This is a genomic window from Arthrobacter psychrochitiniphilus (assembly GCF_003185915.1).
In the GTDB taxonomy this organism is placed as follows: domain Bacteria; phylum Actinomycetota; class Actinomycetes; order Actinomycetales; family Micrococcaceae; genus Specibacter; species Specibacter psychrochitiniphilus.
The window spans coordinates 344,549-402,219 of sequence record NZ_QHLZ01000001.1 but is presented as its reverse complement, the minus strand read 5'-3'; the positions used below and the strand labels follow the sequence as shown (position 1 = coordinate 402,219).

Genomic DNA, 57,671 nt, shown 5'->3' with positions numbered 1-57,671 from the left:
CCGCACAAATTCCTGTGGCCACTCACGTTGACGGGTTGGAATGGCAGCGGGCCAAATGGGGCAGTGCCGGCAAAAGCTACTACCAGTGGGCAGAACGCATGGCCGTGCGTTGTTCCAATGCCCTCATTGCAGATGCCGCCGGCATCCAAGAATACTACGCCACCAAATATGGCGCAAAAACTCATTTGATGGCCTACGGCGCCCCCATTCTGGGGGCCATAGGTTCGGAAAAACTTCGCGGCATCGGTTTAACACCCGGTAAATTCCATTTGCTGGTTGCTCGCTTTGAACCCGAAAATCATGTGCACACCATTGTTGAAGGCTTCAGCCGTAGCGATGCAAAGTACCCGCTGGTAGTGGTGGGCTCGGCACCGTATTCGGAGCAGTACACCCAACAAATACACAACGCTGCTGATTCACGGGTGCGGTTTCTGGGCGGAGTATGGGACCAGGACCTTCTCAACGAGCTCTACTCACACGCCTTGGTGTACTGGCATGGGCACTCCGTGGGAGGGACCAACCCGTCTCTGCTGCGAGCCATGGGTGCCGGTGCAGCCACCAATGCCTTTGACGTGAATTTCAACCGGGAAGTACTCGCAGACGCCGGCCAGTACTTTTCTACTGAAGAACAAATTCCCGCACTGGTAACCGCTGCAGAATGTGCCGAATCAAACGTTGCCCTCCGTGGAGCAAAGGCCTTGGCACGTGCCGGTGCGTATTGCTGGGATGACGTTGCTGATAGTTATGAGAATCTGTGCCTGCGCTTAGTCAGGCGGGATCTGGGCCGGGTGGTTCCGGTGCCGGAGATTGAACTCAACGCGCCGCTGAGGCGCCACACTGTGGTTCCGGAGCATGGTGCATCACGATGAAATCTAGAACAACGGTGCGTGTGTTGGAATCTTTTGCTGAACCGAGGCCCACAACCAATCCTTATATTGTGCAATTGGCCCGGGCTCTGGAACAGGAGCCGGGGTGCGAAGTGCTCACATTCTCCTTCAAGCGTGCGCTCTTTGCGCCTTACGATGTTTTTCACGTTCACTGGCCCGAGGTGATTTACGCTGGAAACCGCGGGCTCAAGGGCGTTGCCCGTGAACTGTTGTTTGCCGCGGTCCTGGCCCGCCTTCAACTATCGGGGAAACCCGTGGTGCGAACCCGGCACAATATAGCGCCGCATGAATCCCTGTCCCGCAGCCAACTGCTGTTAGAAGGGTGGCTGGAGCGCCTAACCCGCGTAACCATCACCCTCAATAGCAGCACCGGCCATGGCCAGGACATGCCGGCCTCCACCATCTTGCATGGCCATTACCGGGACTGGTTTGCCGGCATAGCTGTTAACGAACCCACACCAGGGCGCATCACCTTTTTTGGTCTGATCCGTCGCTATAAGGGAGTGGAAACCCTGCTCGAATCCTTTCTGAAAACCGAGCTGGCGGGATTGACCCTATCAATTTCCGGCAAAGCCGCAACGGAAGAGATCAGCCACAACCTTCTGGAGATGGCACAGGGAGATGACCGGGTGGAGTTCGATTTCCGCTACCTCTCCGATGCCGAGTTGGTGGCCTCCGTCACCCAAGCAGAACTGGTTGTTCTGCCGTATTGCGCCATGCACAATTCAGGTGCTGCCATGGCGGCGCTGTCCTTAAACCGTCCGGTACTGCTACCTGATACGCCCGTCAACCGGTTGTTACAAGAAGAGGCAGGGCCCGGATGGGTGTATCTGTTCAGGAATGAGCTCACGGCAGCCGCTGTAGAAGGCACACTCATGCGTCTGCGCGAGCATTCCCCCAGAACCGCACCGGACTTATCGGCACGGTCATGGCAGTCCACAGGTGCTGAACACCTGCGGGTTTTTGAAAACGCGCTTGACCACCAAGCGAAGCACGGTGCGGGGATACACAGCAGGCTTGCCGTCAATTCAGATGTGGGTTAGGAGGGGCCATGGCGCATATTTCAGGGGGAACTCCCACAGCTTTCGCCTTGCTAGTTGTCAACTACGGCTCATCGAACCTTCTGGAGGAAAACCTCCAAGGACTTGAGCTGAAAGCAGCTGGGGGCCGCATTGTCATTGTTGATAATTTCACCAGTGCCACGGAACTAGCCCGGCTCAACGTGCTGGCCACCCGTTACGGCTGGAGCGTTCTAGCGTTGGAGAGCAACCGGGGATTTGGCGCCGCTGTCAATGCGGGGGCAGCTGTGGCCTTGAGCGAGGGGGCCCAGGCGCTGGCAGTGCTCAATCCTGATGCCCGGATTGAAACCGGTGACCTGGTGGCGCTGGTCTGCGCAGTCGCTGCCGAGGCAACTCTCATGGCCGCACCCCTGATCAGGACCAGCAGTGGCGAGGTGTGGTTTGACGGGATGGATTTGTACCCGGCCTCGGGGAGGGTGGCGAGCCGCCGCAGTCCGCTACCGGATGGACCGCACCAACCGTGGCTGTCAGGAGCCTGCTTTGCCATCTCCGGGCAGATGTGGCGGACAGTGGGCGGCTTTGATGAAGATTACTTCCTGTATTGGGAAGATGTGGACCTCTCACGGCGGGTTGTCAGTCACGGCGGGCGCCTGGCTGTCCTTCGCGAAATTTCCGCGGTGCATGACCCTGGCGGAACACAAACCGGGGTAAGCGGGGAGGGGACCAAATCAGAAATCTACTATTTCTACAACATCCGCAACCGCCTGCTCTACGGCGCTAAACATGTGCAGGGAAAACAATTCCGCAGCTGGATTTATGCAACACCCAAGGTTTCTTACGAGATTCTGTGCCGGGGCGGGCGTAGGCAATTGCTGCGTTCACCGGCACCTCTGCGCGCCTATGTCCGCGGAATTCTCAGCGGGTTGGTAAGGGCGCGTGAGATCCGCAGCCGTGAACGGGCCAAACAGCTGCGCAGGACCTCGCCGGCATCGGGTGCCGGAGCAGCAATCAGCGGAACACTAGGGAATAGGTGAAACCATGAGTCACTTTGGCGCAAACAGACTGGCACCCGTGGCGCTCACGGTGTTGGTGGCTTTTTCCGCAGTTCTGTTCTCCGGATGTACCTCAACCACGGCGGCGGATCCCGCACCGCTGGCTGGTTCCACGGCGGGAGCCAGCGCCGCATCCACAGCGGTTCCCACAGCGGCGTCCCCGGCTCAGCCGGTGGCAACACCAAGCGTGGCGCCAGGGAGAAGCAAGCCTGTTCCGGCGCCGTCGGGCGGGTCCATTTTGCAAAAGGTTCCCGCAGTCAGCCCCGGGCCGGTGACAAAAGTTGAGCTCAACAAGACGGCGGCCCTGCCGGATAAGGTCTCGATCACCGTCTCCAAGGCAGAAGCCTTGGAGACAAAAGCAACCACACCGGGTGAAATTGCCGGCCCGGCCGTGGCCATGTTCGTTTCCATTCGCAATGGTTCGCTCAAGAGCATCAGTGTCGATTCGGCAATAGTGACACTGAGCAATGCCAGCGGTGTTCTGGGGCAGCCAACAACCTCAGACCCATACCTGCCCTTCTCAGGCGAGCTTGCACCCGGAGCTTCTACGCAGGGCGTTTACGTATTTCTTATCCCAACAAATGCCAGAACCGGGCTGAGCCTGTCAGTGGAATATGCCGCCGGTCAGGCAAGCGCCCAATTTGTGGGCAGTGTTTCCTGATGCGCCATGACAACCGAGGTGGACAAGCGATGAAAACCATTACCCGAGCACTGCGACGGTCCTTCATATTCCTGGCTGCGCTGCTGGGCGCATTGAGCCTCACTGTCATGGGTTTCACGGTACCCGCGCAGGCAGCAGATCTGCTGCCTGGCCCGGCCCCCATAGAACAGCGCAGCGCCACCACTGTGACAAGTGACCGGCTGCCAACCGTGCAGATCGATTCCGGGGTGGTGTGGACTCAACAAATCATTGGGAACATTGTGTACGCAGGCGGAGCGTTCACCAATGCCCGCCCGGCTGAAGCTGCCCCCGGCACCAACCTCATGCCGCGCAGCAACCTTTTGGCTTATGACATCAGGACGGGCATCATTACATCCTTTGCCCCCAAGATCAACGGCACCGTGAAATCGCTCGCGGCATCCCCGGATGGAAAACAGCTCTACGTGGGTGGTTCCTTCACATCCGTTGACGGCCAGACTCGTTTTAATCTGGCGGCCTTTGATGTAGCTAGCGGCACGCTTTTATCCACCTTCAAGGCGGCGGTGGGTGGCTCCTATGTCAACGCCATTGTGGTGACAAATACTGCGGTTTATGTTGCCGGGCTCATCGGTGCTGGCAACGGCGTTGTCCGCAAGAGCTTCGCCGCCTTCACTACCAGCGGCGCTCTGCTTGCCTGGGCGCCCACCTCTGATCTGCAAGTGGACGCCATGGTCCTGACCCCGCAAAAGGATAAGTTGATTGCGGCAGGCCGCTTTGGCACCATCAACGGTGTTTCGCAGCGCGGGCTGGCTGCCCTTGACCTCTCCTCAGGAGCCTTGCTGCCGTGGCAGGCACCCACCATCATTCAAAACGGTAAGGGAAGTGGCAGCGGAGCCGGCAAAGCAGGAATTTGGGGACTCACCACGGATCAAAACGCCGTGTACGGAACAGGCTGGGTATATGCCGATATCACGGTGGGAAACCTGGAAGGCACCTTTGCCGCCGCACCAGGAGACGGTAGCATCCGGTGGATTGCCGATTGCCACGGAGACCACTACGGGGTTTATTCGGACGGCACAACTGTCTACACCACCAGCCATGAGCACGCGTGCGAATCGGCCGGTGGCATGGTGCAAAAACAGCCGCAAAACATGCGCAACGCCACTGCCACCACGGCAGCACCCAAGGGCACGCTGAGCCGCAGCCCGTGGGTCAACAGCATTTACAAGGACTGGAGCGGTTACCCTGCCCCCGCTGTGGTGAACTGGTATCCGGATTGGCTCACCGGGACCGCCACAGGCATGGGACAGGCGGGCTTCTCCATTGTTGGAACTGGCGGTTTCATCTCTGTTGGCGGTGAATTTGTGGGCGTCAACAACCAGCAACAACAAGGATTGGTCAGGTTCTCCTCAAACCCGCCGGGCGGTCCAAAGCAGGGCCCGCGGCTGTCAGGAACAGCATGGACCCCCACGGCCAAGTCCGTCGCAGCAGGTTCGGCACGTGTGAGCATCCCTGCCAACTGGGACAGGGATGATCTGTTCCTGAACTACAGCTTGATGCGGGTGGGCAAGGCGCAGCCAGTGGCTACAAGCACCGTGCAATCCACCTATTGGAACCTGCCAAGCATCACTCTGACCGATACAGGGCTCCCTCCAGGCTCGGCCCAAAGCTACTATGTGGTGGCCTCCGATCCTGATGGCAACAGCGTCTCTAGTCCACAAGTCTCGCTAACCATTGGCTCTGCCGTGGCATCGCCCTATGTGAGCGGTGTTCTCAATGACAACCCTTCCCTCTTCTGGCCTCTGGGTGGCCCGGCAGCCAACGCTGCGGCTGACTGGGTTGGTGGCAATGACGGCAAGGTTGGCACCGGAGTTGGAACAACGCCCGCCGGGGGAGGAGCCATTGCCGGGGATACGGCACCAGCCTCCACCTTCAACGGCACCGCCAACGGTGTTATTGGCTCCACCTCCACAGTGGCAGTGAGCCCCGCGTTCTCCACTGAGCTGTGGTTCAAGACAACCACCACCAGTGGCGGCAAGCTCATGGGGTACGGTTCCAGCAATTCAGGAACTTCTTCCAGCTATGACCGGCATGTTTACATGCTGAACAACGGGGCACTGTCCTTTGGTGTCTACACAGGGGCAACAAAGACAGTGACCAGCGCAACTGCCTACAACGACGGCGCGTGGCACCACGTAGTTGCCACTCAGGGAAGCGCCGGGATGGTGCTCTACGTGGATGGGCAGGTGGTGGGCAGCGATACCCAAACAACCACGGCCCAAAGTTACCTGGGCTACTGGCGGGTTGGCGGAGACACTCTGGGAAATTGGCCCAACGCGCCCACCAGTAACTACTTCAACGGCACACTGGATAATTTCGCCGTGTACAACAGTGCGCTCTCTGCGGCGCAAGTAGCCTCACACTACGCACTGGGAACAGGTCAAGGGGTGCCAACAGCATCGTTTACCGCAACATCGAACAACTTGGCGCTCGCCGTCAACGCGTCGGCGTCCACAGCACCGTCAGGGCAAACCATTGCGTCTTACCAATGGGACTTTGGTGACGGCACGCCAGCTGGCACTGGCGTCCAGGCTAACCACAACTACAGCAACCCCGGAACGTACACCGTGGTGCTCACAGTTAAAACCGGATCTGGAGTTCCGGCCACCACCTCCCGCACCGTCACTGTAACCGCTGCGAATGTGGCTCCTGTGGCTGGGTTTGCTGCGGTGGTTTCGGGGTTGGGTGTTGCTGTGGATGGTTCGGCTTCTGCGGATGCTGATGGTTCGGTTGCCTCCTATGCGTGGGCTTTTGGTGATGGGTCTACGGGGAGTGGGAAGACGGCGGCCCATACTTATGCTGTTGCTGGTAGTTACACGGTGTCTTTGGTGGTTACTGATAATCAGGGGCTTGCTTCTGCGGCTGTGACGAAGTCGGTGACGGTGGTTGCGGATCCTGTGGAGCCGGGGAATGTTGTGGCCAAGGATGCGTTTGGACGCACTGTCAGTAATGGTTGGGGTTCTGCTGATACGGGTGGGGCCTGGTCTTTGACTGGTTCGGCGGCGATGTTCCAGGTTTCTGGTGGTGTGGGAAAGATGCCGTTGGGTGCTGGTTCAACACGGTTTGCCACGTTGGGTTCGGTCTCTTCTACGGATACGGATTCTGTGGTGACGGTGGCGTTGAATAGTGTGCCTACTGGTGGCGGGAACTATGCCAGTGTTGCTGGGCGGCGGGTGGATGCGTCCTCATATTCAATGAAGTCCTGGGTCAAGGCTGACGGGTCTGTGTGGTTGGTGTTGTTGCGGGATTCGGTGACGTTGAAGTTGGTCCAGGTTCCGTCTCTGACGTATTCGGCGAACATGGTGTTGAACCTGCGCTTGCAGGTGACGGGTACTTCGCCCACTACGGTGCAGGGGAAGATCTGGCCGGCGGGTCAGGGTGAGCCTGTGGCGTGGTTGGCGTCGGCTACTGATAGCACTGCTGCTTTGCAAACTGCGGGCAGTGTTGGGCTGGGTGCGTACCTTGCCGGTTCAGCTACTGCTGCTGTTCAGACCAGTTTCGATGATTACGTGGTCACCACCAGCCAAGCCCCGGCCGCGAACAAGGCTGCTGCCGGGCTCGACGCTAAACTAGCTCCCGCACCGGCACCTGCACCTGCACCTGCTCCGGAGGCTAAGCCCGCACCGGCGGCTCCGGCTCCTGCTCCGGCACCTAAGCCCGCTCCGGTGGTGCCAGCGGCTCCGGTGGCGCCCGCTGATCCTCCTGCAGTCCCGGCCCCGCCTGCTCCTGCCCCGGCAGCCCCGGCTGCGGCGGGGATCCCCACGCCTGAGCATGTTGTTCTGGTCATGATGGGCAAGCGGTCATCGGCTGATGTCATGGGCAACCAAGAAGCCCCTTTCATCAATTCGCTGGCCAAGGACGGGGCAACAATGTCCAAGACGGTGGCGGGGCCAGATAACCTGAGCCTGTTCTCGGGGCGGACCCAGGACGCCGCCGGTGGGCTTTGCCCTCAGGCGTTCACCACGGACAACATTGCCACCCAGCTTGCAAGCGCCGGCAAGACTTTCACGGGTTTTGCTGAGGATCTGCCCAGCGCCGGATTCACCGGCTGCGTGAGCGGCCGCTATGCAGGTGTCAATAATCCGTGGGTGAATTGGCCCGCTGTCCCGGCCTCGGCCAACCAGCCTCTGACGGCGTTTCCTTCCGACTTCTCCAAGCTGCCTGCTGTCTCCTACGTGGTTCCTAACCTGGACCATGACGGGCACCAAGGCTCCATTGCTGACAGTGATGCTTGGCTGAAGAAGAATTTTGGCGGGTACGTTGCCTGGGCACAAGAACACAATAGTTTGCTGATCCTGACGTGGGGCGCAGCAGCTGATGGGCAGCAGATCCCCACTCTCATCACCGGCCAACAGGTTCTTCCGGGAACGTACACGGAAGCAACCACACCCTTCAGCGTTGTGCGCACCCTGGAAGACGCCTTTGCCTTGCCGGCCAATGACGCCAGCAAGGCCGCACTTCCCATCACCTCCATTTGGCAGAAATAGGAAGGATAAGCATCCATGATTCTCTTGGTGCACCCAACGGCGGAACTCTACGGATCCGACAGAGTTTTCCTGGCAAGCGTTTCCGCCATGATGCAAGCAGGTCACACAGTGTTCGTGTCACTGGCGGAAGCAGGCCCGCTGGAAGCGGAGCTCCGCTCCCGGGGCGCGGAGGTCCTTGTCTGCCCCAGCCCCATCCTGCGCAAGAGCATTTTCACACCACGGGGCTTTGTCCATGCCGTGACAGAGAGCCTGCGGGGCATAACCCAAGGCTCGCGGCTGATCCGGCAGCTGCAGCCCGAGCTCATCTACGTCAATACCATCACCATTCCGCTGTGGAACATGCTGGCAAAAATGCACCGCATACCACTGCTGGTCCATGTCCATGAGGGTGAAGCGTCAACCGGGGCCTTGATTAGAAAAGCGTTGGCGTTGCCGTTGTTCGCAGCGGACGCCATTGTTGCCAACAGCAACTTCAGTGCCGGAGTCATCAAGAGCTCCTTCAAGCGGCTGGGCGCCCGGATCCAAGTTCTCTACAACGCCGTGCCCGGGCCCGCCACCCCTGAACCGGTGCGCACTGAGCTTGCGGGTCCTCTGCGGCTGGCCTACATTGGCCGGCTCTCGCCGCGCAAAGGTGTGGATGTGGCCATCGACGCGCTGTCAATCCTCAAGCAACGGGGTGTCGATGCAGAACTAGATCTGATTGGTGCCGTCTATTCCGGCTACGAGTGGTACCAGGACCAGCTCCACGAACAGGTCCGTGACTACGAACTTGAGACAAAGGTACGCTTCCGGGGCTTCAAGGAGGAGATCTGGGACTTGGTGGCACAGAGTGACATTGTTGTGGTGCCTTCCCGCGCGGATGAACCCTTCGGGAATACGGCCGTCGAGGCCATCCTCGCTGGACGGCCGGTCATTGCTAGTGAAACCACAGGCTTGATTGAAGCCATTGCCGGTTACCAAGCGGGCACTCCGGTCAAGGCAAATGACCCCGTGGCACTGGCCAACGCGGTACAAAACATGATGGCCACGTGGGCTGACATGCAGGAACGGCTCACCCGTGACTTACAGACGGCCAAAAAACGACACAGTGTTGACGCCTACACGGATTACCTTTCCGAGATTGTTGATCAGATCATCTCGCCCAGAGAAGTCCGTGTCTTTGGCGCGTCCAAGGGCTAGTGTGGTGCGTAATCCCCATTACAGGGGCGGGCAGTATTCATTCTGGGGGCATTGCTAATGATCGCTGAAACGAGCATGAGATGAGTGAATCCGTGGCCGAGGATGCACAGTCGCACCGGGGCCGTTTTCGTGCCACCATGGCCCAGCTTGAAACGGCCCAGAAAAAACGGGGACGCGGTGCGCCAGCCTATTCCATCTATGTCAACCGGCCTCTTGGCAGGCGTGTGGCCGCAGCGGCTTTCCTGCTGGGGCTGGCGCCTAACACCGTCAGCTTGATCAGTGCGTTCTTTACCTTCAGTGCCATCATCTTGTTAGCGGTGCTGCCACCAACAGTGTGGCTGGGAGTCCTTGTCACAGCCCTGCTGGTCATCGGCTACGCCTTTGATTCTGCCGATGGTCAGGTGGCCCGGCTCCGCGGCGGCGGTTCACCGGCGGGGGAGTGGCTTGACCACGTTCTTGATTGCATCAAGTGCTCAACCCTGCATTTGGCTGTATTGCTGAGCGCATTCTTGCATTTCAATCTGAGCCCGCAAGGTTGGCTGCTGGTACCTCTGGGTTTCAGTATGGTTTCAGCTGTCTCCTTCTTTGCCAGCATCCTCAACGATCAGCTCAAAGCCAGGCATCCTGGCCCCGAGAACCTCACCGAACCGAAAGCCAGCACGCCCCTTCGCTCCCTGGTGGGGCTCCCCACGGACTACGGCGTCCTATGCCTGATTTTCCTCTTACTTGGCTGGCCCCAGTATTTCTTCGTCATCTACACCCTGATCTTCGCCGCAAACTTGGGCTACCTGATCCTGGCCTTGCCGAAATGGTTCGCTGATATGAAGGCCCTGGCATGATGAACGGCACCGGGGCGGGGCCAGCCGCGCTGCAACCTCAAGCTCCAGGGCCCTTGCAGGTGCTGGTCCTCTGGGCAGACGATAGTTCACCGAACCTGGGAGTCCGGGCACTGGGCCGAGGAACCGCAGCGCTAGTGCGGCGCGTGTGGCCAGACGCCGCCATCACCTTCGTGAACTACGGGCACGGTTCCCCGCACCTGCCCATGGGCCGGCTACGTTCACTGGTGCGTGAGCAGGTCACCGGGCGCCGCGGCATGCAGAAGTGGCTCTCTGGCTTTGATCTGGTTATTGATACCCGGTCAGGAGACAGCTTCGCTGATATTTACGGTTTGAAGCGGCACTCCATCATGACGGCTGTGGCAGCGTGTGTGCGCCGAGCAGGAATTCCCTTGGTGCTAGGCCCGCAGACCGTGGGGCCCTTCAACTCCAAACGCGGCAGACTCCTCGCTAGAGGCTCCCTCTCTAGTGCCAAAGTGCTCATGGTCCGGGACGCCGAAAGCGCTGACGCCTCCGCCAGGCTGGGCCGGGCCGTGGATGTGCAAAGCACGGACGTTGTCTTTGCCATGGAAGTCCCCCAGGTAGAGAAAAGCCGGGACGTGATCCTGAACATTTCCGGATTGCTATGGAATCCCAACCCCCACGTTGATTTCCGCTCTTACCGGGATATTGTGACCCGCCTGCATGATGGGCTGCTCGCACAAGGGAGGCAGCTGACACTTCTGGCCCACGTCCTGGACCCTTACCCAGGGGTGGGCACACAACAGCCCACCAGTAAAGATAATGACGTTCCGGCCATCAGGGAGTTCATGAACAGTGCGCAAAGCCAGGCCGAGGTGCTTATCCCTAAGGATCTTGATGAGGTCCGTGCCGCAGTGGCATCAGGCAACGTTGTCATTGGATCTCGGATGCACGCTTGCCTCAACGCCCTCTCGGTTGGTACCCCCGCCATTCCCTTGGCCTACTCCCGGAAGTTTGAACCGCTGCTGCGGGATCTGGGCTGGCAGCACACCGTTGACTTGCGGGACACGTCCACGGATCCTGTGGCAGCAGTCCTCCACCAACTTGGCGCAGACGCCATGGCCGGCGATCTTGCGGCCCTATCCGAAAATGCGCAGCGCCTGCTGCTCCGGGCCGAGCAAGCACTGCGGTCCCTTTCATGAGCCCACACGAACGGCTAGACGCCGCCATCAAACGTGTAGTTGAGGCAGATAATTGCTCCGGTTGTGGGGGCTGCGTGCAACTTGATCCAGGGCTCACCATGGAATTGAACGCGGAAGGCTATCTCCGGCCCGTCCGTAAGAGTCCGGACGTTTACCCACCAGAGGCTCGCGCAGGTACCCCAATAGGTGCTGCCGGGAGACCGGGGAGGGATGTGGAACGCGAATTCGCTGCGGCGTGCCCCGGCGTCCGGGTTGTAGCTCAACGGCCGCCCGGATCACTCCGCCATGCCCAGCTCGGTCCTGTAGTCCAGGCTTGGGAAGCGTGGGCAAATGATCCAGCAGTGCGCCATGCTGGCAGCAGCGGCGGCACACTCAGCGCACTTTCCGCGTGGCTTTTGGAGACCGGGCAGGCCGCAACGGTCATTGGCGCAGCCTCTGATCCGAACAATGCGCGAAGGACCGTGCCGGTACAAATAATCAGTAAGGAGCAAGCCCTCAAAGCTGCCGGTTCCCGCTACGCCCCGGTGGCAAATGCCTCGGTACCCGGTGCTCGGGACGCTGGCACAGCCTTCGTGGGTAAGCCGTGTGAGGTCTCTGCCATCCGTGCCCTGGGTCCCCGTGGCGAACGCGCCAGCGCAGAAGATGGGGGAGAGGCGGCTGCTGGCGAGGGCGCTCTCCTATTGTCGTTCTTCTGTGCCGGCACTCCCAGTCAAAATGCCACGGACCGTCTAGCCGCTGATTTGGGGGTGGCAGAAGGAGCCGGGGTTAGTGAACTGCGTTACCGCGGGCAGGGGTGGCCGGGAGACTTTTCCATCACCGGCACCGATGGCACAGTGCGGAGCGCTAGCTATGACGAATCGTGGGGTAAGTACCTCGGGCCAACCACGCAATGGCGGTGCAAGATTTGTCCTGATGGGGTGGGGGAGAGTGCAGACATCACAGCCGCAGACTTTTGGCGCACCGACGCCACCGGGTACCCCCTGTTTACCGACCGGGCCGGTATTAGTGCCCTGATCGCGCGCACGGAACGGGGCAGGAGCCTTGTGCTGGCCGCAGCCGCTGCCGGTGTGCTCACTCTCAAGTCAATGGACGTGGCTGAACTGGTGGCCGTCCAGCCACTGCAACGAAAACGCCGCGAAACACTTTTAGCCAGGCTGGCTGGCACCCTTGCTGCCGGCGGATCAGTGCCACGATTTTCTGGTTTTTCCCTGTGGCGTCTGGCCCTGCCCCGGCTCAGGGAATCCCTCCGGACAGCGCGCGGAACCTTCCGGCGGCGCCGGGGTCTGGACCGGAAAAAGTAGCGCTAGGCGCGCGCTTACAACTGCTTCTTGCGCAATCTACTAGCTGCGGAGAGCAGATCCGCCACGTCCCGCCTCACCGCCGGGACAAAAAGTCCCAGGGCATAAACAAGTACGGCTGCGGCCATCGCCACCAGCACTTGGGCCCACCTGCCTTGGTTGGCCAGTAATACAGTTGCCAGGAAGGCGCTTGCGGCCCCTAGCCCGGCCAGGGCTGACATGCGCAAGAACCCCGTCACGAACATTCTGATGGGCACCTGCTCCACTGAGCGGGCAATCCAATACAGCGAGAGCGGCCACTTCAAGAACGTGGAAATCAGGTAGCCGGCCGCAACACCGTTGACGCCCCAAAAAGCACCCACCACCAGAAATACCACCTTGACCCCAACGCCCACCAAATTGAACTTGAACAGGGCTTTAGTGATGCCTTTGGACACGTAGATCCAGTAGCCAAAGTAGGCCAGCGTCTGGAAGATGGCGGCGGCAGAGAGCATGCTCAAAATGGGTGCTGAGGCCACCCACTCATGCCCCAAAAGGATGTCAGTGATAGGGACGGCCGCCCCCGTGGCAACGGCAAGGCCAGCCACTAGTGTGTAGCCCAGGGCAAGTTGGCCCACCCGTGCAAACTCCCAGTACTTAGCGCCGGCATCCTGCAACCTGGACAAGACAGGAATGGCCACATTGGAGATAGGACTGCGCAACTGGTTGGCAATGTTCATGACCAGTTGATAGGGCCGGTTGTAGTTACCTAGCGGGGCAGCACCAAACACCAACCCAATTGTCACGGTGTCGGCGTTATTTCCCACATACGTAACAACCTGGGTTGCCACCATGTGCCAGCCAAAACGCAGGAAACCACCTATCTGGGTGCCACGCCTGGGCCGTCCGGGAAGCCAGCGGGAACAGATCACTGAGGCTAGTAAAACAACCAGTGAGGAGATCAGCACTTGAAGGACAAGAGACCAAACACCGAACCCGGAAAGAGCAAAGGCAATAGCAGCCGCCAGCCCAACCACGGTTGAGAGGAAATCAATCACAGCCAAGGCCGTAAAGCGCAGAGAGCGCGTCAGGCTTGCCCGGAATTGAGTGGCAGCACCATTGACCAAGAACACCAGTGAGAGCGCCTGGATCAAGGGAACCAGTTCATCGTGTCTGAAGAAGGCGGCTATGAGCCACGCCCCGAAGTAGACGCTCAGGGCAAGAACAACACCAATTGCTGTGTTGATCCAGAACAATTGATCACGCTGTTCCCGGGACAGCGTTTTGGCTTGGACAGCTGCCTGTGAGAGGCCAAAGTCCCGGAAGATCTCCGCAACTCCCGCTACGGCCATGACCATGGCGAACAAGCCGTAATCGCTGGGGCTCAGCAACCGGGCCAAAATGATAACTGACAAGGTTTGGAGCAGGACCTTGGCTCCTTGACCCACCACGGTGACGGCTGCACCGTGAACGGCCCGGCGGCCCAGTCCTTGGCCCAGACCTTCTCCTAAGCCGCTCTCCTCAACTCGTGGTTCCACAGCCCTCACCCCAACCGGCTGCGCACGTACGGCAGTAGCGGATCAGCCGGGGAGGACAGCCCGGTACGGTCCGTAAGCCTGGTGGCTGTAGGGGTTTGGGAGGTTTCCAACCGCAGTTCCGGACCGGCAAGGCGCTGCGCCAATTCCGGAAAAGAAGAATAGTGGGGGCCCAGCACATGAGTGGCCGCTGCCAGCATGTACACATCAACAACGGAGGAGGAAAGCGCCTGCTTACTGTTGTAAGGCCCCTTGTTGGCATTGCCGTGAGTGTGAGGAAAATGCTTTTGTACCTCGGCGAAGGCCTCGGGAGTGTCAGCGGAAACGTAGAAAGGAACTGCCGGCCACCATTGCCGGATCTCCCGCATGCGGTGCAGGTACCACTCCAAGGGCGAATGCTTGAGTGTTTCCTGATGAGCGTTGCTATTGGTGCGGATCATGACCCCAATGAACGGAACACCGCTGGGGCCATCCGCGAAGGCGGACTGGATGCTTGAACGCACAGCTTCGGCGGGGCTCAGCGCTCGCAGCTCCTGCTCCCACGGCGTGCAGTCAGGCGGCAGTAGCAGTGCGTGAGCAGTACGTATTTGCCATACACGCTGGGCCCTGGCCGCGGCATTGAGCCAGAGCAGCTTGTTGTCTTTATAGGGAAAGCACGGGGAAACTAGGCGTGATATTGCCGTACTCACCAAGGGTTCCTGAAAATCCCAGAGCTCGCTGAACGCGGCACCAAACATCTTTCCCACGGGCCACGTATAAGCAAAAGCACGCCCTTCAGCACGGGCAAGGATCCGGGCACCCAGCACGGCCCTGATCCGGTTTCCCAAGCCATGGTGCTTGTCAGTGACGGCAATGAGCGCGGGATTGCTCAGCAAACCCAACACATCATTGGCCAGTGCAGACATGGCTAGTCTGTTCCCTGTGAAATGTGAGCCCGGCTGCTGTCAGAGACAACACTGTGCGGGACACGGGTCTTCTCGAGGTGAGCTGGCTCGCCCTTCCCCTCCGTGTAATAGACATCGTGTAGCCGCAGCGGTTTGACACGGTTGAGGATAATTCCCGCCACGTGTGCACCCGTGGCGTCGAGGGCCTCTGACGCCTGGTCAAGTTGGGCCTGATGCAGTTTTCGCGAATCCACCACCCAGACAATCGAATCCACCAACTGTGCAATGACGGCCACATCGGCAACAGCCAGCACCGGCGCGGTGTCCACTAAGACAACGTCATACTTCGCTTTGGCTTCTTCGAGCAGGAGGCGCATGGGTTCAGAGCCCAACAGTTCGGCTGGGTTGGGCGGGATGGCACCAGCGGCGAGGACATCAAGAGACGTTGATCCCAAATGCTGGACCGCGTCATCGAAGCTCACGTCTCCAACCAATACCGTTGTCAGCCCCACGGCGCCTTCAAATCCCAGAGATCCTGCCACGCTTGGCCGGCGCAGATCCGCGTCAATGAGCAGGACCCGGTCCTTGTTTTCGGCCATGATGATTGCCAAGTTCAGGCCCGTGAGCGTTTTGCCTTCTGAGGGGATGGCAGAAGTGATGGCGATGGCTTTCATCTGATGGCTTGCCGCCGCAAATCTCAACCCCACTTTGATCTGGCGGAATCTTTCCGTGGCGGAACCGTTTGGTGCCCGCAAGGCCACAGGCCGGGAGTCATTACTGGCCCGGTTCTGCTCTACTGTGCCCAGCAGTGGGCGGTCGCTCATGCTCTTGAGAACAGCGGTGGAACGGACTCTGGTATCCAGCATCACCGTCAGAGCAATGGCAAGAATAGAAAGAGCTCCACCAAACATGCCGCCCAACAAGGCATTTTTTCGCTTGTCGGGCGATGACTGGAACTGTGCTGGGACGGCAGGTTCAATAACATTGACAACAATTCCGCCCTGCTTGGTGCTTTCATCGGGAGAAACCTTGGTCACCGCAGCCGTCAAGTACTTGGCTATGCTGTTGGCTGTCTTAGCCGAGAGCTCCCGGTTAGTGGTCCCCACTGAAATATCGAGAATAGCCGTGTTTTGGGGGGCCGAAACACTCATGCTGCGACGAATGTTCTCTTTAGTGGCTGCCGGGCCAAGATCCTTCAGGACCTGATCCAAAACTAAGGATGAGGACGCTAGCTGGGCAAAGGAGAGCATCTGGTTTTGCGTGTACGCGGAGCCTTGATTGATATCAGTGGCTGAACCAGCGCTACGCAATGAAAAGAACAGCGTTGTGCTGGAGGTGTAGACAGGTGTCACCGTAAATGACAGCGCAAACGCGGCTAACGCAGCCACTGCAACGGCCACCAGCACCACATACCAACGTTTGGCTAGGGTGGGCATAATGCGTGCTGAACGCGCCGTGCCTGCTGTCATGATCGAAGCCATAGTGCTTCCTCTCCAAAAACCTTCAGGGGGGCGGTGGTGGTGGCGGTGCTTGGGCGGGTGTGCGTGGTCAGTGCGAGGGCTCCGGCGCCCAGAGTTGTAACTGCACGGGGATATGTTGCCACCGCCAAGCCCGCCAGAAACCATGCCAGCGTTGCGTACTGAGTGATCAATGCAACGGTAGCGAAGGCTGGGATCATGCCGGTCACTGCCACCGCTGCCGGGGTGGCCCGCTTAAACATCACCGTGAGAACACAGCAAATTATTGCGCCAATGAGCAAGAACACTGGGATGAGTCCAAACCGCAGGGCCGTCAGGACCAACTCGCTGTCAATTGATTGGAAAGTACCGTAGTAGATCTTTCCATCCGCACTTGCTGTCCAACTCTTCGCCAAACCCAGGAAGGAAGCTGTATCGAAGAGGGAAAATATTTCCCCCCTGTAAGCGGCACTTCCCGTGGCTTCGCTACCGGCGGCGGAAAATACTTCAGCCAGCAGCGGAAGGCCAACAAGGGAACCAGCAGCCAAAAAGCCGGCCACTTTCCAGCGAAACGCCGGCAGCATTTCTCGGTGCAAGGTGAGTAAACCGATGACAAGGGTCAAGAGCAGAACTATCATCCCAATTCGGCTAAAGGTGAGCCCTACCGCCGTGGCAAGGATAAGCAATGAGAGCAGCTTCAACCACTGTGGCCAGCACACCACAAGTATGAATACCGAACACATCGCCAGGCTGGCGCTAAGGGCAATGGATTGCCCAAAGGCTCCTTCTACCCTGAGCTCGCCCCCTCGATAGCGCAAGGTGTGCCAGGCCTGGTAGAGATTGTTGTTCAGTTTGATTAACACGAACAGATTCTTCCCGCTCAGGAACTCGGCAATGGCCAAACAAGACGCTGCCAATGCCCCCGTTGCAATGCAGCTGTAAATCCATTGGGGGTTAACGCGGGAGGGCATGAGCCGCCCTCCCATGTAAGGGATCATCCACCCCCAGCAGACAATCACCAGGTGGCCCCACTGAACCCAACCCAAAGCCCACCCCAGAATCACCAAGGTGGCGAAGGAACCAACAAGAAAATCGACTACGGAAAATCGGAATCCATGCACTGACGATGACGCAATGACCAACAGGGTGACAACGGTTATGGCTGAATAGAAAACACCCACCTGTGCGCCCAGCCAAATGGGCACGCAAAAAAGTGTGGCGGCCCATACCGTCATCATGGATTTTGGAGACCGCCTGAAAAAGAACACGAGGATCAAGAGCGCTGCGAGGGCAGTTCCCAGAAGAAGCGGCGTGCGAATAAGGGATTCGGTCATGGGGTTGACCCCGCACGTTGCCCGGTGAGTTGTTGGAGAGACGGAAAGGGCTCAGTGAACCTTGATGACGGGCATGTAGACCGCCGCAACCGGCATCACCTAGCTACCGTGAAGGCTGCGGGTACTGACAGGGCAGCGCTGGATGCCAACATTTCATCACGGAGGAGCTTGGCGCACAAAGCCCTGAGAGCAGTGATCATTGCGGTCCCTCCATACGCTGCGTTTACCGGATTGAGCCAGAATACGGCGAGCCTAGCACACCACTTTGGGGTTTACGCTCAGATGAAGCAGTTGGTGCTGTTGTGGCAATTTCATCACCAGAGAAGGGGCATTGCCCGCAGACTTCCCTGCATGATAGAGCTGTAACAAACCGTGATGCACGTTCCATCCGAGGGAATGATCTACAGTGGCCCCGGCAAGATGAGGAGAAGCGAGTGGAGGCACCAGCCAACCCTTCAGTGGTGATTGCCGTCTTGACGTATCAGCGCCCTGAGGATCTGCAACTTGCCTTGCCTAGGCTGTTGCAGCAGGCTGATTCAGCCACCATGGAAGCCACCGTGCTGGTGGTTGATAACGATCCCCACGGCAGCGCCCGCAAAAGCGTCCAAGATCTGGCAACGGCCAAGTTACGTTATGTCAATGAAACCAAGCCAGGAATCTCGGCCGCCCGCAACCGGGCATTGATGGAATCCTCCGGTGCAGACCTATTGGTCTTTATTGATGATGACGAGGTTCCGGTGGAGAACTGGCTCAACCAGCTGCTGGAGGTGCAGCGGAGCACAGGAGCCACTGCTGTTGCTGGGCCGGTGCTATCTGAATACGCACACGAACCCTCAGAGTGGATCAAGGCGGGAGAATTTTTTACTCGCAGGCGAATGGCCTCCGGTACCAGGCTGAGCGTGGCCGCCACCAACAATCTGCTGTTGGATCTAGCCACCATCCGCAAATTGGGCCTGGAGTTTGATGAGCGGTTTGGGCTCAGTGGCGGATCAGATACTTTGTTTACCCGGCAGCTGGTGAAGCATGGGGCAAAAATGGTGTGGTGCGATGAAGCAGTAGTGATTGACAGGGTGCCGGAAGGGCGGCTCACCACTGATTGGGTGCTCAGAAGGGCGTTGCGCAGTGGTAATTCCTGGGCACGGGTTTGCCTTGAACTTGCCCCGGGCCCACTCCAGCGAATCTCCGCCCGGGTGCGGCTGGCCGGGCTCGGCGGAGTACGGCTGGTAGGCGGAGGCGGGCGCTACATTGCAGGAGTTGCAGTGAGGCGCATCAGCCACCGGGCCAAGGGGATGCGGACCGTCGCCAGAGGGTTGGGCATGCTCTCAGGGGCTTTCGGGTACGTCTACAGTGAGTACCGCCGCCACCCGCGTCAGTAGAGGCCGGGGTGCATAACGCCAAAACGGCCCCGGTCGTGAAATAAACACGTCCGGAACCGTTTAGGTGGTGCCATTGCTGGCCCAGGCAACGTTACTTGTTGAAGTAAATGCCCTTGTTGGTGCCCTCGGTCAAGGGGGTTTTGGTGTCCGCCCACTTGTTGGTGGAAAGCCCGGTCACCGTGCTGGCAGCGCGGTCCACAACGCGGATGGGGTACTTAGCACCGTCCCAGGCGTACTGGTTGTGGCCCAAGTAGTTGTTGCGCACAGTGATGTCAATGTGGCTTTGTTTGTTGGCGCTGTGATCGATGGTGATGCTGGTGAAGCCGCCATCAACGTAGTTCTGTTCAACAACAACATTCTTGAGCTTGGTGACATGCTGTTGCAGCAACATTGCCGTGGTGGTGTAGAGGCCTCGTACCGGGGCGGCGCTGCCCTTTCCAGGAACCACATCACCAACAATGTTGTTGCCGGAGATTAGAATGTTCTCTCCACCCTGGAGCTGAATACCGTCATTGTGGGTGCCGTCCTTGTGGGCGGGGTCTTTACTCCAGTACGTCAAGGCATGGATGTAGTTTCCCTTGGCGGTGACATTGGCTGCCGCCGGGCCGGTGGGACGGTTGAAGATGCCGAGACCGTCATTGGTGCCCTTGATGTGGTTGCGGAGCGCCGTGTAGTCGTGGCCAACAATGCCATCACGGTAGTAGGAAGGGCTCTGCGGGATGATGGTTGAATCCTGCACCACAAGGTTCTTGACCTTGGCGTCATTGGCATCCACCACACCGGTGTTGGACTTGGGGATTTCCACTCCGCCGTGCAGACGGCTGTTCTTGATGGTGACGTTTGCGGCGCGGACCTTGATGTCACCCCAGATCTCCATACCGTCCAGAACGGTTCCGTCCTGGGTGATGATCAGGGGGGCTCCGCTGGTGTTGTACGGCTTCAGTGCCGTACCGGAGAGCACTCCGGTAGTGCTTTCGCTGGGCTTGTACGCACCCGGTACCAAGGAATCGCGCCCCTGATCGAGGCTGGGAGTCCCTGGCAGGGCTGTGTTGTTTTCGGTGCTGCCTGAAACCTTCAGGTTGTCATAGCGAACGGTGATGGGCGCGTTTGTGGCGCTGCCGCTGAGGTACCCGCCCAAGGCTACGGTGCCTGTGGTCTGAAGTGCTGCGGTGGAGTCAGTGACGGTGAGCTGGTTGGCGGGCAGCGGTGAACCTGAGGGCCAGACAACGGCACTCAGGGTGGTCTTGTCCAGACCTTTCAGGGAAACCTTGACGTTGATGGTGCCGCTGGCTTTTGCCGTGAAGCCGCCTGCTGCGCTCTGCAGTAGTGTTTCAGCGCCGTTGACAATACGCACTGCGTCAAAACGCACGGCGCCGTTGGGGCTGACCTTGACCTTGAGGCGGTATTCGTTTTTGCCGGCCTGGCGGGGGGTGATGTACATGTACATGTCACCGGCCACGGGCAGCTTGTTCAGTGAGAATGCAATTTGCGTATCACTGGTGCGGGAGCTGAAGCCGGAGAGTGAGTTGGAGAATCCCTGACCGTTTTTGATGACAAGATTTCCGCTGCTGCCGTTGACCAGTGTGGTTCCAGCAGTAGCCGTCCAGGTGCCACCGGAATCGGCTGCGCCCCAACCACTAGATACGCTCCTGTTGAAGGAATCTGTGGCGGTCACTGTGGAGGTGGCCGCCATTGCGGTGGCACTTCCGCCAAGTAGCGCGGCGGCTGCAACAGCTGCTGTGGCAGCTGCGGCAGTGAATTTGCGCGCGGTAAATCGGCGGTTTGGAACAGGGCTGTGCATGAAAATCCTTAGCTGGGGGGAAGGCAACGGTAATGATCGTAACCTTATTGTTATTAATCACCCAAGTTAATGGGTGTTGTTGGCCGTAACTTTCGGGTATAAGCGTCATTGTGTGCCATTTGTACCAAGTAGGGGTTTGTATTGAGGCATCCCCCTGTTGCAGGCATCTTTGGGTCATTTTGTGACGAATCAAAGTGGTTCAAGTCACATGTCAGGCGAGGTTTTGTGATTGTTCACACAGAGACGTATTTGTTATCCATCACACTCACATCTAGCGCAGCTGAGGTGGTTTATGGACCTGTGGGTCGCGCACTTGTAGCTGCGCTGCAGGACTGACTTTCGGCGCTATAGCTGAGGACGTCCCAAGGCGCGGTATGTCCAGCCTGCCGAGCGCCACTTTTCCGGATCCAAGCAATTGCGTCCATCCACAATGGTCCGCGTGGCAACCAGGCTGGCCAGTTCATAAGGATCCATGGAAACGTACTCTTGCCATTCGGTGAGGACCATGATGGCATCGGCACCCCGGACGGCTTCTTCTAGGGACTCCGTGAGTACAAGGTCAGGGAAACGTTTGGCGGAGTTGGTCACGGCTTTGGGATCGGTGGCCACCACGGAGGCGCCCTGAAGTTGCAATTGGGCAGCCACGCTCAGTGCGGGGGAGTCGCGCACGTCGTCGGAATTGGGTTTGAAGGCGAGCCCCAAGACGGCAATTTTTTTCCCCAGCAGGCTGCCACCGCAGACCTCCCGGGCCAGGTCGACGGTGCGGGAGCGGCGGCGCATATTAATGGAGTCAACCTCCCGCAGAAACGTCAAGGCTTGGTCAGCGCCCAACTCACCGGCCCGGGCCATGAACGCTCTGATGTCCTTGGGTAGGCAGCCGCCGCCAAAGCCCAGGCCTGCATTGAGGAACTTCCTGCCAATTCTGGGATCGTGGCCCATAGCATCAGCCAACTGGACAACATCAGCCCCGGAAACCTCGCACACTTCGGCCATAGCGTTAATGAAGGAGATTTTTGTGGCCAAAAAAGCGTTGGCGGCAACCTTGACCAGTTCCGCTGTGGCGAAGTCAGTGATGATACGGGGCACTCCGGCGTGCAGCGCTGATGCGTAAATTTCATCCAAGACCAAGGTGGCCTCATCGTGGCCCGGCCGGATGCCGTACACCAAGCGGTTGGGGGAGAGGGTATCTGAGACGGCAAAGCCCTCCCGGAGGAACTCTGGGTTCCAAATCAGAATAGCGTCGGGGCAGCTTTCCTGGATCTGATCACTTAGGCGTGCCGCCGTGCCAACCGGAACCGTGGATTTTCCCACCACAATGGCTTCCGGGAGCAGATGAGGGAGCAAAGCTTCGATGGCACCGTTGACAAATGTGAGGTCAGCGGCCTTCTCGTTTTTGCGCTGGGGAGTACCAACAGTGAGGAAGTGAACCTTGCAATCCTTCACGGCGGCTATGTCCGTAGTGAAAGTCAGCCTGCCTGAGGCCAGTGCGTCAGCGAGCATTTCCGGCATGCCTGGTTCAAAAAACGGGGCAATTCCGGCATTGAGGGCATCAACTTTAGTAACGTCAACATCCACCCCCACCACTGTGTGGCCCAGATCAGCCATGCAGGCTGCATGAACCGCGCCAAGATAGCCACAACCAATGACTGAAATTTGCATGGAAACCCCTTTAGCCTTGCAAAGGAATACTGCCCTCTGATGTCAGGGCCAGTGTAGGCCATGGTGCGCGGCTAAGTGGTGGAAAGAAGTGGGCGGCAGCAGAGCCAAGCAGCAGAGCTAGGAAGTGCTCGCTAAGGAAGAGGTGCTGCACTAGGCTTCGGATATGCACGGTGGGTCACACCAGGGGAGGGGACTTGATGAGTGTTCCGCAGGCAGGTACACGGCTCCAATGGATGGATACTCTGCGGGGTTTAGCCATTCTTCTCGTACTTATCTGGCATGCACCAGCCATTCCGGCACTCTTTGGCTATGAGATGCCACTGTGGCTCGAAGCCGTAAATAACTTCTTTCTCCCCTTGAGAATGCCAACGCTCATGTTTCTTTCAGGGCTGTTGCTGACCCGCTCCATGGGCAAAGGGCTGAAGATATATTACGTGGGGAAGTTCAAAGCGCTCCTCTGGCCGTACCTACTCTGGGCCGGACTGCACATGGTGCTCTATGGCCACGGTCTTGAATTATCAAGCCCCCGCGCATGGATTGCCACAGGATACTTGTGGTTCCTTTTTTACATCACCTGCTACTACATGGTGGCGCCCCTAGTAACGAAACTGCCCGCGTGGCTGCCACCCATTGCGCTGATAGTGACTTCTATCCCGTTGGAGGACGGGCTGGCCAAGAAACTGCTTTACTTTGCGGGATTCTTCTTCGCTGGACACTTGGCCATGCAACACCGGAATATTCTCGCAAAACTCACGCAGTGGCCTATTGCGGGATATTGCGGTGCTGTTGCTGCACTCTTTGGGATTGTCTCAGCCGCCAGAGGCACTGAGCTGGCGTATCGCGGGGAGTTTGCTCTCTTTAGCCTGATGGGGATTGTGGCAGCAATAACCCTCACTGAGAAGTACTCCGCGGCGTGGTGGGTGCGTCCCGTTGCCTTCGTAGGCAGGAACTCCCTGATCTACTATGTTGCCCACTTCCCCATCATTTTGTGCGTGCTCTATTTGGTGGAGGCCATGGGACTAGGCAACGTGTGGCTGATTGCTATTCCGGGACTGATCCTCTCGCTGGTTATTTGCACGCTGTTGTCCAAGTGGCGTCAAGTCATTCCCGTGAGGTGGCTGTTCCAAGCACCTGATCCTGCAAGGCTCGTAACCAGCCGCAGCAGGTAAGTCACCCCTGAGGTGCCACCCAGAGCAATCAATGCGATAATTAGGGATGTTGAATGTGACGTATTTGCGTCATGTCCGTGCCAGCCCAAACCGGCCGGTGTTGTAGACAATAGGGAGTAGCCCGTCTTGATCTTGAAATCTGCCAGCCATCCTCACGACGGCCCGCTCAACGATACAGAGGTGCTGCGCATCCGTAATGACTTCCCCATCCTTGAGACACAAGTCAATGGAAAGCCGCTTGTCTACCTGGACTCCGGGGCCACCTCGCAGAACCCGCTCAGCGTGATGGAAGCCGAGCAGGAGTACTACGAGCAGCGCAATTCTGCAGTGCACCGCGGCGCCCACACCCTGGCGGTGGAGGCCACTGACGTCTTCGAAGACGCCCGCAGCACGGTGGCCGCCTTCATTGGCGCCGCAGACAATGAGCTGGTGTGGACACAGAACGCTACGGCGGGCCTGAACCTCATCGCCTACTCCTTCGGCAACGCTAGTGTTGGCGCCGTTTCCGAGGCTGCCAAAAAGTTCGCCCTCGCTGCCGGAGATGAAATCCTGGTCACCGAGATGGAGCACCACGCCAACCTCATTCCCTGGCAGGAACTGTGCCGGCGCACCGGGGCTACTTTGCGTTTCATCCCCATTCACGACGACGGCACCTTGGACATGAGCGCCGCCGCAACACTCATTACAGAACGCACCAAGGTTCTTGCCTTCACCCACGTCTCCAACGTCACCGGTGTCATCAACCCGGTTGCGGAACTGACGGCCATGGCACATGCCGTGGGCGCCCTGGTGGTCTTGGACGCGTGCCAATCGGCACCTCACCTGCCCCTTGACGTCAAGGCCCTGAACGTTGATTTTGCCGTGTTTTCCGGTCACAAGATGCTCGGCCCCACAGGCATTGGCGGTCTGTACGGCCGCGCCGAACTGCTCGATTCCATGCCGCCGTTTTTGACCGGTGGCTCCATGATCACCACTGTCACCATGGAGGAGGCCGCTTATCTGCCGGCCCCGCAGCGTTTTGAAGCGGGCACCCAGCCCATTTCCCAGGCTGCCGCGCTTGCTGCCGCCTGCAACTACCTGAGCGAGACCGGGATGGAGCGTATCCATGCCTGGGAAGCGGAACTTGGCCAGCGCCTGGTGAAGGGGCTGGAAGGTATTGAAGGGATCCGGGTACTAGGTCCTCCCTCGGGCGTTCCCAGAGCTGGCTTGGCCTCCTTTGAGGTGGCAGGGGTACACGCGCACGACGTCGGGCAGTTCCTTGACGCTGCCGGCATCGCCGTCCGCGTGGGTCACCATTGCGCCCAGCCGCTGCACCGCCGCTTAGGATTGAACTCCTCCACCAGGGCGAGCACTTATTTGTATAACACCACCGGCGAAGTGGACGCATTCTTAGCCGCTGTGGCTGGGGTCCGTAGCTACTTTGGCGTGGAAGGAGCAGCAGTATGAGCGCGTTGGATTCGCTGTACCAGCAGATCATTTTGGAAGAGTCCAAGACCCGGCGGGGCGGGGATCTGCGCAACGATCAGCTTGATGGGCAGCACCTGCCCGCCAATGTGGGTCAGTGCCACCAGCTCAACCCTGTCTGCGGGGATGAGATCACCTTGCGGATAGAGACGGCTGATTCAAAGGTCTCAGGCATTCATTGGGCGGGGGACGGTTGCTCCATTTCAATGGCGTCGGCTTCTATTCTCAGTGACATGGTGGTGGGGCTTGACCGCGGGGAAGTGGCTGCGTTGATTGAGAGTTTCCGCGAGGTTATGCGTTCACGCGGGAAATTGGTGGCTGATGAGGAGATCCTCGGTGATGCTGCGGCGCTTTCCGGTGTCTCAAAATTCCCGGCACGGGTCAAGTGCGCCATGCTGGCCTGGGTTGCTGCCGAGGACGCCCTGAGCCAGACCCTGTAAGGCCGATAGCCTAGGCGCCGGCGGGGCGTCTTGCCGGGCTCAGGGGCTTAGGTGGGTAGCTCTGAGGCGGGCGGGACTAGTGGCTGCGCTGGCCTGGATATCCGGAACAGGGCAACGCACAGCGCCCCGAGCAACGCACCGGAGGCGTTGGCAACTACATCGCGAGGGTCCCCGAAGCGTTCGGGCAAGAAGTAGTTTTGGCTGAGTTCTATGATCGCCGAAAGCAGCGCACCGGCGGGCAATGCCAGCCACCACAGGTATGGACGCAGCCGCACTGCCACAATGATCCCGAACGGGATGAACATGATGACGTTCGCGGTGAACTCGATGGTGGTGTAGCTGGCAATCCATTGGGGGATACTCAAGGACCGTAGCCAGCGCAGGAAATTGAGCAGCTCTCCACCCACGGGCCGGTCAACGGGCGTAGGCCAGAACACTATGGCCGCCAATGCCACAAAGTAGCCCACAACAAGGATGATAGCCACTTTACGGCGCCAGGTGTTCACGTGATCAGTCTAGGCGAACCCATAAATGTAGGAAGGCCCGGAACCAATGGTTCCGGGCCTTCCTTAGTGCTAGCGGGTTACCCCGGCAGCTCAGTGGTTCTTTATGCGTTAGCGGATTCGCGGTTGCGGCGGCGAGAAACCACCACGGTGCCAACGCCAGCGCCCAAGGCGCCTACGCCAACCAGTGACCAGATCAGAACGCTGGAATCAATACCCGTGGAGGCCAAGCCGCCATCGTTGTTGCCAGCTGCGTCATTTCCTGAGCCATTGCCGCCGGCGCCTGCGCCATTGTCAGCAACTACCTTAACAACCTGGCTTACAGTAACGCCTGATTCGCGGCCTGTGGCGGTCAGGGTGTAGGTGCCCGTCTGGTCCAAGGTGATGGCCGTGGAGAAGCCGCCGTTGGCATCAGCCGTTGCGGTGGTGGGTGCCGGAGCAGCAGGCTTGATGATCATGGGTACGGAGGCTGAAACGCCGCCACCCATTGAACCAAGAGCGCCGCCAGCTACAGGGCTGCTCTGGACAACGGTGATGTCAATGATTTCACCGGGCTTGAAGCCTGAGCCGGCAAAGATGACAGCTTCACCGGGAACAACGGTTCCGGTGGAAACGTTGGATGACGGAGGGCCAGCCGGGTAAGAGTCGGAAGGTGCGGCCTGAGCGGCAACGCTTCCTACGGAAAGTGTCAGGACGCCCGCAAGGGCAAGGCTGATGAGAGTTTTCTTCAAGGTATGTTCCCCAGATTCATATTAGGTATCGGCGGTTCCCCCGGTGAGACCCCGATTTAGTGTCAGATTATCAGTTTGAGTGTGACTTTACCAACCGAGTGGATGAAGTCTCACCCTTTGGCTAGTGCGGTTTTATCGATAGGTTAGTATGCGCTTTTCGCGTTCATACGCCATTAGTTTCCCGTACATCCAGTGGCCTTCTGTTCGGGCAAAATGACGTCCTTAGTATCCTGAATAGTAGGCGTCACGCGAAGTTCTGCCTGACCGTTCTGGACCACTTTGGAAAAATCAATTTCCACGGTCTGGGTTTGGCCAGGTTTCAGCTGCACGTGCACAATACCCACTGGACGTTCAGCATGGGTGTAGGAAGCTATGCCAACGTCCTTGCCATCTATCCTGGCCTTCTCCGCACGTGCTTGTGAGGGCCCGTAGGCAATAACGTTGGTAGCCACATTGCCTATGGGCACGCCGAATACTGCGTTTCCGCTCACGTAGGCGGGAAGGGATTCGGCAGCGTTGGCTGGCGCCGTGTTGGTCAGGGAGATTTTGGCCGTGTACTGGGCATAACCGCCTGCATGGCAACGCTGGATGAGCTGCACCGTACGTTTAACGTAATAATCCATCTTGGCGCCGGTGCCGTCATTGAAATAAACACCAAAGCCAGCAGCAGGCACACTGGGACCCGAGATGGAGCCACTGATTTTTGTATCGCTGAGAATGGCTTGTTCATTTCCGCGCGAAGACCACAACAGGATCCGGTTATCACTGACACCGGTAGCTAAGGAATCAACGAGTTTATCCCCGGGAGTTCTGCCGGAGGCCACAGTATCAAAGACTTTCTTCGCAACTTCTGCAAAGTAAGCGTCTTGGAGTACTGGTTCTTGAATTTCGGCATACACCTGAGAAAGCAACACCGGAACAAGATTGGCGCTGGTCAACCTGGTAGGCAGTTCGCCCATGCTGGCGCCCTCGGGAAGGGCAGGGTTCACCGTGATGGGACCTGTCGCCTTCAGTACCAAGGAAAGCGCCACGGGGTCAATGGAGATGACGCCGTCAATGACTTGCCCCGGGTGGCGCTGCAGCCAGATGGATCTGGCCGTGGAAGCCGCAGTAGGGAAGTCAGGTGTCATGTTGACATCCTGCATGTAGTTGCCCATGCGGGTGGAAAAGATGGTTTCCTGCACCGGATCCACCTTGATGGCGGGGCTGATTGCTCCCATGGCGCTGGCCGAGTCCTGGTTAGTGAGAGTAATTTTCCCATTCTCAGCATGGAGCACGGCAAGTGCGCCGGGGATGCCGCCGCTGGCACGGACTTCAGCATTGTTTTGAATCAGCAGCAAATAATCTCGTGGACCATCAACGCCCATCATTGCAGGCACTAGTTCAGCAGCGTCAGCAGCAGTGGATAGCAGCCCGCGCAACTCATCCAGCTGGTCCTTCGCGCTATTCAAGGGTTCTGAGATTTGAGCAAGCAGAGGCTTCTGATCAATACCGGCAAGCCGGTGGTAGGAGAGCTCCACTGAATTGGCGGCAGAAACTACGCTGGGGGCTGCTTTTTGAAGGGGGGCAAGCTGCACAGCTCCGTCAACCGGGGTGAGGGCTTTCCAATCCAAGGACTGAAACGCGCCCACCAATGGTTTCGCGGCAAGGGTCACCACATCATTCGCTGTGGTGCTCACTTCCGAGGCTGCCGCCAGGTTGGGACCTATCCAAGGCAACCCGCTGGCCAGCTTCCAGAGTGGATCCGTGCCAGCCTTCTTTGCAGCTGCTGTATGCTCCGCCAGAGAGTTTACGGTGGCGCTTGCACTGGAAACGTCATTGGCCAGCAGGTCCTTTTTGAGGACCGGCAACAGTTGGTTTGTGGCCTCAAGGTTGTCCTTGATTTCCATGGCACGGAAGCCCAACCATGCTGTGGCGCCTCCCAACACCACCAGCAAGGCAAGGGCACTCACACCCCACCGAAGAAATATTGTTCGGCGCTTGCGCCGGAGAGCTGATGGCTGCGTGCTTCTGCGCAGACGCTGGCCGCCCACAGCGGATTCTTCGATTGGTGCTTTGTTCCCTGTTGTATCCGCCATTGTTAAGGGCGTCCCATTCCGCGGTAGGTCCACCCAGCCGCACGCCACTTGCTGGGCTCCAGAACATTACGTCCGTCCAGGATGCGGGGTGAACGGACCTGGCTGATCACCGTATGGGGGTCCAACTCGAGGTATTGCTGCCATTCGGTCAACAAGAGAACGGCGTCCGCGTTTAGGAGAGCGGCAGTTAAATCGGGTTCGTAGTTCAGCTCTGGGAATCGGCGGGCAGCATTGCTGAGTGATTGCGGATCGGTGACGGTGACCACTGCGCCTTGGAGCTGTAGCTGTGCGGCAATGCTCAGGGCGGGGGAGTCCCGGACATCGTCACTGTTGGGTTTGAATGCAGCGCCTAGAACTGTGATGCGCTGCCCTAGAAGAGTGCCATTACAGATTTCCCGTGTCAGTTCCACCATCCGTGTACGGCGGCGCATGTTGATGTCATCCACTTCGCGCAGGAAAGTCAGGGCTTGGTCTGCACCCAGCTCACCGGCACGGGCCATAAAGGAGCGGATATCTTTGGGCAGGCAGCCGCCACCAAAGCCGATGCCTGCGTTGAGGAACTTCCTGCCAATTCGGTCATCCATGCCAATGGCATCTGCCAGAAGCGTCACGTCTGCACCAGCAGCGTCACACACTTCAGACATGGCGTTGATGAAGGAAATCTTGGTGGCCAGGAATGAATTAGCCGCGGATTTAACCAGTTCTGCTGTTGCGTAATCAGCCACAAGTCGCGGTGTTCCGCTGGATAACGGAGTGGCGTAGACCTCATCCAACAGCTCAACTGCAGGGTGGTCTTCTGCCGCACCAGGAACTCCGTAGACAAACCTGTCAGGCGTCAGGGTGTCTTTGACCGCGTGGCCTTCGCGCAAGAACTCAGGGTTCCACGCCAAGTGTGCCTCGGGCTGGTGTTCCTGGATGAGTTCAGCCAAACGCTCGGCAGTTCCAACGGGCACTGTTGACTTGCCCACCACAAGTTCGCCCGCCCCCACATACGGAGCCAAAGCGTTGGTGGCAGCATCTACGTAACTAAGGTCCGCAGCCTTTTCACCCTTTTTCTGTGGTGTGCCCACGCAGATGAAATGAACTTCACTGCCAGCGGCTGCAGCCATGTCTGTGGTGAACGTCAGGCGGCCAGTCGCTTGAACTTCGCTCAGGAGCTCTTCCAATCCGGGCTCGAAGAATGGAGCTCGGGCTGCGGAAAGCTCGGCAACCTTGTGTGGGTCTACGTCGATGCCGACTACTTCATGGCCCAATTTGGCCATGCATGCTGCATGTACGGCACCTAGGTACCCGCACCCAATTACTGAGATTTTCATTGAGGAAGCCTTAAATGTTTTGATTGTGATAATTACTACTAAGTGCGGAAATCGAAGCATGTAGGGAGCCAGATCAAACGGCACCGGTACTGAAAAAGACTGCTTTGAAGGTCTTGAAAAGAATTAGGAGATCTGCGGCCATTGACCAATTCTCAACGTAATAAAGGTCTAGTTTGATGCTTTCGTCCCAAGTCAGATTAGAACGACCGCTTACCTGCCAAAGTCCGCTCATACCGGGCTGGACATATAGCCTGCGGTGCGCCGCGTGGTCGTAGAGGGCAACTTCACCGTCCCGTTGCGGTCGCGGCCCCACCAAGCTCATGCTGCCAAAAAATACATTGAACAGCTGTGGTAGCTCATCCAGGGAATATTTTCGCAAGATCCCTCCGATGGGTGTAATGCGAGGGTCGTTTTCCACTTTGAAAAGTGGCGTACCCGCTGAGCCTTGAGCCACCAGTAGTTTATCGAGTTGGTGGTCGGCACCGGGCACCATCGACCTGAACTTGGTCATTTTGAAGGTTGAACCTCGCAATCCCACACGTTCTTGGAAATACAACACAGGCCCGGGGCTTGACAGCTTGATTGTCAGAGCAATAACCGCCAAAACAGGAGAGAGGATCAAAATCAAGAGTGCCGAACCAAGCACATCAAATGAACGCTTGGCGACTCGCTTACCACCGGTGAGTTTTGGAGTGGAAACATGGATCAAGGGTAGGCCTGCCACAGGCTGAGTGTGTATGCGTGGGCCAGCTATGTCGGTGAGAGCCGGTGCCAAGATCAAACCGATATTGGCTGCCGCCAAGTCCCATCCGAGTTGACGCATGGTTTGGGGCGTGAGTCGAACTCCGGTGGTGATGGCAACAGCATCCGCACCGCTTGCGCTGACTACATTTCGGATCTCTTCCGCTGTGCCGTTTCCATGAAAGAGAGGCAGATCAGGTGCGTCAGCTATTGCATGAGTATCATTGGAAGCCAAGTAGCCCGCTATTGGCGAATATCCTGCGTTTGGAGCTCGTTGCAATGCGCTGACCAGATGTCCGATCGCTGACGGGCCCCCTACTAGCAGTAGTCGCGATACGCTTCCTCCTCGGCTGCGCTCCAGGCGTAGATGCTGCCGTAGTACCCACCGTCCAGCGATTAGACCAACTGCGCCCAAAGGGAAAGCTGAGCCGACGTAGCTTCGTGCTAGATCGATTTGTAAGGCGTAGGCAACTATCGCGATTGTCCCGAATAGCCACAGAGTGGCTGCGAGAACCCGCTTGTATTCCTCAGCACCAGCACCGAGCATTCGGGGTTCCCTACTGCCCCATGCTCCAAGCATCAACCACCAGAATGGAGGGAGCAAAATTGTAACCAGAGTATATGTGGCTACGGGGGCGCCTGCAATTGAATCTGAGGTAGCGGGGTGAAGGCCAAAACGGAGAAGATGAGCTCCCACGATTGACCAAGTTACAACCACAGCATCGACCATACTGATGCGACGAGCGTAGCGTGTTCGCCAGTTCTTTGAATTCAATTGTTTCCCCAAATAAACGCGTACATATAACAGATTACTTCATAAATCGAACAACAATACACCACTATTCAGAAGCAAAACTCTCCTGCTTGTGAACCTAATCTGAGGTAATTCAGCCTCGTCTGGAAGCCCTGCTTATAGGACCACGCAGTATTCTATCGAATTCATCTTCATCGTGAAGCTCGACACTATCGGCTGTCCTGATTCGATTTTCCGAGATAACTAGAGGCCCTGTTTCACTTTCTGACCTTGAGCTATATCCATAATAGCTGTATGCGTATGCGTCGGGACCCTTGATTGGAACGCGATTAAGTACTATCCCTAAGACGTCAGCATCTACGAGTTTAAGAGTGTTGAGTGCCTTTTCAACCTCGGTAGATTTTACCGTATGGCAACCTACAACCATTATAACGCCTCCGACTCTTTGTGCCAGCACGGCTGCATCGGTAACAGGTAGCAGGGGAGGAGCATCTATGACCACTGCATCAAAATCTGACTCCAAACTCTGGATCAATGATGACATGTTTTCCGACCCTAGTAATTCACTGGGATTTGGAGGGACTTGTCCAGACGTCAGTACCTGAAGTTTATGTTCACCCCATGGTTGGAGAAGATCGTTGAGATGGGCTTCTCCCACCAATGCAGTGGTTAGACCGGCAGCGCCCTCAAGTCCCAGATACTTGGCAACCATGGGTCGGCGCAGGTCGGCATCGACCAGTACAACGGACTTTCCAGCCTCGGCCATAGCCAGAGCAAGGTTGGTTGCTGTGGTGCTCTTACCTTCTCCAGGGAGTGAGGACGTCACGAGGAGAGTATTGCTGCTGATGTTGACTTGAGCGAACTGAAGGTTCGTACGTAGATGCCTGAATGACTCCGAACGATGACTGTGGCTATTTTCTTCGGAAAGCAACGGATTCTGAATGGCGTCGTGGTCGAAGGCTATGCCGCCAAGCACCGGCACGTCGGTAATACGGATCAGGTCCGCTTCCCCTCGAATCCGTGTGTCCAGACTAGTTCGAAGTAGCGCTGCTACTATTCCTAGTGCTAATCCCAAAAATAGCCCTAATACGATGTTGACCGGCAGATTGGGCGATGAAGGTGCCGAGGGCGCAGTAGCAGGCGTTACCACTGAAAGCTTCACAGGTGAAGAACCACCGTCCGTTGGCTTTTCCAAGTTGTCGACCGTCGTGATCAAACTACTGGCAATGGCATGGGCTACTGCTGCGGCTTGAACCGGCGATCTGTCATCTACGGAAATAGTTATGAGAACGGTTTTAACGTCTGACGTTGTTTTAATGGATTTTGCCAGCTGCTTTGGGGAAATTTCGAGGCCCAGAGAGTCGATAACGGGTTGCAGGACAGTGGGAGTCTTCGCAGTCGCGACATAGGACGAAACTCTCGCCTGAACGAACATATTGCCAGTCTGCAGATCCTGAACAGATCCAGAGTTTTGAGTTGCCACGAAGAGTTGCGTCTCAGCTGTATACACCGGCTTGCTCAATACGGAAAAAGTCCCGCCGGCTAGAAGTCCAACTAGTCCTAGTGCAATGACACTAATCCAGTTGCGGCGAAGCATGCGAATGTAGTCGCGTAATTCCAAGTTCGGTGTCCCCATTTGGTTGTATCAGATGCTTAACAGCTGTTGTTGCCGAGCTTTTGCCTCGGCATATCGATCATAGCGGAGATCCAGTACTTCTCAATAATTCGCAGCCGTCCGAGTCAAGTCAATGAGGTTACAGGGCTTGTGTGGGCCGAGGTCAGTGAGTTCGCAACATTCTTGTGAAGACTAGAGTCCGAATACGTGAGTGTCATCTAGCAGTTCATTGTTGAGATTTCAGCACCCACTCATCGGCGACAGTCCATCACAAGGGTTACGCAACACCTGCTTTCAAGGAGACGAAACCAGATTTCACTGAGATTCACCCAGAACCGCGGAGAGCCCGGTACCTTGGGGTCTTGGAAAAATGTGGTGCCAGCTCGAGCGCTTCGATCGTTGATGGGGACACGTAAATTCTTACAAAGTAGTGGAGCTGATTGGCATGGATCGGGCCCTTCAAGCATTTGTTGCTAAGACGGGTTGACGCCGCCTGCAACCCTAGCCAGTAATCGATTTTGCAGTTGCGCCGGGCCTCTATTTGGTCACAGGAGAAAATTCGGCATGGCGCCGCTCTCGTCGTTTTGAGAGCGTCGCGCCACCAGGACCCGACGCAAGAAATAGCAAAAACATAGCAGGAAATACAAGTCCCCCATCCAGAGCCAGTGGATTCCAGATAACTTCGGTGAGGCCAGCAACAAGAGAATAAATAACGAAACCAATTATCAAAGCATTACCCAAAAGTCCAATATTCCCAGCCAAAATAGTTTTGAATAATATAAAAGCAAACAAAGCTAAAGCAAAAATGCCGCCACCGAAAATCAGTATCAAATACTCTGAATGCGGGAACAACGGTGGCACAATGCCTATTGACTGATAAAACACCCACCGATCAATGCCCAATCCGACAGGCCAAGCATCACCAAGAGCACGTATGCCCGCTATCCAAGTGTTGCCTCGATTGCTTAAGCTTGTTGGTTCCGAAGTCATTATTAGAAAAAGTCCAACGAGCGAAAGACTTAGAGTACTGAATAAAGCAAAGCAAATGGCCCAAACATTTTTCCTCCGCCATCCCGTTTTGTTTATGATGAGCGTAGACATGACAAAGGCGGCAGTTCCAAATAGTGTAGCCAACTGCGACGTTCTGGATTCGGTTGCGAAAAGGCACAATAAGAAAGTTAAGCAAATCAAAAAGCGCCTATATCCAGACAAAGCAGCCAAGCTGCAGATAAAAGCCGCACCTGAAAACATAGCGAGAGAATTTTCCGTATTATATCCACCTATATAAAGAGCACCAAAAGGACCGCATTTAAACTGGTCACAGGGACGCCATGCGGATGCCGCAAATAACGCAGTTATATTTACAAATAAAGATCCTACAACAAATGACAGCGCCGGCAATCGCCAGCTTAAACGCGTATTAATTACTAGATTCGTAAATACCAGTAAAAATATACCGGGGAGAAGACGACCCAGAAGTAACAAATAGGGGAGTTCGGGGTTCTGAAGTATGTTAACAAACCACATCCAAAGAGGGATGATTGATATCAATAGTATTGCAGACCGACCCCGACCAGTCACATTTGTACTCGTCTTCTTATTCACGCTCAAATCTATGATAAGCACAAACAATGCCACAATTATTAACATAACGCCATATGTAATGTTGGCAGGAACAATCGACGAGTTCATTAGAAGAATTGCAGGAATTAATAAGCTTATAAATGACGCGACAAGGCGATCATCGCTCTGTCGTATTTCGTGATACAAGCGGTTAATTACCAGCATCACAGATATAAGCGAAAGTAAGGGAACAAACAACTCAACGTTTGTCATAAAGTGAATACTCTTTTCGATCCTGACGCACTACCTCATTGACCAGAGCTGTCCATTTTATAATAAAATCTTGTAAAGAAAAATATTCGTCTCTTAATGAATCAGCCGCTGCAAAAACATCTTGAGTGTAATCTTGTCTATTTATCTCAATAACAGCATCGGCAATAGCACTAGGGGATGCTTCGGTAAGAACTCCAGGGACAAAATCACTGATAAGGTAATTTGTGGCAATACAATGCGTCGCGATTACTGGAACTCGGGCCTCAGCGGCTTCAACGAGCACCAAGCCAAAAGTTTCGGATTTACCTGCGTGGACAAGAAAATGGGATTCGCCTAATAAGAGAGAAATTTCTTGAGTGTCCAGAAATCCGGTGAATTGTACTCTTTCTTGAAGTCCGGCGAGCCTAACTTGCTCTTGCAGGCTCGCGCGAAGAGGACCATCTCCAACTAGTATGAGTGAAACGCTGCTGGGCAGTAGTTCGAGAGCTGATATAATTAGCCCTTGCCTTTTAATCGGATTAAATGATCCGATAGAAATCAGTTTGATTGATTGTGTGTCAGATAAACTCATCCGACTCACCATGTTGCCACGATTCAAAGCGACTACTGGATTGTTGATAGGCGTGACATTCCTGTGCCCTTCGGAAACTAAATCGTTTGCTAGAGGTGCACTGACTGCAACGAGAGCAGGAGTACGTCTATATAGAAATTTCGCGAACTTTGAAAGAAGCTGCAAGCGATTGTCGAACATATACTTTTCAGACAAGAGCGAGTGCTCCCATATAATGGTTCGGCGGCAGTTCCTCAATCGTGCAATTAACCACGGAATAGCTACCCAGACGCCAACGAGTATTGTAATGTCATCTGTTTTACGGTTGGCCGAGCCAAATATTCTGATTGGACTGAGTAACCGACCGAGACCCTTGCGACTGTTCCCGAGACTCTCAATATGAACATCGGCTATCGTAATTCCGTCGATGCTTCCCAATGAAATGATGCGAACATTAAATTCTCGAGCCAGTTCACGAGCTAGAACTATGGCAAGTTTCTCTAATCCAAATGTTGGATATAAATGTGATACAACAATCAGTATGCTCCTACGGGCATCAATGTCCTGAGGGCAAGCACTATCGTTTTCCTTCTGGGGCTTCTTTCTTTTCACTTAAGTACGCTCATTATCCGTTCTAGAGTTCCACGTCCAATAATCCCAGAAAATCCTATCAGAGAAGACTGCAAGCTCGGGAGCCGTCTATTTCTGATTAGAGCAAGGCAAGTCGATATGAAGCCGGTTAGGCTTCGAGCTTGAAAGGCATATCTTAGTGTTTGAGCGGATAAAAATTCGGCCAGAGTCTTTGGGCTAGTTTCTACAAGAGCAGCTTGTGCCCAGTCTAAAGATGATTTCCAGTCCGATGAAGAAGAAATTGACCCCTGAGATCCAACATCGTAAACTACAACTGAGTCTTCGATCTGTTGAAAAAATACTCCGTCTAATGCCGATAGGCGGAGCAAATAATCCCAGTCTTGGTGGCGTTTAAGTTCAGTGTCCCACTCAATGCTACGTGCCAATTCCATAGGTAGCAGCATCGTGGAGGTTGCGAAAGACGACCGACCTGCTCCTGGCCTGCGTTTATGGAACAGATATTCCCAGATGGGTTGACCGGCTTGAATAAGGGAAACGGGAGTATGTTCCGTAAAAGTCTTAGACTTGGGATAATGTAAGTTGACTCTACAACCAATAACTGGGAGAAGTCCTTTTTTAAGGATTTCTGTAGCCAAGTCCATTTGTTTTTCTATCTTGTCTTCAGTCCAATAGTCATCATCGTCAAGATAAGCCAGCCAGTCCCCATTGGCATAGCTCATTCCAATGTTTCGTGCACCCCCACCTCGGCTATTTCCTCCAGTACACACAACAACATCGGCATCCGAGAGGACGTTAAGTGTCTCGGATGTTATCTGCGATTGAGCGAGATCAATGACTACGATTATTTCTATCTGATAGACGGTCTTCTGGTTCCTAGCGCTTAATATGGCTCTGCTGAGTTCATTGCGTCCAATTGTTGGAATAATAACCGAAACGATTTTGTCTGACTTGGAGGGATTCTGAACAGATATTGGTTTACTGGAGAGTGTGAATGGCTTCATGAGTCTTCCGTCTACTGGCTTTTTTTTCGAGCCTTAGTGCATATGTCCACATGGTTATTGCTAGTACGAGTTCGCAGACAATAGTAGTTATTATGGCTCCCTCTATTCCGAGTTGCGGAATTAAAATTAGATTACCCATAAAATTTGCCAGGGTAAGCGTGATCTGAATACTCGTCCTGAAACCCTGATTTCCTGATCCCGTAAGCGAGTCTCCAGCTGTAAAACTCAAGGGTCTGATTAATAGTACAAATGCCAGTCCTCTCATAATAGATTCGCTACGTTTAAAATCATCTCCTAGCAATATTGTCACCAATGGGGCGGCGAACTGGACTATAGTGAATCCAAGGGCGCCTAGGCATAAGCATGGTAGGAGGATCTTTCGAGCCAGCCGATTCGATGCCGCGATTCCTTCTTTACCTGTTTTGAAAAATTTAGGATAAAAGGCAATAGCTATGGATCGTATGGGTACATAGGCCATGTCAATGATCTTATAAGCCGAGGCGTATATTCCTGCGGATGAAGTTGATATCATACTTGCCAATTGGGTTTTATCAATATCATTGTAGGCCGTCGCTGCGGAAACGCCAAAGCAAAATTGGAGGCCCTGACGTATTTCACTTCTACTGATTTTCCAGAACTTATTGTAGTTTGCGGGCCCTGGACTTAGTTGAGTTGTAATAAGTGCAATGACTAGGGCGAGAGGCAAAGTGACAAGGGAATATACAACTGACCAAACCGCTATATCTACGTTTATCTGGTTGAACATTAGAAATGCCGTAGCAATCAACCTCAAAAAATTGATCACTGGGGGAAGCCACACGAGTTGGGAACTCTTGCCAAGTGCCTGCCAGAAACTTCCTGACATTTCAATTATTTTTAGACCGACCGAGTCAGCGACTATAAGTCCAAAAATCACAGCTATGGAGGTATCAAAAGCTTTAAAATTGGATACAATATAAGCTGTAGCGGCTGCTAATAGAGTTCCGAGGAGGGTTGAATATAGTAGCGCTCTAAGCCATTCTGATTTTGCCGAAGACTTCCCTTGCGCGATATTGCGAACCATTAAGATGTTGGTACCGATTGAGCTGAAAGGAGCAGCAATTGCCCCTGCGGCTACGATTGCTGCGAAGGTTCCGTATCCCGACACGCCTAGAAGCCTAGCCAAAAGGATGAAATATAGTGCTTGAATTGCAATTCTAGCGACTTGCCCTGTCATGACCCCCAGAATGTTTTCTGGGCCAATCAGTAAGCGTCGCAGCTTAGGTGGAGTCCAGTTCAAATCTTATGTTACCTAATCGTTATGTGCTGTGAGATCTCTAGCTGCAGAATTTTCGCGTACAAGTTTAATTATAGGCCTAGGTTGTAGGTCAAAGTTGGCCAGGGTGGCTGCTAGGTCTTTTAACTGATGTGCTTAGCGTCGAAAACTCCTGAGGTGGGCTTCTGCTGAGTCCGCACTCACGGGCTCTTCAGGGTTCTTGGTGAATCTGGGGTTCACGTCGTAGCAAAGTAGGACCTCGTCACCCTGCTGAGATGGATGAGTATATCGTTCTTCTCAGGTCAGGAACCACGAGCCTCGATCCAGCCTACCCAGTCATACCTTGATGCGGAGACGACCTTCTTCAATCTGTCTAATTATCAGCTCCTCTTCGTCAGCAATGATTATGGCACCGGTATCCGTGCCGCCGTGGTTGCTTCGGACTTCCCGACAGCTTTCCCTGGCTGAGCCGTCCTGGTGTCTCGGGTACAATCGCGTCGGATCCAGCTGGTTAGGACATCCTTGCCGCCGGGAATGTCAAACTCATGTCGGCCAAGCGCCGGCTCTTTTTGCGACGAGGCTCTCTGTGCCTGAAAGATCTTTTCCGAGGCAACTCCTTGGTCGCCACGGTTAGCCCGTTCCGCCACATGGTTGAAAGAAGCCCTCAATGACGCAGTCATTGATTCTGGGCACTCCGCCTCTGAAGTCGCGGCCGCGTTCGGCGTCTCCTGGTGGCTGGTCAAAACTGTTAGCGGCCACGTAACTGCCCTCTGGCCAGCAGAAATGTCCATTGGTGGCCATGAGATCTGCCCACTCTTATTCTCTAGCATCGTCGTGTTGTTAACGGCGGGAGCCCCTTCCTGGGGTTTGATGTCGGTGTCTAGTCGCACCAAACCAAACCAGGAACGGGCTCCGTATGAAGTCTGACGGAAAATCATGGTAAGTCTTGAAGCGTACGATCTTACGAAGTCGTTTCGCGCCGCGGCCTTGCTCGCGGGCTGTTCGTATCACACCGCAGCCCAGCTGACGGGCTGTTCGTATCACACCGCAGCCCAGCTGACGGGCTGTCCGCACCACACGGTCGCTAAACACGTCGCCGCTCGTGATGCCGGGCGGCCCTTGGCGGAGCCGGTGGCCAGAGACAAGATCACCGATGAGTGCCTGCCCAAAATCGAGGAGCTCGTGGAAAAGTCACGAGGCCGGATCCGTGCCGATGTTACCCACCAGAAGCTGATAGGCATGCGCTTTGAGGGTTCTGAGCGTTCCACCCGCCGCGCAATGGCCCAGTTCAAGGCCGCGTGGAAGCTGGGACGGGTGCGAGTGCACCGGCCGTGGATCACCGAGTCTGGCGGCTGGCTATTATGGAGAATTCTCCATAATAGCCATTATGTAGAATCGGCGATTATGTAGAGTAACCTGCGGTACATGCCCTGGTCCGCCACGATCACGCGAATCAATGACGGCCAGCTTTCTACATAATTACAGCCCTTCCAGGAAGGCGAGCAGGTCATCCGATGGTCGGTAACGGCCGGGGCGCGTCTGCGGCGGGGCTGTCCGGTCGAGTGCTCGCTGCTTCATGGCGAGGTCGGCATGGAGGTAGATCTGCGTAGTCCGAATATTTTCGTGTTCGAGCAGCAAGGCGATGGTGGCAATATCAACCCCGGCCTGTAGCAGCCGCATGGCAAACGTGTGCCGGTTATGTGGAATTCCACGTAAGCGGCATACCGCTGCCATGCGCCTCCTCGACGCCGGCATTGACATCGCCATGATCGCGATCTGGCTCGGCCACGCTGGGATTGAATCCTCCCAGCCGTACCTGCACGCCAACATGAAAGTGAAAGAAGACGCCCTCAACGGGACCACGCCAACGAAAGTCGAATCTGGCCGGTACCACGCCACCTACGAACTCCTCACCTTCCTCAGCGGCCTCTAACTTTGCCGACAGGGACAGAGCGCGAACCTCCCTGACCTGCACCTATACCATGGGTGTCGGCGTAACACGGAGTCCAACATATAAATGGTTATGCCGATATTGGCATAACCACTTCCACATGGTCCAACTTGCCAGTGACATACTCACCCAGGTCTGACAACGGGTCTCCCGGGAACAGAACGGGCGCCGCGGCCTAAGAATCAGAGAAAGCCTGAGCCCACCGGCAATTGCTACTGCGCGGTTACGACACACTCTTCGAGGTTGGGAAGAAGGGCCTAGAAGACATGTTTTCCACGGATGACCCGAGCCAGGAAATCGTGGCCGCTTGGGGTGTAAAGGTAGCCCCGAGGCTGATGCTCTCCACCACCAACCCAGCCAGCGTGGAAGACCGCAAGGCCTTCTTGGAGCGGCAGGTCAAGGCTGCTGCCATGAAGGAAACCGATCGGCTGCAAAAGACCGTGACCAAGTGGTGGCCAGAGATCCTAACACTACTGGCAACCCGCGTGACAGCAGCCAAAGTCGAGTCAGCCAACACGATGATCAAAAACATCCAAAGGACCGCCCGCGGGTACCGCAACCCGACCATCTATCAATCATTTATCCTGCTAGGAAGTGCCGCCCGGACGGTGGCACAAATTCATCTTAGTAGGCTGGTATTCACGACGAAAGGCGAAAAACCGTAGTCTGCTCCCGAAACTAAGCAGAAAATGTTGGGTGGGACGGCCAGTATTATTTGTTAGAGGCATCTTTTAGGCTCTAATGAGGAGTCTCCATCATATCGCCGTGAAATCTCGAGTTTGGTTCAAGTGCCCGGTTGAAGTAGTGGCATTCAGCGATGGAGGCTTTGGCAAGGTAACGTCGCCGCATGAGAGGGAAACTGTTTTCGATGGCTCTGCGGCCGCAGTTCCAGAATTCTATATCGGCAGGTTTCCTTTTTGCGGATGTCGGTATGGTGACGATGAAGACGCTCTGAGTGACTTGCTTCCTATTATTCAACGGCTTATAGTCAGGGGCGTCTGGGCTGCTTGTGGCGCGGAGCGGAATTCGAATCCGGTATCAACACTGAAGCATTTCACGGTCCGCTCAACCTCTCGGTTGTTGGCAGTGGCCAACGAACGGTCTCTGGACCTCACCTTATTCCAATGCATCTCTGTAGGGTTCTTAGGGAGACTAAGTTAGGTTCCTTTGACCATGAGCTAATAGCATGGGGTCCTTGTAGTTGCGGAGTTGCCGCCTCAGTTATTCCTCTCATATTATTCATGACGAAGCGGTCTGGGAGCATGATTAGATTTTTCCCACGCGATGATGGTTTGGATAGCCGGTGCGAGTTGCTTCTTCATTTGGTCAAAGACGTGATCGCCGCGGCGGTAGGGGTCAACCACGTCGTCATCGGCAGCTGATCCTCTGTGGAGGGTGCGGGCCCTCATCGCCAAAGGAATTGCCAACTCCCAGCGTTCAGCTGGATGGACACCGCGAGCCCCGTCAACGTGGGGGAGGACCCTGGCAAGTTCACGCAAGGTAAAAGTCCTTTTCAACAATCCTGGGTGCATCTCCACGATGCGGCTGCGGTGCTCACGAGTCAGAGCCAACACTAAGTCCTGTTGATCCAGAATGTTGCGGGTGAGCTGCCTGGCAGAGAATCCATCTGAGGACGCTCCGGAGGCCCTGACAAAACCCTCGATATGTGGTTCCATGTCGGAGCCAACCATGGCTGCAGTGCCGGCACTTTCAACGGCGAAGACACCGGGGGATAGCCGGTCGAGTTCACTTTGCAGGAGCCTCTCAGCCATGGGGGAGCGGCAAATATTTCCCGTACAAACAGTTAAAATCCTAAAAGGGGGCACAATGCTCATGACTCTTACCGTACAGCTCAACTTGCTCTTTCCTGGACACGTGCTTTGTATGAGCGAGGTGGTAGGTCATAGCACCAATGCAAGCACCCGCTGTGTTCGCCACAATATCCAGAACGGAAGCGAAACGGTCAGCGAGGAAAATCAACTGCCCCAACTCTATGAGGCAGGAAATAGCAGCTCCAAGCACTGCCCCAAGCCAAGCCCTCTTAGTCCAACCCGTGGCAATGATCCCCATGGGCACAAACATCACGATATTCGCGGTGAACTCGATAGTGTTGTAGCCAATGAACGTGGGAACGCCGTGGCTGTGTATCCACACAATAAGGCTGTGTAGGGTTCCGGCTGCAGGACGGTCAACCGGTGTTGGCCAAAAGACAATGAGAACCAGTGCTACAAGGTAGCCGCCAACAAAGCACAGCGATATGCGGTGGAGAGTCTGATGTTTGGCGTTCACAACATAACGGTACGCCACGTTGAGGTACGCCAACGGCAATTGGCTGGCAATCTCATTGCCTCGGGAATGTCAGCAGAGGTCAATTGCTGCCTTAACTGTCAGAAAGTACGGCAGTGAGATCAAGTGCTGTGGTGGCCGGACCTGTGACCACACAGCCCGGGAGCACGAAGATTAGGGACGTACCCAACCCTCGCTCGCTGCGGAGCTCAATGGTCCCGCCGTGCTTGGAAATGATGGCCTTAGAGATCATCAGACCTAAACCAATTCCAGGGATGGAGCGCTGCATTGCAGATTTTGCGCGGAAGAATTTGGTGAAGGCCTCAGCTTGGTCAGCACTATTCATACCCATTCCCGTGTCCTTCACCTCGCACCAGAGATCCGAGCCCTGCGCCCACGCGCGGACGGTGACGGTGCCACCATCGGGAGAGTACTTGACTGCATTGGAGACCAGATTATCCAATACCTGGCCCACCCGAAGAGCATCGACGAACGCTTCCAAAGGAGCTTGAACTTGGGTTGAGAGTGCCACCTTGTTGGCGTGAGCGACCGGGGCTGCCGTTCCTAAGCTGTCCGCCACCAGCTGTGCCACATCAACGCGGGCAACGTTCAGAGTTACCGAATCGGTGCTGAGTAGATCCTCCACCAAGGAATTCAGGCGGTCCACATTCCGTACGGCAATGGTCAAGTACTTTTCAACATGTGGGGGTAACTCGGCAGGCTCTTCCAATGCCATGTCCAGATAGCCCTGAATAGAGGTCAGTGGCGTCCGGAATTCGTGCGAAACGTTGGAGACAAAATCATTTTTGGCACTTAAAGCTGACATCATGTCTGTGATGTCATGGAAAGCGACAACTGCGCCATCGAATTCCCCCTGCTCATTCACCATGACGCGTGAAGCGGTGGAAACCGCACGTGCTGTTTCGCCGCTGCCCAGCCATAACTGATAGTTGGTGAATTCTTCTGCATGAATGGCCCGGAGGACAGGACGTTCCTCGGTAGGCACAGGAGTGATGCCATCTTGGTTAAAGACGAGTAAATCCCCCTCCGCTGGGTCAGCAATTCCTTCCGGGAGGGCGTGGCTGTGCAGAATGTTTTGTGTAGCGTTCATGAGCACATCATGGCCACCGGCATCTACCACCACCACGCCCACGGCCACAGTATCCAGAATTGTGCTCAGAAGACGTTCACGCTGCTGACTAGCCGCTAAAGCATCCCGTAACTGGCGGTCCTTGGCCTGTAACGTTTTCCTTTGCACGTTCATGGTGTTGGTCACAGCCGCCACCGTAGTTGCGAAGGCGAAGACTACCAAGGGGAAGAGTAGCGGCTTCGCAAGCTGTTCCAGGGTGGGAGTGCCGGATTCGGCAAAAATGGGTACCCACACGATGAGTAAAGCCCCTACTACGCTCACGGAAACTGCCGTGCGCTTAGCCATTCCCGACGCCGCCAGCCAAAAGACAGGGAAAAAGATCATCAGGCCCACCGCAGTGAGGAACTGATAATTGCCCCCACGGAAAAGTCCTATAGCAACAAAATCGAGGTACGGGATGATCAGGAATGAGCCACGGGGGAGTCGATCCCAGGGGACAAGAATGGCCGCGAGCAAAAGAAGGACGTGCAGTACCAAAGAAGTTACAAATAATGTCTCACGAAATGACTGCGGGTAGAACGCCAGTGCAATGATGACGGAAACCACCATCAAGAGGGATAGAGGCAGCTGGGTCAGGAAGACTCGCCTGCGCAAGCCCTGAAGACGGTAGAAGTGACTACTAGTAATGCTTTTCGACTCAGACGGGGTCATGATTACTTTCAACCTTGAATGGTGGCGCACAACAGGCCAGCATTTATCTCGCCAATTTGGTTAATATACACGGGCCACTCACGCGAACGCGTTTTACCTCTGATAGACGTCCGGTGTTCCGTCACCATCGTCGTCACGACTCTCTAATTCGGCAATAGTGCGGTAATGGCGATTCCTCAACCGCAGAACCACCGAAGCCAGAAGGGCGGCAATCACAGATCCAGCCAAGATGGCCACTTTCGCGTGATCGTAATGTGGGGCGTCATCACCGAAGCTAAGCTCGCTAATCAGCAGGGAAACGGTGAATCCTACCCCTGCCAAAAGTGCCAGACCGGCAACATCCACCCAAGCTAGTCCGTCATCGAGTTCTGCCTTAGTTGTTTTGGTGACCAGCCACGTGGAACCAAAGACGCCGATGAACTTGCCCACCACCAGAGCCAATACGATGCCAATGGCGACGGTGTCAGAGAGAGAGTTTTTCAGCCCACTCAAGCCACCCACCACCACGCCTGCTGAGAAGAAAGCGAAGAGTGGTACGGCAAATCCGGATGAAATGGGACGCATGACATGTTCAAAATGTTCGGCCATCCCGGGACCCGCATCCGGTCCACCCATCTTTTTGCTGCGAATCACTGGCACGGCGAAGCCTAGAAGCACACCTGCCACTGTGGCGTGGACACCGGAGGCATGGACCAACCCCCACGTTGCGGCAGCGAGTGGGATGAGCAAATACCAGGAGCGGATGCGCTTTTGTACTAGCCACGTGAAGACCAACAAAGGCAGGACGGCCAAGGCGAGGTATTGGAAGTGCATCTCCCCGGGGTAAAACACGGCGATGATGGCAATGGCGATGAGATCATCCACCACGGCCAGTGTTAGCAGGAACGTCCGCAGTGCACTGGGAAGGTGTGTACTGATGACAGCAAGAACGGCTAGAGCGAAAGCGATATCCGTGGCGGTGGGGATGGCCCATCCTTTGAGGATTTCGGGACCAGCGGAGATGTTTACTGCCACAAAGATCAGCGCAGGGACAATGACGCCACCAAAAGCAGCGGCAATGGGTACCACGGCCTTGGCAGGACTACGCAGGTCCCCGGCCACGAACTCCCGCTTGAGTTCCAGGCCGGCAACAAAGAAGAAGATTGCCAGCAGGCCGTCTGCGGCCCAAGTGCCCAGACTGAGATTCAGATGAAGGGATTCAGGGCCAATCTGGAAGTCGCGCAAACCGAAATAGCCCTCGGACCACGGGGAATTCGCCCAGATCAGGGCCAAAACTGTTGCTGCCAGGAGTAGGGCCCCACCTACAGTTTCGGAGCGTAAAATTTCGCTGACACGCAGCGATTCGGCATAAGTGCCTCGGGTGAAAATACGGCGTTCGGAGTTTTGGGCCATGGGCCTGTGCCTTCTAACTTGGGGCAATCTTGTAAAGAACAATTGGGTTCGACAATTACATTGCCGACCAGACTTCCCGGCGCACCTGAGGATCAGTTTAGCGTGTGGAGGCCATTCTGGACGATTCCGCGGGGAGTTCGGCGGTGAATTCGCCCAACCATTCGCGTAGATCCTCGCCCAGATCTTCGCTTTCGCAGGCCAGCGTCACAACAGCTTTCAAGTAGCTGAGCTTATCTCCCGTGTCATAGCGGCGGCCGCGGAACACCACACCGTAGACCCCGCCGCCTTCGCCCTCCATAGTTGCCAGGGTTTGGAGTGCATCGGTCAGCTGAATTTCATTGCCGCGTCCGGGTGCCGTGTGTTCAAGGACTTCAAATACTGCCGGGTGCAGCACATAGCGGCCAATGACGGCCAGGTTGGACGGGGCTTCCTCTAGAGAGGGCTTCTCCACCAGATGGTTGACCCGAACATACTTCTCCCCCTCGATCACTGTCATATCGGCACAGCCATAGGAAGAAATCTTGTCCGCAGGAACTTCAATCAACGCCACCACGGAGCCGCCGGTACGTTCCTGAACTTCGATCATGGTGGTCAGCAGTTCATCGCGCTCATCTATCAAGTCATCACCGAGTAGAACCGCAAACGGCTCGTTGCCCACGTGAGTCTTGGCGCGCAACACTGCGTGCCCCAGACCCTTCGGGTCACCCTGGCGGACATAGTGAATTTCGCCGAGGTCGGTGGCATGCTGGACCGCCGCGAGACGTTCGCGATCGCCCTTTTCCTCCAGCAGTTGCTCGGTGACCGGAACCCGGTCAAAGTGGTCTTCCAAGGCGCGCTTGTTGCGCCCTGTAATCATCAAAACATCGGTCAGTCCGGCGTTGACAGCTTCCTGAACCACGTATTGAATGGCAGGCTTGTCAACAACAGGCAACATTTCCTTGGGCATGGCCTTGGTCGCGGGCAGGAATCGGGTCCCCAAACCAGCTGCTGGAATAACGGCTTTGGATACGCGAGGTAAAAGTGTCATTTCATGATCTTAACTGAGGATTTCCCGGGAAGTAGCTCCATGAAGCCCGGGTGACATGCGGTGGCGCAGTTCAGAGGACAAGATCACTTGTTAGCCGGTGTTGCCGGACTAGGTGACGGTGCTGGACATCTCTGCACCTATGACACAGGCAGGAATGCGGAAACTCATGGTGGTGCCCTCTCCTTGGTGGCTGGTAAAGGACAGGGAACCACCATGAGTTTCAACGATGGTCTTGGAGATCATCAAGCCCAAACCAATACCCGGAATTTTGCGGTCAACGGCACTTCGCGCTCTGAAGAATTTCACAAAGACCCTTTCTTGCTCGGAAGCGCTCATGCCGATCCTTTGATCGCTGACTTCACGGCGCAAAAGCGTAACCATCCGCCCATACGCGCAATGAAAGCGCCCCGCCGTGGGGCGAATATTTCACAGCATTCGAAATGAGGTTATCCAACACTTGGCCGATGCGCACGGCGTCAACGCCAACTATCAATGGCTCTTGAGGATCGAAGTTCACAACGACATCATTTTTCTTACATGCGGGATCGGCGCTGGCTAAGCTTTCGGCACAGAGCTGGACCATGTCAGTAGGAGCGCGATCCACCGTCATGGTTCTGGTGGATAAGAGATCTGATACTAGGCCACTGAGGCGTTCAGCGTTCCTATAGGCAATAGTCAGGTAGTTTTCGACTTCTTTTGGTTGCAATCCGGGCGATTCCATGGCGAGCGCTAAATACGACTTGATGGCGGTTAGCGGGGTGCGAAACTCATGCGAAACATTGGCAACAAAGTCATCTTTGGCAGACAGAGCGTTGACCATGTCAGTGACATCGTGGAAGGCGATGACAGCTCCATCAAACTCACGTTGGTCACTGACGGTATCCACAAGAGTTTCCATGAGACGTTGGCGGGCATGACTTTCAGCTAAGGACGTTCGCTGTAGTTTGTCCTTGCTGATCAAAGCTGCACGCTGCCCTTCCGTGCCGGAGGTCTCTATCACCACTGCAAAGGAGAAAACAAGCATCATGAAGGGGGAAAATAGCGGCCGGACCAGATCCTGGGCTGTGAGCACCGTCACGAAACAGTGAAGCGGCCAGAAGATTCAGATAGGGGATGACCAACAATGATGCCGGGTGCATTTTTCCACGGAACTACAAAGCACGCCAAGAACAGCAGAGCGCTCCGCGACCAGCCGATCAGAAGCGATGGCTCCATCAGCACGGCCAGGTCTAGAACCGCGATCAGGATCAAGAATCTGATCAAGGTTATGGTGACAAAGAATGGCAGCTGGGAAAGGATCACCAGCGTTCGTATAGAACGCAGATTAAGATGCCGGCCAATGAACTGATTGGGAGAGTTTACAGACAAGACAACTTCCAGGATTGCTGCTGATAGAGCAGACAATGCGTTGACCATCGCGGCGGTTAGTGTGATGCAACCCAAAAATGATCAAAGGACATGGTGATAACCCGTGGTCACCGCTAACGATGATGCCATACTGGATGTATGCAAAGGGTTGGGGCCCTGCCATAAACGCATCCGAAAGTTATTTCCAACGGTCTTAGCAAGTTAAGTGGAGTAAAAATGGACAATACTCAGGTAGCGGTAGTCATTGAAGATGACCAAGACATCCGCGAACTCATTGGCGTAATACTGTCCCAAGCCGGTTTTGAGGTTCATTGTGCATCCACAGGTGCAGATGGCGTAGAAGCGGTCCGAGCTCACCACCCCGACATTGTGACCCTAGATCTGGGCCTTCCTGATATCAACGGTTTTGAAGTGGCCCGGCAGATCAGGGCGTTCACTGACACATACATCATTATGTTGACGGGGCGTGCCGATGAAATGGACACGCTCTTGGGCCTCGAATCAGGTGCAGACGATTATTTGACCAAACCGTTCCGACCCCGCGAGCTGAGGGCAAGAATCAGCACCATGATGCGCCGGCCCCGCACTGATGATGAAGTTGAGCAGGGGCATCATGGCCAAGATAGCAGCACTGCGTTTCCAAGTTCAGCTGCCTCTGCAGAGCTGGCGGAAGCGAAGCCTTGAGACGAACGATTCAGTTCTCGCTCTGAGCAGAAAGCTGTTCCATAACTTTCGTGGCAGTAGGCAGAAAGTCCAGCGGATCACGCCTCTGGGAAAGTTCAGCCAGTAGGCTGTACGTACCGATCTTTTAGATCAGTCATAGTCTCTGTGCCGCACAAGGCCACTGCGTTGAGGGCCTCTTGAGCCTTGTCAGGATGTCCTTGCTTGATCCACTCCACCATGTCGCCGCTCATCTGGCCTAAGCGCTCCGCTCCTACCATCACGCTGGATGAGAAAATGCTCAAGGCTGCCTCCGCGGCGTCTTCTACATTTCCGGCGCCTAACGCGGTCTGAAGACGGGCATAGCGTTGTGGCCACATTTCCACGTAACGTCCCACGAAACCGCGGGAAAGCATGGTCTGTCCCTCGAGAGAGTCCTCCAGCATAGCCAAGGAGTCCATACACACCAGGGGTAAAGAAGAATAATTCACGATCCGCTTTCTCTTCCCGATAGTGTGATTAATGAGTTCAAAAGAATCGATATTGAGCGCATCACGCGCTGCCTAAGGCAGCACTAATCATAATACTCTGAGCAACGGGTGCACGGTGGCTTTTTGTTGATGCAGCCGGTGAAAATTTATGGAGCATGTAGAGACTGTGTCTAGGGTTGAGCCGTGACTGCAAGCCACGGTGCACCTTGGAAACTCTCAAGCCAAGATGAGGTGATGTCCGCAGCAGGAACGGGGCGACCAAAATAATAGCCCTGCCCGGTCTCGCAGCCCAACTCTGTGAGCATGGCGGCCTGCTCCAGAGTCTCTACTCCTTCGCACGTGGCAGCAAGGTTACAGGACTTCACCAATTGCAAGATGGCTGCAATGAAAGGACGCGAGGCTCCACCATCGGTGGGGCCCCCTATCAGTGACCTATCCAGTTTCACCCCGTCTACGGGAAGGGTCCGCAAGTAACTGATGGACGAATACCCTGTGCCGAAATCGTCGATGGCTAGGCCAACGCCTAGTTTGCGCAGGCCTTGAAATGAGTACAGATCCCATTCGTTGCCGGTGACCATGGAGTATTCGGTGAGTTCTAGGACTAGAGCCGAGGGATTAATACCCTCAGCCAGCAATAGGCGCTGAACGTCATCCAAGAGGTAAGGGCGTTGGAGCTGAGTGGCTGAAATATTCACCCGCACGGTGAAGCGAGGATCTAATTCCAACGTCTGCTGCCACTGACGCAACCGTGCCAACGCTGTCTGAAGGACCCAAGCTGCCAAGTTCGGCATAGCGCCTATTTCCTCTGCGAGGTCAATGAATTCGTCAGGCATAACAAGCCCACGGGTGGGGTGTTGCCAGCGAACCAGAGCCTCAACGCCAAGCAGTTTCCCGGTGGCGAGCTCGACAATGGGCTGATAGTGCAACACCATTTCATTGTTTTCGATGGAATCTTGGAGTTCTGCAGCAAGTACCCGGTGAAGCCGCCGCGCATTGAGAAGATTGGGCTCAAACAGGGCAACTTTGACGGCAGCTTTATTCTTGGCTGTGTACATGGCGGTGTCCGCATGGAGAATCAGATCCGCGGCGGAATCACCAGGCATGGCCGCAGCTATCCCGACACTTGCGCCCACAGATAACTCCGTAGTTTCAATGTTCATTGGCTCGGCCAGTACTGCCACGATCCGCCTCGATACTGCCTTGGCGCGCTCTGCAGGTGTGTCCTGGAGGACCACGGCGAACTCGTCACCACCTAGCCGTGCCACGGTATCAATTTTTCGCACAGTATCTCGCAGCCTTTCGGCTACAACTTTCAGCACGGCGTCCCCTGCCGGATGCCCCAGAGTGTCATTAATGCTCTTGAAAGAATCCAGATCCAGCAGAAGCAGTGCAGGAGATCCGTTGACGCCCTGCTCGGTCAGGCTCGATTCCAAAACCGTTTCGAGAGCCGCACGGTTGCGTAATTGGGTCAACGGATCAGTCAAAGCCATCAGCTCCATTTTGCGGAAGGCATCCGTCAACATGGTGGTTCTGGTTTTCATCCGAGTCTGCACTTGTTCCTGAGACCTCTGAAGATCCTGAGCCATCTGATTAAAGCTGTTGATGATGGCAGACAGCGAATCCTGCTCCGTCCCGGCTGGGACACGAGTGCTCAGTTCACCTGCGCCGATCCCTTCAATCCCGGTCATAAGCGCGGGCAACCGCTTATCCGTTGGATCAACGATCATGAAGGCCTGCTTCCGGTGGTTGCCAGTATCACCTTTGCGCCACCCTACGGCGTCGGTCCGAGCCTCCACGCAAATCTCGGTTCAGTCTTCTATCTCCGTGGTACAGCAGAGCCTGCCAGTCGACTTCCTCAGCAGTCTTGGGAACCACGGGGGATACGACGGCACGAGGTACCCGTGGCTTGATGTACAGCCAGTTGATAGCACCCAGACTTATATCCACTAAGGAATTCTTCACACCGATATAGGCCTGGATTGCGAATGCCGCCAAGGTTGCATTGAGCGCTGCGAAAGCAACGTTGCCCCAGTTACTTACCACTGCATCTCGCCACAAGGTGAAGACCGAGAAGAACACAATTAAGTACGGGACTATCACGTACAGTGCCGGGGCTGCTGTACGGTCCTTAACTTTTGGTGTTCGAACAAAAGGAATCTTGTCTCCAGTGAACGCCTGCTGAAGGGACTTGAGCACGCCGGCCAGGTTGACCGGCAAGAGAACAAGGTTGAATCCGTAGATCCGGAAAATGTCACTAAAGCGGTGCCCACAATCGCGTAGATCGCTACCCATTGCCAGGAAGTACGGCAGGGCAGCAACCAAAACCAGCGGACTGAGCAAGCGGCTGTCATAGGGGTAGGCGAGCAGGAACAGCAAACCGAAACTTGCCCAGGCTATAGAGGACATGTAGTTAACGCGCAAGAGCAGTTCCCGGAAAAGAATTGTCTCGCGGCGCTGGCGGCGCTTACGTACTTGGTTCCAGAGCTTGGGCAGGATGAGCAGGCCACCGTTGGCCCAACGGCGACGCTGGACCACGAGGGAACCAAAGTCCGGGGGAGTGGCGCTGTAGCTCAACCGCTCCGGGTAGTTTGAGAGGGTCCATCCATGGGTACCCAAATCCACGCTGGACTCTGTGTCCTCGATGACAGTTCGGTCTTGAATGTAGGTGCGGACTTCAAAACCGCCCACCGTTTCGACTTCCACGATGTCCTCTAGCGCGACTTTGCGGATGACAGCGTTTGCGCCGACCCAGAATGTGGCGCCGTAGTAGGTCATGCCTTGGTGGAGGATGTGCTGGATATCCGTGCTGGCCCCGGCAATCCGCTCGATGCGGGTGGGTGCGCCGCGGAAGGAAGAGTATGGTGTTTGTGCCACAGCAACGCGCTCATTGCCAGCTGATTCTAGGTAGTAGACCAGCCGCAGGCAGTAATCCCGTAGCAACAATGAATCAGCGTCAAGTGTCAACAAATAAGTTGTGTCCGGCGTATCGAGATCGTCAGCACTACCTGGATCATCTGCTGCGCGGCGGCGCAGCACCACGTTTCCATCGGTGACTTGGCGCTGCCAACGTCCGCCCATCAAGGAAATGTAGGCATTGAGGTTCATAGCCTTGTTGGCTTCGTGAGACAGGCTTGCGTACGCCTTGCGTTCAAAGTATTCGGTTTTGACATTAAAAATCCATGTCAGGCGGAGATAGAGTTCCTCAACTCGTTGGCGTTCAGGTCCGGTGGACTGAGCCCTAGCGGCTTCAAGCGCGAGTAGGACCAGCCGTAATTCCCGGGCCAGGCCCATCAGTACTAGGTCAACAAAGAATTCATCAACGTGGTCATCCACGGCCTCTGCTTCAGCCATTTCCTCGAGCCAGCCAGCAGCATATTCATATTCCGCAATGACAGCATCCACCTCTGCTGCAGGGACTACGCCCGCGCTGGTGTCCCGGCAACGGAAGTCTGCCAAAGCGGCATTGACCCGCGCTGCAGGAATGGAGAGCGCCTGGGAAATTTCACCTGCTAGCGCTCTAGTGGCGTCCAATTTCTCCGCTGCCTGAGGATCCTTTGGATGGGGCGGATCATCAAGTAAGAGCACTACTTTTAGGTCAGGAAATTCCTGCAGGGCAGCAGACCACAGAGTGCCCCTCACTACCTGGACTTCCTCCGCATAGGAGGGCACCAATACTGTGATGCCTTCTTTGTAGTCGACAAAATGCCTGTCCAGTTCACCACGTGGAACGCGAGCATGGTCTCTGAAACGGTAGAGGGCTCCTTGGCGTGCCAAAAGATACATTAGGGCGGAGAACGTCAAAAATGTAACTACCAGAACGTACGAGACTGCTTCAACCTGGAAACGGAACCCTGCGTTGGGGTTGTCCGCCAGTTGACGGACCACTGTGGTCACCAGATAGAGCAGCCACGCTGTAATAGTGACAACAATGGCCAGCCTTCCCAGCGTAATTTTACGGCCGGAAGGTTTTGGGTGAACGATGGAAAGCGGCTCCGAACGCTTCTCCGAGCCACGCTGGCGGCGTGGGCCAGCCTTTGGCACAAGTGCGCGGTCTGAAGCCGTCATCTCAGACGGGACTGCACTGGCTTCTTCAGCCACAACAAGCGCCTCGGTCATAAATCCCTCATGCAAAGAAAATATGCGTGGATTCACGCATATTATAAACGGCCGCCCTTTGACCGAGTGAGACCGGACGACGGATGTTGATCAGTATGCTTAGGATAATACAGTCTGGCCGCTTCTAGCGGCAGCGGTCTCTGATAGCAACGCAGTGAATGGGGTTCTAGTGTCTCAACGCTTTCCTGGGCGCAAGCTCTCCTGGTTCCGGCTGACGGCTTTTATTGCCGTAGTGGCGTTGCTCGCGGGGGCGGGCTACGTTGCGTTGGGCAGGTATAACGATGCTAGGGCTGCTTCGGCAGAGCCTGCTATGTTCAGCGGTTACGTGGATGTTACGGCAACCCCGTCATACAGTTTTGAAAAACCGGTCTCCGAGTCTGCTGATTCCGTTGTTTTGTCCTTTATTGTCTCGTCCAAGGACAAAGCGTGCGAGCCAAGTTGGGGAACTTTCTACTCCATGGATGCCGCCGGGCAAGAACTGGACGTGGATCGGCGTATTGCACGCCTACTCCAGCAAGGTGGTTCCGTGTCCGTCTCGTTTGGTGGCCAAGCTAATGATGAGCTTGCCGTGCGCTGTACGGATGTTGCGGAACTGCAGGCAGCCTACGCCTCCGTGGTGGAACGCTATGAACTTTCCGCGATTGACCTTGATTTAGAAGGCCCAGGTCTATCCGATACCGCTGCCCTCAAGCGACGAGCCACAGCAATTGCTGCGCTGCAGTCGCAACGACTTGCTGCAAAGCATCCGCTGTCAGTGTGGCTGACACTCCCAGTTGCTCCCACCGGGCTGACCGCTGAGGGGACCTCGGCAGTTGCTGCCATGCTGGATGCAAAGGTTGACCTTGCGGGCGTCAACATCATGACTATGGATTACGGTGGAAGCAAGGCGGCAGGAAGCACTATGTTAGAAGCTTCTACGGCGGCTGCCACGGCGACTCATGCGCAGCTCGGGGCACTTTATAAGGCCGACGGACAAGATTTTGGCGCCGATTGGTTGTGGCGGAAAATTGGGCTCACCCCAATGATTGGCCAAAACGATGTTGCTGGTGAGATTTTCACTTTGCAGGATGCCGTAGGTCTCCATGATTTCGCTGTGGCGAAAGGCGTTGGCCGAGTCTCCATGTGGTCCTTGAACCGGGATGCCACCTGTGGCCCCAACTACCCTGACCTGACTCGGGTTTCCGACGGGTGCAGCGGCATTGACCAGAAGGGCAAATTGTTCTCAACTGTGCTGGGTGAAGGGTTAAGCGTTCTGCCTACGCAATCTGCCACCAGTGCACCGGCACAACCCACCGTTCAGTCCACCTTTCCCACGGATAATCCCGCAACGAGTCCTTATCCGATCTGGAGCGATCTGGCAGTCTATGTAGAAGGAGACAGGATTGTTCTCAACGGCAACGTCTACATGGCTAAATGGTGGACGCAGGGAGACGTGCCTGATAACCCAGTGGCAACGGACGGGCTGACTCCGTGGCAGCTTATTGGTCCTGTACTTCCCGGGGACAAGCCGGCCCCGCAAGTGACTGCGCCGGCAGGAACCTATCCGCTGTGGAGTGCTGCGAAGGTATATGACCAAGGGGACCGAGTGATGTTTGATGGCCGTATATTCGAGGCCAAATGGTGGAATCGCGAAGAAAGCCCGCTAGCTTCCCTGCAGGGATCGCCCTCGGCAGCGTGGAAGTTGTTCTCCAACGCTCAGGTGGCGCAGATCCTGGCCACCCCGGATGGTAAATAAGGTCTAACACAGCGAAAGGGCGTCCCGATACTTGGGGACGCCCTTTCGCTGTGTTAGACCAGCCGTCGCTAGCTGTGTGTGGTAATCCATTCCTGCGCCAGCGTGGCCTGCAAGTTCAAAGCCCGGCCAATCACCGGCTCGGCGGCAGACACGATTTTCGCGCCAAGGAACGGGACGCTCGACTTCACCTCACCAGTAAGCTCTACCAGCGTGGATTCGCCGTTCACGCTAAGTTTCTGCACAGCTGAAACATCCACCGGCGCCTTGGCCACGGATAACTTGATGGTGTTGGTACGTGAACCATCCGGCGCCGGTGCGCTCCAGGACTCATCCTGCGTCACGGTCAGCCATTCACCGACAAACTTCTGAACCAAGTCAGGCATTCGGGTGGTGGGCAAGGTGCGCACAGTTTGCGTTGTGAACGCAGCAGTGGTGGGGCCGCTGATGGTGAAGGACTTCAATTCCCCTCCCACGGTTTCGCTGACATGTTGGATGAAGGCTTCGTTGGTGAAGACCTCCGTCACTTTCTGAGCTGTGGCAGCAAGTGTTGTTGAGGCGGCAAGCGCCATGGTTCCTCCAAGATAAGGGGGTGTTTGGGGCAGCTCCTAGGATAGCAAGGCCGCTAGCGAGTAAGCTGGATAAGGTCCCCGAGGCGTTCATAGATTTCGGGCCTTCGTGCTGTCCCGGCACGGTGAATAATCGATTTTTTCGGCCACTTATGGTCAAGCACCAAGGAGAACACCACGCATGAGCCTTGCAGGGTTGCGGACCGCACTATTAGCCGATCCACTCTTCTCCCGGGTACGCAGCTATTCGGCTGCCAACCCCGCCACACGCAGCAGTGACCTGGCCTTCAGTGCTCCCGCTGGCATGCGCGCGGTGCTCCTGGCTGAGGTTGCCGATGGTTTGGCCGCCAGTTCCTCCTCTGCCGAACGACCCGGCATTGTCCTTGCCGTTACTGCCACAGGCCGGGAGGCGGAGGACACAGTTGCCGCTCTACGCTCCTACCTTCCAGATGCGGCTGTGGCCGAATTCCCCAGCTGGGAAACCCTCCCGCACGAGCGCCTCTCACCACGTTCGGACACTGTGGGCCGCCGGCTTTCAGTCCTGCGCCGCCTGGCTCATCCCGAGCACGATTCCGGTGAGCACCTGCGCGTGGTGGTGGCTCCCATCCGTGCTGTTGTCCAGCCGCTGGTGGCCGGACTGGGTGAACTGGTTCCGGTGCGGGTCAAAGTGGGGGACGAAATTCCCTTCAACACCCTCATCAAATCTCTGTCAGAGGCGGCCTATGCACGGGTTGACATGGTCACGCGCCGTGGAGAATTTGCCGTGCGCGGCGGCATCATCGATGTTTTCCCACCCACTGACAACCACCCGATCCGTGTGGAGTTCTTTGGCGACGAGGTTGAATCCATGCGTTGGTTCAGCATCGCCGACCAACGTACCCTGACATCCAGCAGCGGGATCACACACCCGGGCGAACTCTACGCACCTCCCTGCCGGGAAATTCTCATCACCCCCACTGTCATGAGCCGTGCGGCCAAGCTCAAGGACGCCATGCCGGGAGCCGCGGCCATGCTGGAAAAGATTGCCGGCGGCATTGCAGTGGAAGGCATGGAATCACTGGCCCCGGCCCTCGTTGATGCAATGGTGCCCTTGTCCTCACTGTTGCCGCCAGCATCCATCGCAGTAGTTTTGGATCCTGAAAAAGTCAGTGCCAGGGCCCATGATCTGGAATCCACCAACGAGGAATTCTTGGAAGCAGCCTGGTCCACGGCCTCCGAAGGCGGCAACGCCCCACTAGATCTGAGCCAGGCCAGCGGGGGCGCCGGCGGTGTGGATCTAGCCTCTGCAGGCTTTAAATCGCTGGCGCAAACCCGCGAAGGAGCCCTCAGGCACGGTCTGAGCTGGTGGACCTTAGGCTCTCTGGCTCAGGATGAGGAGCTAGAGGTCAGTACCGATGTGCTGAACCTGCACGCTCGCGAACCCCGTGGTTACCGGGGGGATGTGGCGGAGATGATGGAGTTCATTGGCTCCCGGGTCAAGAACCAGTGGCGGATTGTGGTGGCCACCCAGGGCCCCGGCCCAGCACAGCGCCTGGCCGAGCTATTCCACGAAGCCAACATCCCGGCTTCACGCGTGGAATCCCTAGAC

Annotated in this window: 47 protein-coding genes and 2 pseudogenes (2 of these 49 running past the window's edge); 20 read left to right on the top strand and 29 right to left on the bottom strand. The window is 56.1% G+C overall.

What is annotated here, in order from left to right:
- The 9 genes from CVS29_RS01755 to CVS29_RS01715 form a co-directional block, all read left to right on the top strand.
- A protein-coding gene (locus CVS29_RS01755; protein WP_170120865.1) for a DUF1972 domain-containing protein crosses the window boundary here: on the top strand, positions 1-869 show its 3' portion. The gene continues 316 nt to the left of window position 1, outside the view; 869 of the gene's 1,185 nt are visible here — the last part of the coding sequence; its start codon lies off the left edge, out of view; the stop codon is at positions 867-869.
- Positions 866-1,930, top strand: a complete 1,065-nt coding sequence (locus CVS29_RS01750) for a glycosyltransferase family protein (protein WP_146212964.1) — start codon at positions 866-868, stop codon at positions 1,928-1,930. The genes CVS29_RS01755 and CVS29_RS01750 overlap by 4 nt, the downstream gene beginning before the upstream one ends.
- An 8-nt stretch (positions 1,931-1,938) precedes the next feature.
- The gene (locus CVS29_RS01745; RefSeq protein WP_110104603.1) at positions 1,939-2,940 is read left to right on the top strand and encodes a glycosyltransferase family 2 protein; all 1,002 of its coding nucleotides are present in this window, start codon (positions 1,939-1,941) and stop codon (positions 2,938-2,940) included.
- Between the two features lie 4 nt (positions 2,941-2,944).
- Entirely contained in the window at positions 2,945-3,619 is a 675-nt protein-coding gene (locus CVS29_RS01740) for a DUF4352 domain-containing protein (RefSeq protein ID WP_110104602.1), read from the top strand.
- 29 nt (positions 3,620-3,648) lie between these two features.
- Complete coding sequence (locus CVS29_RS01735) at positions 3,649-8,145, top strand: PKD domain-containing protein (RefSeq protein ID WP_110104601.1); 4,497 nt, start codon at positions 3,649-3,651, stop codon at positions 8,143-8,145.
- 15 nt (positions 8,146-8,160) lie between these two features.
- On the top strand, positions 8,161-9,324 hold the full coding sequence (locus CVS29_RS01730) for a glycosyltransferase family 4 protein (RefSeq protein ID WP_110104600.1): 1,164 nt from the start codon (positions 8,161-8,163) through the stop codon (positions 9,322-9,324).
- 80 nt (positions 9,325-9,404) lie between these two features.
- Entirely contained in the window at positions 9,405-10,163 is a 759-nt protein-coding gene (locus CVS29_RS01725) for a CDP-alcohol phosphatidyltransferase family protein (RefSeq protein ID WP_110104599.1), read from the top strand.
- The gene (locus CVS29_RS01720; RefSeq protein ID WP_110104598.1) at positions 10,160-11,323 is read left to right on the top strand and encodes a polysaccharide pyruvyl transferase family protein; all 1,164 of its coding nucleotides are present in this window, start codon (positions 10,160-10,162) and stop codon (positions 11,321-11,323) included. Before CVS29_RS01725 ends, CVS29_RS01720 begins: the two co-directional genes overlap by 4 nt.
- Complete coding sequence (locus tag CVS29_RS01715) at positions 11,320-12,624, top strand: Coenzyme F420 hydrogenase/dehydrogenase, beta subunit C-terminal domain (RefSeq protein WP_110104597.1); 1,305 nt, start codon at positions 11,320-11,322, stop codon at positions 12,622-12,624. Before CVS29_RS01720 ends, CVS29_RS01715 begins: the two co-directional genes overlap by 4 nt.
- A 14-nt stretch (positions 12,625-12,638) precedes the next feature.
- Here CVS29_RS01715 and CVS29_RS01710 read toward each other — a convergent pair whose 3' ends face one another.
- Genes CVS29_RS01710 through CVS29_RS18320 form a run of 4 tightly spaced genes read right to left on the bottom strand, consistent with a single transcriptional unit; the run spans position 12,639 to position 17,810 of the window.
- Positions 12,639-14,138 (bottom strand): lipopolysaccharide biosynthesis protein, encoded by a 1,500-nt coding sequence (locus CVS29_RS01710; protein WP_170120864.1) that lies wholly within the window; start codon positions 14,136-14,138, stop codon positions 12,639-12,641.
- Positions 14,139-14,143: 5 nt separating this feature from the next.
- Positions 14,144-15,040: an O-fucosyltransferase family protein gene (locus CVS29_RS01705; RefSeq protein WP_110104595.1), complete on the bottom strand. Its 897-nt coding sequence runs from the start codon at positions 15,038-15,040 to the stop codon at positions 14,144-14,146.
- Positions 15,041-15,042: 2 nt separating this feature from the next.
- Positions 15,043-16,500: a tyrosine-protein kinase domain-containing protein gene (locus CVS29_RS01700; protein ID WP_170120863.1), complete on the bottom strand. Its 1,458-nt coding sequence runs from the start codon at positions 16,498-16,500 to the stop codon at positions 15,043-15,045.
- Positions 16,485-17,810 (bottom strand): hypothetical protein, encoded by a 1,326-nt coding sequence (locus CVS29_RS18320; RefSeq protein WP_170120862.1) that lies wholly within the window; start codon positions 17,808-17,810, stop codon positions 16,485-16,487. Before CVS29_RS18320 ends, CVS29_RS01700 begins: the two co-directional genes overlap by 16 nt.
- 434 nt (positions 17,811-18,244) lie before the next feature.
- On the opposite strand from CVS29_RS18320, the gene CVS29_RS01690 reads away from it, so the two are divergent.
- Positions 18,245-19,186, top strand: a complete 942-nt coding sequence (locus CVS29_RS01690; protein ID WP_245932003.1) for a glycosyltransferase family 2 protein — start codon at positions 18,245-18,247, stop codon at positions 19,184-19,186.
- Between the two features lie 91 nt (positions 19,187-19,277).
- On the opposite strand, the gene CVS29_RS01685 is transcribed toward CVS29_RS01690, so the two are convergent.
- Entirely contained in the window at positions 19,278-20,987 is a 1,710-nt protein-coding gene (locus tag CVS29_RS01685; protein ID WP_110104592.1) for a right-handed parallel beta-helix repeat-containing protein, read from the bottom strand.
- Positions 20,988-21,332: 345 nt separating this feature from the next.
- On the bottom strand, positions 21,333-22,646 hold the full coding sequence (locus tag CVS29_RS01680; protein WP_110104591.1) for a UDP-glucose dehydrogenase family protein: 1,314 nt from the start codon (positions 22,644-22,646) through the stop codon (positions 21,333-21,335).
- A gap of 197 nt (positions 22,647-22,843) precedes the next feature.
- Between CVS29_RS01680 and CVS29_RS01675 the strand changes: the two genes are divergently transcribed.
- From CVS29_RS01675 to sufU, 3 genes are all read left to right on the top strand, one after another.
- The gene (locus CVS29_RS01675; protein WP_110104590.1) at positions 22,844-23,815 is read left to right on the top strand and encodes an acyltransferase family protein; all 972 of its coding nucleotides are present in this window, start codon (positions 22,844-22,846) and stop codon (positions 23,813-23,815) included.
- A 126-nt stretch (positions 23,816-23,941) separates the two neighbouring features.
- Positions 23,942-25,261, top strand: a complete 1,320-nt coding sequence (locus CVS29_RS01670; RefSeq protein WP_110104589.1) for a cysteine desulfurase — start codon at positions 23,942-23,944, stop codon at positions 25,259-25,261.
- Positions 25,258-25,719, top strand: coding sequence for a Fe-S cluster assembly sulfur transfer protein SufU (gene sufU, locus CVS29_RS01665; RefSeq protein ID WP_110104588.1), 462 nt, complete (start codon positions 25,258-25,260; stop codon positions 25,717-25,719). Before CVS29_RS01670 ends, sufU begins: the two co-directional genes overlap by 4 nt.
- Before the next feature lie 47 nt (positions 25,720-25,766).
- Here sufU and CVS29_RS01660 read toward each other — a convergent pair whose 3' ends face one another.
- The 10 genes from CVS29_RS01660 to CVS29_RS01615 form a co-directional block, all read right to left on the bottom strand.
- Positions 25,767-26,225 (bottom strand): VanZ family protein, encoded by a 459-nt coding sequence (locus CVS29_RS01660; RefSeq protein ID WP_110104587.1) that lies wholly within the window; start codon positions 26,223-26,225, stop codon positions 25,767-25,769.
- 101 nt (positions 26,226-26,326) lie between these two features.
- Positions 26,327-26,953, bottom strand: a complete 627-nt coding sequence (locus CVS29_RS01655) for an LPXTG cell wall anchor domain-containing protein (RefSeq protein ID WP_110104586.1) — start codon at positions 26,951-26,953, stop codon at positions 26,327-26,329.
- A gap of 173 nt (positions 26,954-27,126) precedes the next feature.
- On the bottom strand, positions 27,127-28,905 hold the full coding sequence (locus tag CVS29_RS01650) for a DUF4012 domain-containing protein (RefSeq protein ID WP_245932002.1): 1,779 nt from the start codon (positions 28,903-28,905) through the stop codon (positions 27,127-27,129).
- A 128-nt stretch (positions 28,906-29,033) separates the two neighbouring features.
- Positions 29,034-30,347 carry a UDP-glucose dehydrogenase family protein gene (locus CVS29_RS01645; protein ID WP_110104585.1) on the bottom strand — a complete coding sequence of 438 codons (1,314 nt, stop codon included), beginning with the start codon at positions 30,345-30,347 and terminating at the stop codon, positions 29,034-29,036.
- Between the two features lie 73 nt (positions 30,348-30,420).
- Positions 30,421-31,818: a sugar transferase gene (locus CVS29_RS01640; RefSeq protein ID WP_110104584.1), complete on the bottom strand. Its 1,398-nt coding sequence runs from the start codon at positions 31,816-31,818 to the stop codon at positions 30,421-30,423.
- A 157-nt stretch (positions 31,819-31,975) separates the two neighbouring features.
- Entirely contained in the window at positions 31,976-33,463 is a 1,488-nt protein-coding gene (locus CVS29_RS01635) for a tyrosine-protein kinase domain-containing protein (RefSeq protein ID WP_110104915.1), read from the bottom strand.
- A 531-nt stretch (positions 33,464-33,994) separates the two neighbouring features.
- Entirely contained in the window at positions 33,995-35,293 is a 1,299-nt protein-coding gene (locus tag CVS29_RS18165) for an O-antigen ligase family protein (RefSeq protein WP_146212963.1), read from the bottom strand.
- Positions 35,280-36,455 (bottom strand): glycosyltransferase, encoded by a 1,176-nt coding sequence (locus CVS29_RS01625; RefSeq protein ID WP_110104582.1) that lies wholly within the window; start codon positions 36,453-36,455, stop codon positions 35,280-35,282. Before CVS29_RS01625 ends, CVS29_RS18165 begins: the two co-directional genes overlap by 14 nt.
- Positions 36,452-37,435 (bottom strand): glycosyltransferase family 2 protein, encoded by a 984-nt coding sequence (locus tag CVS29_RS01620; protein ID WP_110104581.1) that lies wholly within the window; start codon positions 37,433-37,435, stop codon positions 36,452-36,454. Before CVS29_RS01620 ends, CVS29_RS01625 begins: the two co-directional genes overlap by 4 nt.
- Positions 37,410-38,714, bottom strand: a complete 1,305-nt coding sequence (locus tag CVS29_RS01615; protein WP_257032424.1) for an oligosaccharide flippase family protein — start codon at positions 38,712-38,714, stop codon at positions 37,410-37,412. The genes CVS29_RS01620 and CVS29_RS01615 overlap by 26 nt, the downstream gene beginning before the upstream one ends.
- A 255-nt stretch (positions 38,715-38,969) precedes the next feature.
- On the opposite strand from CVS29_RS01615, the gene CVS29_RS18160 reads away from it, so the two are divergent.
- Positions 38,970-39,158 (top strand): hypothetical protein, encoded by a 189-nt coding sequence (locus CVS29_RS18160; RefSeq protein WP_146212962.1) that lies wholly within the window; start codon positions 38,970-38,972, stop codon positions 39,156-39,158.
- Between the two features lie 468 nt (positions 39,159-39,626).
- A pseudogene (locus tag CVS29_RS01605) lies at positions 39,627-40,049 on the top strand (hypothetical protein); the annotation flags it as partial.
- Positions 40,050-40,169: 120 nt separating this feature from the next.
- On the opposite strand, the gene CVS29_RS19045 reads toward CVS29_RS01605, so the two are convergent.
- The gene (locus CVS29_RS19045) at positions 40,170-40,424 is read right to left on the bottom strand and encodes a tyrosine-type recombinase/integrase (RefSeq protein WP_281268030.1); all 255 of its coding nucleotides are present in this window, start codon (positions 40,422-40,424) and stop codon (positions 40,170-40,172) included.
- Here CVS29_RS19045 and CVS29_RS01595 point away from each other — a divergent pair.
- Together CVS29_RS01595 and CVS29_RS01590 are read left to right on the top strand one after the other, a co-directional pair.
- Positions 40,423-40,623, top strand: coding sequence for a site-specific integrase (locus tag CVS29_RS01595; protein ID WP_211315074.1), 201 nt, complete (start codon positions 40,423-40,425; stop codon positions 40,621-40,623). The two genes, CVS29_RS19045 and CVS29_RS01595, sit on opposite strands and share 2 nt — an antisense overlap.
- Before the next feature lie 227 nt (positions 40,624-40,850).
- Positions 40,851-41,306, top strand: a complete 456-nt coding sequence (locus tag CVS29_RS01590) for a transposase (RefSeq protein ID WP_110104575.1) — start codon at positions 40,851-40,853, stop codon at positions 41,304-41,306.
- A 570-nt stretch (positions 41,307-41,876) separates the two neighbouring features.
- On the opposite strand, the gene CVS29_RS01585 is transcribed toward CVS29_RS01590, so the two are convergent.
- The 8 genes from CVS29_RS01585 to CVS29_RS01550 form a co-directional block, all read right to left on the bottom strand.
- On the bottom strand, positions 41,877-42,476 hold the full coding sequence (locus CVS29_RS01585; RefSeq protein ID WP_110104574.1) for an arsenate reductase/protein-tyrosine-phosphatase family protein: 600 nt from the start codon (positions 42,474-42,476) through the stop codon (positions 41,877-41,879).
- The gene (locus CVS29_RS01580; protein ID WP_170120861.1) at positions 42,454-42,930 is read right to left on the bottom strand and encodes a VanZ family protein; all 477 of its coding nucleotides are present in this window, start codon (positions 42,928-42,930) and stop codon (positions 42,454-42,456) included. The genes CVS29_RS01585 and CVS29_RS01580 overlap by 23 nt, the downstream gene beginning before the upstream one ends.
- 91 nt (positions 42,931-43,021) lie before the next feature.
- Positions 43,022-44,728 (bottom strand): sensor histidine kinase, encoded by a 1,707-nt coding sequence (locus CVS29_RS01575; RefSeq protein ID WP_110104572.1) that lies wholly within the window; start codon positions 44,726-44,728, stop codon positions 43,022-43,024.
- A gap of 93 nt (positions 44,729-44,821) precedes the next feature.
- Positions 44,822-46,120 carry a Na+/H+ antiporter NhaA gene (gene nhaA / locus CVS29_RS01570; protein ID WP_110104571.1) on the bottom strand — a complete coding sequence of 433 codons (1,299 nt, stop codon included), beginning with the start codon at positions 46,118-46,120 and terminating at the stop codon, positions 44,822-44,824.
- 97 nt (positions 46,121-46,217) lie between these two features.
- On the bottom strand, positions 46,218-47,147 hold the full coding sequence (gene galU / locus CVS29_RS01565; protein ID WP_110104570.1) for a UTP--glucose-1-phosphate uridylyltransferase GalU: 930 nt from the start codon (positions 47,145-47,147) through the stop codon (positions 46,218-46,220).
- A gap of 108 nt (positions 47,148-47,255) precedes the next feature.
- Complete coding sequence (locus tag CVS29_RS01560) at positions 47,256-47,483, bottom strand: ATP-binding protein (protein WP_170120860.1); 228 nt, start codon at positions 47,481-47,483, stop codon at positions 47,256-47,258.
- 22 nt (positions 47,484-47,505) lie between these two features.
- A complete protein-coding gene (locus CVS29_RS01555; protein ID WP_146212961.1) occupies positions 47,506-48,174 on the bottom strand; it encodes a sensor histidine kinase in 669 nt (222 codons plus the stop codon).
- A gap of 47 nt (positions 48,175-48,221) precedes the next feature.
- A complete protein-coding gene (locus CVS29_RS01550; RefSeq protein WP_110104567.1) occupies positions 48,222-48,563 on the bottom strand; it encodes a hypothetical protein in 342 nt (113 codons plus the stop codon).
- A gap of 168 nt (positions 48,564-48,731) precedes the next feature.
- On the opposite strand from CVS29_RS01550, the pseudogene CVS29_RS01545 reads away from it, so the two are divergent.
- A pseudogene (locus CVS29_RS01545) lies at positions 48,732-49,124 on the top strand (response regulator transcription factor); the annotation flags it as partial.
- A gap of 170 nt (positions 49,125-49,294) precedes the next feature.
- Here CVS29_RS01545 and CVS29_RS01540 read toward each other — a convergent pair.
- The 3 genes from CVS29_RS01540 to CVS29_RS01530 form a co-directional block, all read right to left on the bottom strand.
- Positions 49,295-49,666 (bottom strand): Hpt domain-containing protein, encoded by a 372-nt coding sequence (locus CVS29_RS01540; protein ID WP_179442375.1) that lies wholly within the window; start codon positions 49,664-49,666, stop codon positions 49,295-49,297.
- A gap of 170 nt (positions 49,667-49,836) precedes the next feature.
- Positions 49,837-51,393, bottom strand: a complete 1,557-nt coding sequence (locus CVS29_RS01535; protein WP_110104914.1) for a bifunctional diguanylate cyclase/phosphodiesterase — start codon at positions 51,391-51,393, stop codon at positions 49,837-49,839.
- Between the two features lie 28 nt (positions 51,394-51,421).
- The gene (locus CVS29_RS01530) at positions 51,422-53,782 is read right to left on the bottom strand and encodes a glycosyltransferase family 2 protein (RefSeq protein ID WP_110104564.1); all 2,361 of its coding nucleotides are present in this window, start codon (positions 53,780-53,782) and stop codon (positions 51,422-51,424) included.
- 169 nt (positions 53,783-53,951) lie between these two features.
- On the opposite strand from CVS29_RS01530, the gene CVS29_RS01525 reads away from it, so the two are divergent.
- The gene (locus CVS29_RS01525) at positions 53,952-55,517 is read left to right on the top strand and encodes a chitinase (RefSeq protein WP_110104563.1); all 1,566 of its coding nucleotides are present in this window, start codon (positions 53,952-53,954) and stop codon (positions 55,515-55,517) included.
- Positions 55,518-55,585: 68 nt separating this feature from the next.
- On the opposite strand, the gene CVS29_RS01520 is transcribed toward CVS29_RS01525, so the two are convergent.
- Positions 55,586-56,086 (bottom strand): DUF2505 domain-containing protein, encoded by a 501-nt coding sequence (locus CVS29_RS01520; RefSeq protein ID WP_110104562.1) that lies wholly within the window; start codon positions 56,084-56,086, stop codon positions 55,586-55,588.
- Positions 56,087-56,264: 178 nt separating this feature from the next.
- Between CVS29_RS01520 and mfd the strand changes: the two genes are divergently transcribed.
- A protein-coding gene (gene mfd / locus CVS29_RS01515; protein ID WP_110104561.1) for a transcription-repair coupling factor crosses the window boundary here: on the top strand, positions 56,265-57,671 show its 5' portion. 2,250 nt of this gene lie beyond the right edge of the window; only the first 1,407 of its 3,657 coding nucleotides appear in the window; its start codon is at positions 56,265-56,267; its stop codon lies off the right edge, out of view.

What these genes read in the sequence shown, in the direction of transcription:
- CVS29_RS01750 (WP_146212964.1), top strand. Translation starts at nt 866, where the DNA reads ATGAAATCTAGAACAACGGTGCGTGTGTTGGAATCTTTTGCTGAACCG.
- CVS29_RS01745 (WP_110104603.1), top strand. Translation starts at nt 1,939, where the DNA reads ATGGCGCATATTTCAGGGGGAACTCCCACAGCTTTCGCCTTGCTAGTT.
- CVS29_RS01740 (WP_110104602.1), top strand. Translation starts at nt 2,945, where the DNA reads ATGAGTCACTTTGGCGCAAACAGACTGGCACCCGTGGCGCTCACGGTG.
- CVS29_RS01735 (WP_110104601.1), top strand. Translation starts at nt 3,649, where the DNA reads ATGAAAACCATTACCCGAGCACTGCGACGGTCCTTCATATTCCTGGCT.
- CVS29_RS01730 (WP_110104600.1), top strand. Translation starts at nt 8,161, where the DNA reads ATGATTCTCTTGGTGCACCCAACGGCGGAACTCTACGGATCCGACAGA.
- CVS29_RS01725 (WP_110104599.1), top strand. Translation starts at nt 9,405, where the DNA reads ATGAGTGAATCCGTGGCCGAGGATGCACAGTCGCACCGGGGCCGTTTT.
- CVS29_RS01720 (WP_110104598.1), top strand. Translation starts at nt 10,160, where the DNA reads ATGATGAACGGCACCGGGGCGGGGCCAGCCGCGCTGCAACCTCAAGCT.
- CVS29_RS01715 (WP_110104597.1), top strand. Translation starts at nt 11,320, where the DNA reads ATGAGCCCACACGAACGGCTAGACGCCGCCATCAAACGTGTAGTTGAG.
- CVS29_RS01705 (WP_110104595.1), bottom strand. Translation starts at nt 15,040, where the DNA reads ATGTCTGCACTGGCCAATGATGTGTTGGGTTTGCTGAGCAATCCCGCG.
- CVS29_RS01700 (WP_170120863.1), bottom strand. Translation starts at nt 16,500, where the DNA reads ATGGCTTCGATCATGACAGCAGGCACGGCGCGTTCAGCACGCATTATG.
- CVS29_RS18320 (WP_170120862.1), bottom strand. Translation starts at nt 17,810, where the DNA reads ATGACCGAATCCCTTATTCGCACGCCGCTTCTTCTGGGAACTGCCCTC.
- CVS29_RS01685 (WP_110104592.1), bottom strand. Translation starts at nt 20,987, where the DNA reads ATGCACAGCCCTGTTCCAAACCGCCGATTTACCGCGCGCAAATTCACT.
- CVS29_RS01680 (WP_110104591.1), bottom strand. Translation starts at nt 22,646, where the DNA reads ATGCAAATTTCAGTCATTGGTTGTGGCTATCTTGGCGCGGTTCATGCA.
- CVS29_RS01675 (WP_110104590.1), top strand. Translation starts at nt 22,844, where the DNA reads ATGAGTGTTCCGCAGGCAGGTACACGGCTCCAATGGATGGATACTCTG.
- sufU (WP_110104588.1), top strand. Translation starts at nt 25,258, where the DNA reads ATGAGCGCGTTGGATTCGCTGTACCAGCAGATCATTTTGGAAGAGTCC.
- CVS29_RS01645 (WP_110104585.1), bottom strand. Translation starts at nt 30,347, where the DNA reads ATGAAAATCTCAGTAATTGGGTGCGGGTACCTAGGTGCCGTACATGCA.
- CVS29_RS01640 (WP_110104584.1), bottom strand. Translation starts at nt 31,818, where the DNA reads ATGGTCGATGCTGTGGTTGTAACTTGGTCAATCGTGGGAGCTCATCTT.
- CVS29_RS18165 (WP_146212963.1), bottom strand. Translation starts at nt 35,293, where the DNA reads ATGACAAACGTTGAGTTGTTTGTTCCCTTACTTTCGCTTATATCTGTG.
- CVS29_RS01620 (WP_110104581.1), bottom strand. Translation starts at nt 37,435, where the DNA reads ATGAAGCCATTCACACTCTCCAGTAAACCAATATCTGTTCAGAATCCC.
- CVS29_RS18160 (WP_146212962.1), top strand. Translation starts at nt 38,970, where the DNA reads ATGAGTATATCGTTCTTCTCAGGTCAGGAACCACGAGCCTCGATCCAG.
- CVS29_RS01595 (WP_211315074.1), top strand. Translation starts at nt 40,423, where the DNA reads ATGCGCCTCCTCGACGCCGGCATTGACATCGCCATGATCGCGATCTGG.
- CVS29_RS19045 (WP_281268030.1), bottom strand. Translation starts at nt 40,424, where the DNA reads ATGGCAGCGGTATGCCGCTTACGTGGAATTCCACATAACCGGCACACG.
- CVS29_RS01585 (WP_110104574.1), bottom strand. Translation starts at nt 42,476, where the DNA reads ATGAGCATTGTGCCCCCTTTTAGGATTTTAACTGTTTGTACGGGAAAT.
- CVS29_RS01575 (WP_110104572.1), bottom strand. Translation starts at nt 44,728, where the DNA reads ATGACCCCGTCTGAGTCGAAAAGCATTACTAGTAGTCACTTCTACCGT.
- nhaA (WP_110104571.1), bottom strand. Translation starts at nt 46,120, where the DNA reads ATGGCCCAAAACTCCGAACGCCGTATTTTCACCCGAGGCACTTATGCC.
- galU (WP_110104570.1), bottom strand. Translation starts at nt 47,147, where the DNA reads ATGACACTTTTACCTCGCGTATCCAAAGCCGTTATTCCAGCAGCTGGT.
- CVS29_RS01560 (WP_170120860.1), bottom strand. Translation starts at nt 47,483, where the DNA reads ATGAGCGCTTCCGAGCAAGAAAGGGTCTTTGTGAAATTCTTCAGAGCG.
- CVS29_RS01555 (WP_146212961.1), bottom strand. Translation starts at nt 48,174, where the DNA reads ATGATGCTTGTTTTCTCCTTTGCAGTGGTGATAGAGACCTCCGGCACG.
- CVS29_RS01550 (WP_110104567.1), bottom strand. Translation starts at nt 48,563, where the DNA reads ATGGTCAACGCATTGTCTGCTCTATCAGCAGCAATCCTGGAAGTTGTC.
- CVS29_RS01535 (WP_110104914.1), bottom strand. Translation starts at nt 51,393, where the DNA reads ATGATCGTTGATCCAACGGATAAGCGGTTGCCCGCGCTTATGACCGGG.
- CVS29_RS01530 (WP_110104564.1), bottom strand. Translation starts at nt 53,782, where the DNA reads ATGACCGAGGCGCTTGTTGTGGCTGAAGAAGCCAGTGCAGTCCCGTCT.
- CVS29_RS01520 (WP_110104562.1), bottom strand. Translation starts at nt 56,086, where the DNA reads ATGGCGCTTGCCGCCTCAACAACACTTGCTGCCACAGCTCAGAAAGTG.